The organism is Arthrobacter sp. 01T419, assembly GCF_056398865.1.
On the sequence record NZ_JBFTQF010000005.1, the window covers coordinates 400,186 to 457,856 of the forward strand.

51 protein-coding genes and 2 pseudogenes (2 of these 53 only partly in view) are annotated in these 57,671 nt (G+C 63.3%); 27 read left to right on the forward strand and 26 right to left on the reverse strand.

The features are described 5' to 3' along the window. A protein-coding gene (locus tag AC1DLO_RS10905; protein WP_476889756.1) for a replication-associated recombination protein A crosses the window boundary here: on the reverse strand, positions 1-155 show its 5' portion. 1,300 nt of this gene lie to the left of the window's left edge; the window shows 155 of its 1,455 coding nt (coding positions 1-155); its start codon is at positions 153-155; its stop codon lies off the left edge, out of view. 41 nt (positions 156-196) lie between these two features. Between AC1DLO_RS10905 and AC1DLO_RS10910 the strand changes: the two genes are divergently transcribed. Beyond that, positions 197-874 (forward strand): acVLRF1 family peptidyl-tRNA hydrolase, encoded by a 678-nt coding sequence (locus tag AC1DLO_RS10910; protein WP_476889757.1) that lies wholly within the window; start codon positions 197-199, stop codon positions 872-874. Here the strand turns inward: AC1DLO_RS10910 and AC1DLO_RS10915 are convergent. Further along, positions 858-2,030, reverse strand: a complete 1,173-nt coding sequence (locus AC1DLO_RS10915; protein WP_476889758.1) for a PucR family transcriptional regulator — start codon at positions 2,028-2,030, stop codon at positions 858-860. The genes AC1DLO_RS10910 and AC1DLO_RS10915 overlap by 17 nt on opposite strands. A gap of 180 nt (positions 2,031-2,210) precedes the next feature. On the opposite strand from AC1DLO_RS10915, the gene AC1DLO_RS10920 reads away from it, so the two are divergent. Genes AC1DLO_RS10920 through AC1DLO_RS10935 form a run of 4 tightly spaced genes read left to right on the forward strand, consistent with a single transcriptional unit; the run spans position 2,211 to position 7,517 of the window. Continuing rightward, positions 2,211-3,704 carry an amino acid permease gene (locus AC1DLO_RS10920; protein ID WP_476889759.1) on the forward strand — a complete coding sequence of 498 codons (1,494 nt, stop codon included), beginning with the start codon at positions 2,211-2,213 and terminating at the stop codon, positions 3,702-3,704. Next, positions 3,701-4,975, forward strand: a complete 1,275-nt coding sequence (locus AC1DLO_RS10925) for a M20 family metallo-hydrolase (protein WP_476889760.1) — start codon at positions 3,701-3,703, stop codon at positions 4,973-4,975. Before AC1DLO_RS10920 ends, AC1DLO_RS10925 begins: the two co-directional genes overlap by 4 nt. Further along, a complete protein-coding gene (locus AC1DLO_RS10930; protein WP_476889761.1) occupies positions 4,972-5,796 on the forward strand; it encodes a nitrilase-related carbon-nitrogen hydrolase in 825 nt (274 codons plus the stop codon). The genes AC1DLO_RS10925 and AC1DLO_RS10930 overlap by 4 nt, the downstream gene beginning before the upstream one ends. A gap of 8 nt (positions 5,797-5,804) precedes the next feature. Beyond that, entirely contained in the window at positions 5,805-7,517 is a 1,713-nt protein-coding gene (locus tag AC1DLO_RS10935; RefSeq protein ID WP_476889762.1) for a flavin monoamine oxidase family protein, read from the forward strand. Between the two features lie 75 nt (positions 7,518-7,592). Here AC1DLO_RS10935 and AC1DLO_RS10940 read toward each other — a convergent pair whose 3' ends face one another. The 3 genes from AC1DLO_RS10940 to hisS form a co-directional block, all read right to left on the reverse strand. Beyond that, positions 7,593-8,369 carry a GNAT family N-acetyltransferase gene (locus AC1DLO_RS10940; RefSeq protein ID WP_476889763.1) on the reverse strand — a complete coding sequence of 259 codons (777 nt, stop codon included), beginning with the start codon at positions 8,367-8,369 and terminating at the stop codon, positions 7,593-7,595. An 84-nt stretch (positions 8,370-8,453) separates the two neighbouring features. Continuing rightward, positions 8,454-10,250: an aspartate--tRNA ligase gene (aspS, locus tag AC1DLO_RS10945; protein ID WP_184735013.1), complete on the reverse strand. Its 1,797-nt coding sequence runs from the start codon at positions 10,248-10,250 to the stop codon at positions 8,454-8,456. Positions 10,251-10,409: 159 nt separating this feature from the next. Beyond that, positions 10,410-11,768: a histidine--tRNA ligase gene (gene hisS / locus AC1DLO_RS10950; RefSeq protein WP_476889764.1), complete on the reverse strand. Its 1,359-nt coding sequence runs from the start codon at positions 11,766-11,768 to the stop codon at positions 10,410-10,412. 208 nt (positions 11,769-11,976) lie between these two features. Between hisS and AC1DLO_RS10955 the strand changes: the two genes are divergently transcribed. The 3 genes from AC1DLO_RS10955 to AC1DLO_RS10965 all read left to right on the forward strand — a co-directional run bounded on the left by AC1DLO_RS10955 (position 11,977) and on the right by AC1DLO_RS10965 (position 15,077). After that, entirely contained in the window at positions 11,977-12,786 is an 810-nt protein-coding gene (locus tag AC1DLO_RS10955) for a peptidylprolyl isomerase (RefSeq protein ID WP_476889765.1), read from the forward strand. A gap of 65 nt (positions 12,787-12,851) precedes the next feature. After that, entirely contained in the window at positions 12,852-14,360 is a 1,509-nt protein-coding gene (locus AC1DLO_RS10960) for a DUF349 domain-containing protein (RefSeq protein ID WP_476889766.1), read from the forward strand. Positions 14,361-14,450: 90 nt separating this feature from the next. Next, the gene (locus tag AC1DLO_RS10965; RefSeq protein ID WP_476889767.1) at positions 14,451-15,077 is read left to right on the forward strand and encodes a type IV toxin-antitoxin system AbiEi family antitoxin; all 627 of its coding nucleotides are present in this window, start codon (positions 14,451-14,453) and stop codon (positions 15,075-15,077) included. Between the two features lie 11 nt (positions 15,078-15,088). Here the strand turns inward: AC1DLO_RS10965 and AC1DLO_RS10970 are convergent, their stop codons facing one another. The 9 genes from AC1DLO_RS10970 to pdxT form a co-directional block, all read right to left on the reverse strand. Beyond that, positions 15,089-17,482, reverse strand: coding sequence for a RelA/SpoT family protein (locus tag AC1DLO_RS10970; RefSeq protein WP_476889768.1), 2,394 nt, complete (start codon positions 17,480-17,482; stop codon positions 15,089-15,091). 147 nt (positions 17,483-17,629) lie between these two features. After that, complete coding sequence (gene secF / locus AC1DLO_RS10975; RefSeq protein WP_184735003.1) at positions 17,630-18,643, reverse strand: protein translocase subunit SecF; 1,014 nt, start codon at positions 18,641-18,643, stop codon at positions 17,630-17,632. Continuing rightward, positions 18,643-20,397: a protein translocase subunit SecD gene (gene secD, locus AC1DLO_RS10980; RefSeq protein ID WP_184735001.1), complete on the reverse strand. Its 1,755-nt coding sequence runs from the start codon at positions 20,395-20,397 to the stop codon at positions 18,643-18,645. Before secD ends, secF begins: the two co-directional genes overlap by 1 nt. Positions 20,398-20,506: 109 nt before the next feature. Then, a complete protein-coding gene (yajC, locus tag AC1DLO_RS10985; RefSeq protein WP_184735626.1) occupies positions 20,507-20,890 on the reverse strand; it encodes a preprotein translocase subunit YajC in 384 nt (127 codons plus the stop codon). A gap of 189 nt (positions 20,891-21,079) precedes the next feature. Continuing rightward, a complete protein-coding gene (gene ruvB / locus AC1DLO_RS10990; RefSeq protein WP_476889769.1) occupies positions 21,080-22,156 on the reverse strand; it encodes a Holliday junction branch migration DNA helicase RuvB in 1,077 nt (358 codons plus the stop codon). Beyond that, positions 22,149-22,793 (reverse strand): Holliday junction branch migration protein RuvA, encoded by a 645-nt coding sequence (gene ruvA / locus AC1DLO_RS10995; protein WP_184734996.1) that lies wholly within the window; start codon positions 22,791-22,793, stop codon positions 22,149-22,151. The genes ruvB and ruvA overlap by 8 nt, the downstream gene beginning before the upstream one ends. An 89-nt stretch (positions 22,794-22,882) precedes the next feature. Then, positions 22,883-23,461: a crossover junction endodeoxyribonuclease RuvC gene (gene ruvC, locus AC1DLO_RS11000; protein WP_476889770.1), complete on the reverse strand. Its 579-nt coding sequence runs from the start codon at positions 23,459-23,461 to the stop codon at positions 22,883-22,885. Positions 23,462-23,506: 45 nt separating this feature from the next. Next, complete coding sequence (locus AC1DLO_RS11005; RefSeq protein ID WP_028267166.1) at positions 23,507-24,262, reverse strand: YebC/PmpR family DNA-binding transcriptional regulator; 756 nt, start codon at positions 24,260-24,262, stop codon at positions 23,507-23,509. Positions 24,263-24,265: 3 nt separating this feature from the next. Then, positions 24,266-24,967 carry a pyridoxal 5'-phosphate synthase glutaminase subunit PdxT gene (pdxT, locus tag AC1DLO_RS11010; protein ID WP_184734990.1) on the reverse strand — a complete coding sequence of 234 codons (702 nt, stop codon included), beginning with the start codon at positions 24,965-24,967 and terminating at the stop codon, positions 24,266-24,268. Between the two features lie 100 nt (positions 24,968-25,067). On the opposite strand from pdxT, the gene AC1DLO_RS11015 reads away from it, so the two are divergent. Both AC1DLO_RS11015 and AC1DLO_RS11020 read left to right on the forward strand, forming a co-directional pair. Beyond that, positions 25,068-26,363, forward strand: coding sequence for a MurT ligase domain-containing protein (locus AC1DLO_RS11015; RefSeq protein ID WP_476889771.1), 1,296 nt, complete (start codon positions 25,068-25,070; stop codon positions 26,361-26,363). Beyond that, positions 26,360-27,112: a type 1 glutamine amidotransferase gene (locus tag AC1DLO_RS11020; protein WP_476889772.1), complete on the forward strand. Its 753-nt coding sequence runs from the start codon at positions 26,360-26,362 to the stop codon at positions 27,110-27,112. The genes AC1DLO_RS11015 and AC1DLO_RS11020 overlap by 4 nt, the downstream gene beginning before the upstream one ends. 33 nt (positions 27,113-27,145) lie before the next feature. Here the strand turns inward: AC1DLO_RS11020 and AC1DLO_RS11025 are convergent, their stop codons facing one another. Beyond that, on the reverse strand, positions 27,146-28,393 hold the full coding sequence (locus AC1DLO_RS11025; protein WP_476889773.1) for a CapA family protein: 1,248 nt from the start codon (positions 28,391-28,393) through the stop codon (positions 27,146-27,148). Positions 28,394-28,466: 73 nt separating this feature from the next. Here AC1DLO_RS11025 and AC1DLO_RS11030 point away from each other — a divergent pair, with 73 nt between their 5' ends. Beyond that, positions 28,467-30,479, forward strand: a complete 2,013-nt coding sequence (locus AC1DLO_RS11030) for a M3 family metallopeptidase (protein WP_476889774.1) — start codon at positions 28,467-28,469, stop codon at positions 30,477-30,479. A gap of 211 nt (positions 30,480-30,690) precedes the next feature. Here the strand turns inward: AC1DLO_RS11030 and pdxS are convergent, their stop codons facing one another. The 6 genes from pdxS to AC1DLO_RS11060 form a co-directional block, all read right to left on the reverse strand. Then, positions 30,691-31,617 (reverse strand): pyridoxal 5'-phosphate synthase lyase subunit PdxS, encoded by a 927-nt coding sequence (gene pdxS, locus AC1DLO_RS11035; RefSeq protein WP_441438258.1) that lies wholly within the window; start codon positions 31,615-31,617, stop codon positions 30,691-30,693. Between the two features lie 206 nt (positions 31,618-31,823). Then, positions 31,824-32,453, reverse strand: coding sequence for a phosphatidylinositol phosphate synthase (gene pgsA / locus AC1DLO_RS11040; RefSeq protein ID WP_476889775.1), 630 nt, complete (start codon positions 32,451-32,453; stop codon positions 31,824-31,826). Beyond that, positions 32,446-33,054, reverse strand: coding sequence for an HIT family protein (locus tag AC1DLO_RS11045; protein ID WP_476889776.1), 609 nt, complete (start codon positions 33,052-33,054; stop codon positions 32,446-32,448). Before AC1DLO_RS11045 ends, pgsA begins: the two co-directional genes overlap by 8 nt. A 28-nt stretch (positions 33,055-33,082) precedes the next feature. Continuing rightward, on the reverse strand, positions 33,083-35,092 hold the full coding sequence (gene thrS / locus AC1DLO_RS11050; RefSeq protein ID WP_476889777.1) for a threonine--tRNA ligase: 2,010 nt from the start codon (positions 35,090-35,092) through the stop codon (positions 33,083-33,085). Between the two features lie 277 nt (positions 35,093-35,369). Further along, entirely contained in the window at positions 35,370-35,651 is a 282-nt protein-coding gene (locus tag AC1DLO_RS11055) for a YegP family protein (protein WP_184734972.1), read from the reverse strand. A gap of 117 nt (positions 35,652-35,768) precedes the next feature. Further along, positions 35,769-37,367, reverse strand: coding sequence for a S53 family peptidase (locus AC1DLO_RS11060; RefSeq protein WP_476889778.1), 1,599 nt, complete (start codon positions 37,365-37,367; stop codon positions 35,769-35,771). A gap of 173 nt (positions 37,368-37,540) precedes the next feature. On the opposite strand from AC1DLO_RS11060, the gene gad reads away from it, so the two are divergent. The 4 genes from gad to AC1DLO_RS11080 all read left to right on the forward strand — a co-directional run bounded on the left by gad (position 37,541) and on the right by AC1DLO_RS11080 (position 41,042). Then, the gene (gad, locus tag AC1DLO_RS11065) at positions 37,541-38,941 is read left to right on the forward strand and encodes a glutamate decarboxylase (protein WP_476889822.1); all 1,401 of its coding nucleotides are present in this window, start codon (positions 37,541-37,543) and stop codon (positions 38,939-38,941) included. 26 nt (positions 38,942-38,967) lie between these two features. After that, a complete protein-coding gene (locus AC1DLO_RS11070) occupies positions 38,968-39,834 on the forward strand; it encodes a class II glutamine amidotransferase (RefSeq protein WP_476889779.1) in 867 nt (288 codons plus the stop codon). A gap of 88 nt (positions 39,835-39,922) precedes the next feature. Then, on the forward strand, positions 39,923-40,075 hold the full coding sequence (locus AC1DLO_RS11075) for a hypothetical protein (RefSeq protein ID WP_172465612.1): 153 nt from the start codon (positions 39,923-39,925) through the stop codon (positions 40,073-40,075). Positions 40,076-40,151: 76 nt separating this feature from the next. Continuing rightward, a complete protein-coding gene (locus tag AC1DLO_RS11080; protein ID WP_476889780.1) occupies positions 40,152-41,042 on the forward strand; it encodes a helix-turn-helix transcriptional regulator in 891 nt (296 codons plus the stop codon). Between the two features lie 49 nt (positions 41,043-41,091). Here AC1DLO_RS11080 and AC1DLO_RS11085 read toward each other — a convergent pair whose 3' ends face one another. From AC1DLO_RS11085 to AC1DLO_RS11095, 3 genes and pseudogenes are all read right to left on the reverse strand, one after another. Next, entirely contained in the window at positions 41,092-41,478 is a 387-nt protein-coding gene (locus AC1DLO_RS11085; RefSeq protein ID WP_476889781.1) for a hypothetical protein, read from the reverse strand. A gap of 228 nt (positions 41,479-41,706) precedes the next feature. After that, positions 41,707-42,687 (reverse strand): cation diffusion facilitator family transporter, encoded by a 981-nt coding sequence (locus AC1DLO_RS11090; RefSeq protein ID WP_476889823.1) that lies wholly within the window; start codon positions 42,685-42,687, stop codon positions 41,707-41,709. A gap of 80 nt (positions 42,688-42,767) precedes the next feature. Then, positions 42,768-43,447: pseudogene (locus AC1DLO_RS11095) on the reverse strand (DUF72 domain-containing protein). A 188-nt stretch (positions 43,448-43,635) separates the two neighbouring features. Between AC1DLO_RS11095 and AC1DLO_RS11100 the strand changes: the two are divergent. The 8 genes and pseudogenes from AC1DLO_RS11100 (at position 43,636) to AC1DLO_RS11135 (ending at position 49,969) form a co-directional block, all read left to right on the forward strand. Continuing rightward, a complete protein-coding gene (locus AC1DLO_RS11100; RefSeq protein ID WP_476889782.1) occupies positions 43,636-43,878 on the forward strand; it encodes a hypothetical protein in 243 nt (80 codons plus the stop codon). After that, positions 43,875-44,423 (forward strand): DUF6328 family protein, encoded by a 549-nt coding sequence (locus AC1DLO_RS11105; protein WP_476889783.1) that lies wholly within the window; start codon positions 43,875-43,877, stop codon positions 44,421-44,423. Before AC1DLO_RS11100 ends, AC1DLO_RS11105 begins: the two co-directional genes overlap by 4 nt. A 159-nt stretch (positions 44,424-44,582) precedes the next feature. Next, a pseudogene (locus AC1DLO_RS11110) lies at positions 44,583-45,029 on the forward strand (SDR family NAD(P)-dependent oxidoreductase); the annotation flags it as partial. A gap of 247 nt (positions 45,030-45,276) precedes the next feature. Beyond that, positions 45,277-45,993, forward strand: coding sequence for an SRPBCC family protein (locus AC1DLO_RS11115; RefSeq protein ID WP_476889784.1), 717 nt, complete (start codon positions 45,277-45,279; stop codon positions 45,991-45,993). Positions 45,994-46,427: 434 nt separating this feature from the next. Continuing rightward, positions 46,428-46,694, forward strand: coding sequence for a GlsB/YeaQ/YmgE family stress response membrane protein (locus tag AC1DLO_RS11120; RefSeq protein ID WP_476889824.1), 267 nt, complete (start codon positions 46,428-46,430; stop codon positions 46,692-46,694). A 178-nt stretch (positions 46,695-46,872) separates the two neighbouring features. Beyond that, a complete protein-coding gene (locus AC1DLO_RS11125; protein WP_476889785.1) occupies positions 46,873-48,765 on the forward strand; it encodes a transketolase in 1,893 nt (630 codons plus the stop codon). 403 nt (positions 48,766-49,168) lie between these two features. After that, positions 49,169-49,417, forward strand: coding sequence for a hypothetical protein (locus AC1DLO_RS11130; protein WP_476889786.1), 249 nt, complete (start codon positions 49,169-49,171; stop codon positions 49,415-49,417). Positions 49,418-49,621: 204 nt separating this feature from the next. Next, complete coding sequence (locus AC1DLO_RS11135; RefSeq protein ID WP_476889787.1) at positions 49,622-49,969, forward strand: YegP family protein; 348 nt, start codon at positions 49,622-49,624, stop codon at positions 49,967-49,969. 168 nt (positions 49,970-50,137) lie between these two features. Here the strand turns inward: AC1DLO_RS11135 and ligD are convergent, their stop codons facing one another. After that, on the reverse strand, positions 50,138-51,160 hold the full coding sequence (gene ligD, locus AC1DLO_RS11140) for a non-homologous end-joining DNA ligase (RefSeq protein WP_476889788.1): 1,023 nt from the start codon (positions 51,158-51,160) through the stop codon (positions 50,138-50,140). A gap of 77 nt (positions 51,161-51,237) precedes the next feature. Further along, a complete protein-coding gene (gene ggt / locus AC1DLO_RS11145; RefSeq protein WP_476889789.1) occupies positions 51,238-53,064 on the reverse strand; it encodes a gamma-glutamyltransferase in 1,827 nt (608 codons plus the stop codon). A 180-nt stretch (positions 53,065-53,244) separates the two neighbouring features. On the opposite strand from ggt, the gene AC1DLO_RS11150 reads away from it, so the two are divergent. The 4 genes in view from AC1DLO_RS11150 to AC1DLO_RS11165 are tightly spaced (at most 3 nt apart) and all read left to right on the forward strand, a layout consistent with a single transcriptional unit that may run on beyond the window. Beyond that, positions 53,245-54,234, forward strand: a complete 990-nt coding sequence (locus AC1DLO_RS11150) for a LacI family DNA-binding transcriptional regulator (RefSeq protein WP_476889790.1) — start codon at positions 53,245-53,247, stop codon at positions 54,232-54,234. 2 nt (positions 54,235-54,236) lie between these two features. Beyond that, positions 54,237-55,217, forward strand: a complete 981-nt coding sequence (locus AC1DLO_RS11155) for a 2-hydroxyacid dehydrogenase (RefSeq protein ID WP_476889791.1) — start codon at positions 54,237-54,239, stop codon at positions 55,215-55,217. Continuing rightward, positions 55,214-56,431, forward strand: a complete 1,218-nt coding sequence (gene manD / locus AC1DLO_RS11160) for a D-mannonate dehydratase ManD (protein ID WP_476889792.1) — start codon at positions 55,214-55,216, stop codon at positions 56,429-56,431. Before AC1DLO_RS11155 ends, manD begins: the two co-directional genes overlap by 4 nt. Before the next feature lie 3 nt (positions 56,432-56,434). After that, positions 56,435-57,671, forward strand: the 5' portion of a protein-coding gene (locus AC1DLO_RS11165; RefSeq protein ID WP_476889793.1) for a mannitol dehydrogenase family protein. 284 nt of this gene lie beyond the right edge of the window; only the first 1,237 of its 1,521 coding nucleotides appear in the window; it begins with the start codon at positions 56,435-56,437; its stop codon lies off the right edge, out of view.

The following is a 57,671-nucleotide window of genomic DNA, read 5'->3' on the forward strand; positions in this document are numbered from 1 at the left end:
TGGCCCACGACGTCGTCCAGTGTCCGGGGCCGCATGCGAACGGCCAGAGGACTCCGCGGCGACGCCGGTCGCCCTGTATCGGAACGGTCCGAATCGGACGCCTGGCTGCCGGCGTCGTCGTCGCTGTCCGCGCCGGCACCAAAGAGATCTTCCACATGGATAGGCTACTCATGATTCCAGCGAAGGAGACATCGACGTGGAGACCCGGCCGTCCGGCCCCAACGAAAAGCAGCCGCCACCGGCAGGGCGCACCGCCTTCATCCCTGGCCCCCGCTTGCCTGGTTGGGTGGAGCGTTTCGCCGCGAGTCATGGCGGGCTTCAGGAGGAGCCCGACGACGGCGGCACGCTTCTGCGAGCCGCGGACGGCGCCGTGGCGCTCCTGAAAGCCCCATGGCCCGTTGATGGAAGGCCCGGCAAGGGCACGAACGCGGTTGAGCGTTTGGCGTCCCTTGCTTCTCAGGAAAGGCAGCTCGGAATCATCCTGGTCCGGCGGGGCGGGTACGCAGTGGGGGTCGTGAGCGGCGGCAAAGTGACTGCGTCCAAATCGGGTTCCCGCTACGTCCAGTCGCGGTCCGCGGCAGGAGGATCCTCGCAGCAGCGGTTTGCCCGGCGTCGCGAGAATCAAGCCAACGCGCTGACGGAAGCTGTGGCCGGACATGCCGCCCACGTCTTCGCCGGGCAAGGAATTGAATACCTCGTCGTGGGCGGGGACGCCGCACTGTCCGCCGCGGTCCTGGAGGAAACGGCGTTGAAGGAGTACGCGTCGCGGAAGCGGTTGCAGCCTCTGGCAGTCGCCGACCCCAACGCAACCGTGCTTCGCAGGGCTGCGGCGGATGCGTGCGCCGTGCGGATCGAGGTCACGGATCCGCTGTAGCGTCCCGCAGCGCCAACACCGCCAGCGAAAGATCGGTGGGGTTCTGGAGGTCCAGCCCGGTGTACCGTTCGAACGCCGCCAGCCGGTTCACCACCGTGTTCCGATGACAAAAGAGCTTCCGTGCCGTCTCCACCAGGCTTCCTGTCCCGAGGAACGTCGTGGCCGCTTCAAGGATGCGTGCCCGTTCCTGCGGTGCGCAGCCCTGCAGCTTGGGAAACACGAGCTGTCCCGGATCGCAACCGAGCTGGGACAATCTGTGCCTGGTGATGGACAACCACCTGTCCTTGAGGGTGAAGACGCCCACGCTCCCCATCGGCAAATCGCGCATGATTTCCCGGGCGGCGGCAGCCGAGGTCCTCACGCTGCCGAGCCCTTCGGCAAGTGGCGCCACGGCTACTGCCATGCCATCGAAGAGCGTTGACTCTTCACGGGCGAGTGTGTCGCCGAGCTGCGCGTGGCTTTGGCCCCGCCTGTGGATCACGAGGGTGTGGTGGCCTTGATCGAAGGTAAAGAGCGCTTCCATCTTCTTGGCCCGGTGGCGCAGGCGGCGCTGTACGGTCAGGCTGTCTTCCCTGCTGACCGCGACAACAACGAACCGTGCGCCAACATCGACGCGCAAGGCTCCGGCGATCCGGGCAAGATCCGACTCCGATGGTTCACCTGGCGCCATCAGCTGCGAGAGGTACTGGTGTTCCAGATCAGCGTTGGCCCGCTCGATGTCCTCCAGCTCGGCAATGTAGCGCTCCTGGACCCGTGAGGCAAAGGTGTCCACCGTGCGCCACACGAGTTCGGTCCTGCTGACAAGCAGTGCCGGATCAACGGCCAAACTGGATGCCGACAAGGCATCCCAGAGTACCGAAAAGTCCAACCGGATCGCCCGCACGAGGCTGTCCAAAGGGAGCCCTTGCCTCGCGCGGCGCTTGCCCAGCTCCGCCGCGATGGATTCGAGGGCTTCCATGTCCGTTCCACCGTCCTGGAGCACTGCGAGCATGGCCACCAAGGAGTCGTGGCTGCTCCGGCGGATGTCCTCGATGGTCAGCCCTGATTCGCTGTACACCGGGTCCTGGAGGATTCTCGCGATGAATGTATCCACCATGCCAGAGAGCAGCCCGGACAGAGCCGCAACCGCGCTCCGCCACTTCTCATCGTCCGTCATGACACCTCCACCGCGTTCTTTCATCATGCCTCCCGTTGCGGAATTTCTACTTGTACTTTCGTACATTAATTGGCTCCGATTCGAGGTGATGTTGTCATTGGCCGCGATGCCGTTGCTTGGGACGATCAATGTCAGCCGTTTTCATGGCGGCTCCCCAAATTTATAGGCCAGGAGTTTTCGATGACTACCAACATCCCTGTCGAGGAGCGGCCAACGGCTGTCCGCTCCGATGAACAGTCCGGATACAAGAAGGGCCTGTCCAACAGGCAGGTGCAGATGATCGGGATGGGCGGCGCAATCGGCACCGGCCTCTTCCTTGGCGCTGGAGGGCGGCTTGCCTCGGCTGGTCCCGTCCTTCCTGTCGTCTACGCGATCTGTGGCGTCTTTGCCTTCTTCGTCCTGCGGGCCCTCGGCGAGCTCGTCCTGCACCGGCCGTCGTCGGGCTCATTCGTTTCCTATGCAAGGGAGTTCTTTGGCGAAAAGGCCGCCTACGTTTCGGGTTGGGTGTACGCGATCTCCTGGGCGCTGACGGCGATCGTGGACATCACGGCCATCGCTGTCTACTTCCATTACTGGACTGCGTTCAGCAGTGTCCCCCAGTGGGTCCTGGCCTTGGCTGCGCTGGCAGTTGTCACTGGCGTCAACCTGATTTCCGTCAAGCTTTTCGGTGAACTTGAATTCTGGTTCGCCATCATCAAGGTGGGCGCCCTCGTGGCGTTCCTCATCGTCGGCGGAATCTTCTTCGCCGGGAACTTCCCCGTGGCCGGCCACAGTCCCGTTTTCTCCCTGATCGTCGAAAACGGCGGGCTGTTGCCCAACGGGCTCCTGCCGGCCGTCATCATCGTCCAGGGCATCGTGTTCGCCTATGCGGGTATCGACCTGATCGGCGTCGCAGCCGGTGAGACCAAGAACCCCGCGAAGGTCATGCCCAAAGCCGTCAACGCAGTGATCTTCCGGATCGCCATCTTCTACGTCGGGTCTTCGGCGCTGCTGGCCCTGCTGCTTCCCTTCAACGCCTACAAGGCCGGCGAATCGCCGTTCGTGACCTTCTTCGCCGCCATCGGAGTCCCGGGCGCCGGGGACGTGATGAACTTCGTGGTCCTGACCGCGGCATTGTCAAGCCTCAACGCGGGCCTGTATTCCACCGGACGCATCTACCGTTCCATGGCCCAGACCGGCACGGCACCCAAGTTCATGGAACGGATGAGCCGCGGCGGAGTGCCGTACGGCGGGATTCTGTTCACCGCAGCCATCACACTATTTGGCGTCGCGCTCAATGCCGTGGTTCCGGCCATGGCCTTCGAGATCGCCCTCAACGCGACGGCCCTGGCCATCCTGTGTACCTGGGGAACCATCGTGCTGTGCCAGCTCAAGCTCTACAAACTGTCCCAAAAGGGGCTCATGCTCCGTCCCGCGTTCCGAATGCTCGGCGCTCCCTGGACGTCTTACCTGACCTTGGCCTTCCTTGCCGCCGTCATCGTCCTCATGGTCTTCGATTTCCCGGTGGGGACGTACACGGTCGCATCGCTCGCCATCATTGTCCCGGCGCTCATCGCCGGGTGGTTCGCCGTCCGCAAACGCGTGCACGAACTGGCGATCATCAATCCCGGAAGCCACGTCCTTCCGGTCATCACCTCCACACCCAAGAACGAAACGGAAGGCTCCTCATCATGAGCACCCCTATTGTCGGAATGAACACCGGACTCACCGCAGCCGAGGCCTTCCTCCGGGACTTCCGCAGCCTCTCCGCCATCGGCGAGACCCCTGGCCATGGCGTGGACCGGCAAGCAGCAACCACCGCTGACGCACAGGCCCGGACTTGGTTCACGTCCCTCGCCGCCCAGTACGGCTTCCGTACCGAAACGGACCGGGTCGGCAACCTCTACGCCCTTCTGGAATGGACGCCGGGCGCACCCTACGTGCTGGTCGGATCCCATCTGGACAGCCAGCCGACCGCCGGCAAGTACGACGGCGCCTACGGCGTGGCTGCCGCCCTGCACGCCGGCCGAAGGCTAGCGGAGTCCACCGTGCCCGGGGAGAAGCCCAAGTACAACCTGGCCGTCGTGGACTGGTTCAACGAAGAGGGCTGCCGCTTCGCGCCTTCCATGATGGGAAGTTCCGTCTACACCGGAAAGCTCCCGGCCGAAACCGCCCTCGTCATCACCGACGTCGATGGCGTCACCGTACGCCAGGCGCTGTCCGCCATCGGCCAGCTGGGCACCGGCAACGGACCCCAGGCGGCGGCCTACGCCGAGATCCACATCGAACAGGGCAGGTCATTGGAGGACTCCGCAACCACGATCGGTCTGGTCCACTCCTGCTGGGCCGCAGCCAAGTACAGCGTCACCGTCCACGGCGAGCAAGCCCATACCGGTTCAGCCGTCATCGCCGACCGCAAGGATGCCCTTCTGGGTGCATCCCGGCTTGTGGTCCTGCTGCGCGAGATTGCGGACCATTTCCCGGGAGCGGTGCTGCACACATCAGTGGGACAGCTGACCGTCTACCCGAACTCCCCGGTGGTTGTTCCGTCCAAGGTGGAGCTCGTCATGGACATGCGCACGGCAGACGAGGACGTACTGGCGGCTGCCAAAACGCTGCTCCGTGCCGGCATCTCCCGCATCGAGGTCGAAACCAACGTCGCCATCGACGTCGTGGAATCCCACGCCTGGGGAATCAACCCGTACCAGCCCGCCGGCGTCGAACTGGCCCGCGAATGCGCTGAGAAGCTCGAACTGAGCAACACGCCCGTGTTCACCCTTGCCGGCCACGACTCCATCAACATGAAGGACATCGTCCCCACCGTCATGCTGTTCGTCCCCAGCGTGGACGGCATCTCCCATAATGAGCGCGAGTTCACGCACGACGACGACGCCTGCGCGGGAGTGGACATGCTCACCGAAGTGGTCGCCCGGCTTTGCCGCGGGGACCTGGACGGGGCGATATGACAATTGCGCACGAGCCGGAACTGCGTGTGGCGGTCCTGCAGGCCACCGGCCTAGTTAGCTCGATAACGGAAAACCTCCGGCGCATCGCTTCCCGGGCGCAGGAGGCCCGGCGACGCGACGCGCAGCTCCTGGTCACCCCGGAGCTGTTCGCCAGCGGCTACGCACCGACCCTGGTCCACGGCACCGACGGTGCGGCGCATCGGGAGCAGCTTGCGGCCATCGCCGTCGAACACGGCATCGCACTCGTGGCCTCCACTGTGGAACATGAGGAAGACAGGCACTACATCACCGCCTCCCTGTTCGGCCCCGACGGCACGGAACTGACCCGCTACCGAAAGCAGAACCTCTTCGGCGGCGACGAAAACTCCGTGTTCTCGCCCGGAACCGAGCCGCCCGCCGTCGTCGACTTCAACGGCGTCAAGCTCGCCCTGGGGATCTGTTTCGACGTCGAGTTCCCAGAATTCGTGCGGTCCACCGCCCTGGCGGGCGCTGAACTGTTGTGCGTGCCGACGGCGGTACCGCTGCGAGCCCCAGACGTCTCCAGGGAGCAACCTTTCGACACGCGGCTGATCCCCTCCATGGTGGTCCCCACGAGGGCGCTCGAAAGCCAGCTCTTCATCGCCTATGCCAACCACGCCGGCCCGAACTTCGCAGGGCTGAGCACCATCGCCGACCCATACGGCAGGCGCCTGGCAACCGCGCCCGGCGAAGACGAACTGATCTTCGCTGACGTGAACCTCGCGGTCCTTGCCCAAGCGCGCCGGGACACCGACTACCTGGCCCGATTCATGACCAACGAACCCTCCGCAATAGACCACTAAGGACACCAGTGACCATCGCAGCCACAAGCACTCCGACTGCACCCGCGGCCCCAACCGCAGCCGCCCCCATCACCATGCTCAACCCGGATTTCCCGTTCCCGTACGATGGCTTCCTCGCGCACCCGGCAGGGATCGGCAGCGTCCCCGAGGCCGTGCGCGGCACCGAAGTGGCCGTCATCGGCGCCGGTCTTTCCGGTCTGGTGGCTGCCTACGAATTGATGAAAATGGGCCTCAAGCCAGTCATCTACGAGTCCTCCCGGATCGGAGGCCGGCTCCGGGGCGGCACCCAGCCGGGACAGTCCGGTCCCGTGGCGGATCTTGGCGGTATGCGCTTCCCTCGTTCGGGACGGTCCTTCTTCCACTACGCCGACAAGGTGGGGATCGAAACGCAGCCTTTCCCCAACCCGCTTACCCAGGCTGCCGGCAGTACTGTGATCGAACTCGGAGGCCAGGCGCACTATGCCGAAACCGCCGCGGATCTCCCACAGTTCTTCGGCGACGTCGCCGCGGCCTGGGACGACTGCCTTGAGGAACGTGCCCACTTCACCGCGATGCAGGAAGCTATCCGCAACCGCGACCTCGCGACCATCAAGAGGCTCTGGAACGAGTTGGTCCCGAAATTCGACGACGTCTCCTTCTCCGGCTACCTCGCCACCTCCAAGGCCTTTTCTACCGTGCCCTTCGAATATCGCGAGGCCTTCGGTCAGGTCGGCTTCGGCACGGGCGGCTGGGACACCAACTTCCCCGATTCCTTCCTGGAGATCCTGCGTGTGGTCTACGTGGACGCCGACGCCGAGCAGCACCGAATCATCGGTGGCGCCCAACTTCTGCCGGAGCGGCTCTGGAACCACATTCCCGAAAACCTCGCGCACTGGCCGGTCGGCACCAGCCTGGCATCGCTGCATGGCGGTCATCCCCGCGGCGCCGTTGTCGCCGTCGCGCGCGTGAAGAACGACGGCGGCGGCCCCGGCGACATCGCCGTCACGGACCGCTGGGGACGAACTACCGAATACCCTGCCGTCATCGCCACATGCCAAAGCTGGTTGCTCTCGGCGCGCATAGACGTCGACGAATCGCTCTTCAGCCATAAACTTTGGACCGCGATTGAACGCAGCCACTACATGCAGTCGTCCAAGACCTTCGTTGTTGTCGACCGGCCCTTCTGGAAGGACATCGATCCGGAAACCGGGCGCCAGGTCATGAGCACCACCCTCACGGACAGGCTCACCCGTGGAACGTACCTCCTGGACAACGGACCCGGCCAGCCCGCGTTAATCTGCCTGTCCTACACCTGGAACGACGACGCGCTCAAGTGGCTCCCCTTGGATGCCGACGAACGGGTGCGGCTCATGCTTCACTCCCTCAAGCAGATCTACCCCGCGGTGGACATCGCCTCGCACATCGTCGGCGATCCCATCACGGTCTCCTGGGAGGATGATCCCAACTTCATGGGCGCCTTCAGCGACAATCTCCCCGGCCACTACCGCTACCAGGAACGGCTCTACACCCACTTCATGCAGGAAGGCCACCTTCCGGAACACCGTGGCATCTTCCTCGCAGGAGACGACATCTCCTGGACGGGAGGCTGGGCCGACGGAGCCGTGACCACAGGCCTCAACGCGGTGTGGGGCGTGATGAACCAGCTGGGCGGCTCATCCCCGGCGGAGAACCCCGGCCCCGGTGACCGCTTTGAGGAACTCAAGCCCATCCGCCTCCCGTAGTCTGCCCCGGCGGGGACTGGACGGCCGAAACGATTGTGATTTTGGGGGCCGCCCAACCCTCTCCGGCCACGCCCCCTAACAGCCGGACAACGCCCGCTGGGGCCGTGCCTGCCGGTAGAGGTACCGGCCGTGCTCCGCGAATCCGGCGCCCTCGTAAAGGGCCTGGGCGCCGGTATTCGAGGCCATCACCAGCAGCCAGAACTCCACGACACCCCGGCGGTTGCCCGCCGTAAGAAGCGCGTCGAGCACTTGCCGCCCGTAACCACGGCGGCGGTGTGCGGCCGTGGTGGCCATGCAGTAGATACCTGCCCTGCCGTCCACCAAGGCGAGGCGCCCGACGGCGGCCGGGTCGCCGTCGTCGTCCCTCACGAGGGCATAGATCGACGGACAAGACGTCAAGATGTTCCGCGCAATCTCCAACTCGGCGTCTCCGCCGCGCCCGTCGACGGACCACCACAACCGGAGCCACTCTTCGGAAGGCTTTTCGGAGATCTCGACTCCCCCAGCGAGGGGTTCGAGCGACGCCACAGGGCTGCCCGGGCGGATCATGATCAGCGTTTCAGATTGCCGGGTGAATCGTTGCGCATCAAGTACCGCGTTCAGGCCGGTGCTGCGTTCATCGTCGAAAATCTGGAAGATCAGCGGGAGGCGCCTTGAGCGATACCACTGGGTCGCGGCCCGGACTGCCGATTCGTGGTCGCTGGCCTGCTCCCTGGGCCAGACCGAGTTTGCCCGCTGCGTGACGCCTCCAGAGGCGCGCATGACCCAACCTCCGGAGTCCTCACGATCCTGGGCCGGCCAGGCCCGGTCCATCAGCTCTTCAATCAATCCAAGGCTCATTTCTTGGGCCATGTGTTCTCCTCAAGGCCAATCGCCGTCATCATACGCCGAAGGCCCCCGCAGCGGCGGAGGCCTTCGGCTTACTGCTACAGTTCGTTACTCGGACTTGCCCTGGGACTTGGCTGCCGGGGGCTTGGCCTCAGGCTTGAAATCGACTCCGGCTTCCTTGCGCTGCTGCGCCGTGATGGGCGCCGGAGCAGCGGTCAGGGGGTCGTAGCCGCCGCCGGACTTCGGGAAGGCGATGACGTCGCGAATGGAGTCGACACCGGCCAACAAGGCCACAACGCGGTCCCAACCGAAGGCCATGCCACCGTGGGGAGGGGCGCCGAACTTGAAGCCCTCCAGCAGGAAGCCGAACTTGGTCTGCGCGTCTTCCTTGTCCAAACCCATGAGCTCGAAAACGCGCTCCTGGACATCACTCTCGTGGATACGGATAGATCCGCCGCCGATCTCGTTGCCGTTGCAAACGATGTCGTAGGCGTAGGACAGCGCCGATTCAGGGTCCTTGTCAAACGAGTCCAGGAACTCTGGCTTCGGAGAAGTGAACGCGTGGTGCAGGGCCGTCCACTGGCCGCCACCCACCGCGACGTCCCCGGAAGCGACGGCCGCAGCTGCGGGCTCGAACATCGGGGCGTCCACGATCCAGACGAAGGCCCAATCCTTGGGATCGATCAGGCCGGTACGGTGGCCGATCTCGACGCGGGCAGCGCCCAGCAGCGCGCGGGACGGGGACTTCTCGCCGGCCGCGAAGAAGATGCAGTCGCCCGGCTTGGCTCCCACAGCGTCGGCCAGTCCGGCACGTTCGGTGTCAGTGAGGTTCTTGGCAACGGGGCCCGTGAGCTCGCCGTCTTCCTTGAACAGCACATAAGCGAGACCCTTGGCGCCACGTTGCTTCGCCCACTCCTGCCAGGCGTCCAGCGCACGGCGGGCCTGCGAGGCTCCACCGGGCATGACAACCGCGCCAACGTAGGGTGCCTTGAAGACGCCGAAGTTCGTGTCCTTGAAGAACTCCGTCAATTCGGTCAGTTCCAGGCCGAAGCGCAGGTCCGGCTTATCGGAGCCATACTTGGCCATGGCCTCGTGGTAGGTCATGCGGCGGATCGGCGTCGGGATCTCGACGTCGATCAGCTGCCACAGTGCCTTGACGATGCTTTCGCCGAGCTCAATGATGTCGTCCTGATCAACGAAGCTGGCTTCGATGTCCAGCTGCGTGAATTCCGGCTGGCGGTCCGCACGGAAGTCCTCGTCGCGGTAGCAGCGGGCGATCTGGTAGTACTTTTCGAAACCGCCCACCTGGAGCAGCTGCTTGAAAAGCTGCGGCGACTGCGGAAGCGCGTACCAGGAACCCGGCGCCAAACGCGCCGGAACCACGAAGTCGCGGGCGCCTTCCGGCGTCGAACGGGTTAGAGTGGGGGTTTCGATTTCCACGTAGCCCTGCTGGTGGAGCAATTCGCGGGCAACACGATTCGCCTCGGAACGCAGGCGCAGGTTATGGGCGGGGCCCGGCCGGCGCAGGTCAAGGTAGCGGTGCTTGAGGCGTGCTTCCTCACCGACCTCCACGTGCTCATCGATCTGGAACGGCAAGGGGTCCGAGGTGTTGAGGATCACCACTTTCTCAGCGATGACCTCGATCTCACCGGTGGCAAGAGCGGGATTCTCGTTGCCTTCGGGACGCTTGCTGACGGTGCCCACGATCTGCAACACGTATTCGTTGCGCAGGCCGTGGAAGACCTCTTCCTCGCGGACAACCACCTGGGCGACACCGGACGCGTCACGCAGATCGACGAAGGCCACGCCACCGTGATCGCGGCGGCGGCCTACCCAGCCTGCCAGGGTGACGGTCTGTCCAATGTGCTCGGAACGCAAGGATCCGAGGTCATGTGTGCGCAGCACAGCATTCCTTTCAACATGATTTTCAGCGGATCATGACAAAACGATCCCGTTCGAGTTTACCCGTATGGATGAAGCGTCGCCCCACCAGGCGCGGCGCCGACCGGTTGATGCCGGCAGGCTGGCGCCTGCGGGCATCAACTCCCGGGTATCGGCTCGCGCCTAGGGCGTGGTGATGCGGACGTGCAGGTCCTCGGCGGACGGCTCCCAGCTGGCAGGATCCGCATCCACCTGTTCTCCGGTGCGGATGTCCTTCACTTGGTGCTTGCCGTCGTCGTCCGTGAACCAGACAAAGGGGATGCCACGGCGATCGGCGAACTTGATCTGCTTGCCGAACTTTTCGGCCTTGGCCGCAACTTCGGTTGCAATCCCCCGCCCGCGCAGCTGGGCCGCGACGTCCTGGGCGGCCGACCAGCTTTCGTCGTTGTTCAGCGCGACAAGCACGGCCGTGGGAACCGAGCGGGACGCGGTCGCGAGTTCCTGGCTCAGGATCCGGGATACGAGGCGGGTCACGCCGATCGACAGCCCGACGCCGGGGAACTTGCGGTTGCCCTTGCTGGCGAGGGCGTCGTAGCGGCCACCGGAGCAAATCGAACCGAGCTGCTCGTGTCCCACCAGGATGGTTTCGACGACGGTACCGGTGTAGTAATCCAAGCCCCGGGCGATGCTGAGGTCGGCAACAACCTTGCCGGGGGCACGCTGCACGGCAGCCTCAATGACTTGTTCCAGCTCGCTGAGGCCTTCCTCGAGCAGTTCGTCCGTCACACCGAGGGCACGGACCTGCGCCACAAACGAAGTGTCCTCAGTGCGGATGCTTGCAAGCTTCAAGGCAAGTGCCGCCTGCTCATCCGTGGCGCCAAGCTCGCTCCTGAGCAATTCGGCAACCTTCGCTTCGCCGATCTTCTCAAGCTTGTCGATGCTTCGAAGCACGCCCGCAGTGTCCGTGAGGCCGATGCCACGGTAGAAGCCCTCGGCCAACTTGCGGTTGTTGATGCGCAGGCGGAAGTCCGGGATGGGAAGGGCACTGAGGGCTTCTGCAATGACGAGCGCGATCTCGACGTCATAGCGGAACGGCAGTTCGCCGTCCCCCACGACGTCGATGTCCGCCTGCGTGAACTCGCGGGCGCGGCCTTCCTGCGGACGTTCTCCGCGCCACACCTTCTGGATCTGGTAGCGGCGGAACGGGAAGGCGAGGTAGCCGGCGTTTTCCACGACGTAACGGGCGAACGGCACCGTGAGGTCGAAGTGGAGGGCCAGGGCGTGGGGATCAGTCTTGTCCGACTTCCCGCCCTCCGCGGCGGAGTCGTCCTCATCTTCCTGCAGGCGGCTCAGTCCGTAGACCTCTTTGTCGATCTCGCCCTTGCGCAGGAGCTGGCCGACCGTCTCGACGGCGCGGGTTTCTATGGAGGAAAAACCATGAAGCTCGAAGGTCTTGCGCAAGGTGTCCAGCACATGCAGTTCCACCAACCGCTCCTGGGGAAGCCACTCGGGGAATCCGGACAGGGAGGCGGTACGAGCCATGGTGGAATTTTCTCCTCAATGATTGCGCGGGCCGGACCCGCCCCAAAGAACCACGGGCCGATTCGGCTCAGGATAGGCGGGCGTCCAGCCAGTCATGCATAAACTATGTGCGGCAGCCAGTTTATGCTTTCGGCGCGTGCACATCTAATGCAGGCCGTTTGCTTGGGTTGCCCGTGATGGAAGCTTGTCCAGACAACCAGGAGGACTCTTGGCTACAAGGCCGCGGGACAACCGTGAAGCCAAACGGCGCATCAGGCAAATGCAAGCCAAGCGCGAGCTTCGGCGTGCGCAGGGCAAGCGGCGCCGCCGGGACAATGTGATCGCCGTCGGTGTGGGTGCCGCCGCACTGATTGCCGCCGTCGTACTTCAACTCACCGTGTTCAACTCGAACCCGAGCGAGTCGGAATTCGCAGCGGCGCAGGCCGGTCTCAGCTCACCGTCGGCGTCGCCATCCGCCACCGCGGCTCCCTCGTCGAATAGCGCGGACATTCCCAAAGCGGACACCGCGGCAGGCAAGACTTTCACCGGCCAACTCAGCCTCAACGGCGGGGCCGTCGGAGTCGAACTCGACGGCACCACGGCTCCCCAGGCGGCCGCCGTGTACAAATCCCTCACCGATGCGGGCTACTACAGCGGGCTCAAGTGTCCTCGCCTGACCACCGGCGACAATTTCGCGGTGCTGCAATGCGGTACCAAGGGCGCAGACACCACTGATGACCCCAACTTCCACTGGGGACCGCTGGAGAACACGCCCCCCGACAACAAATACCCCGCTGGAACCATCGCCGTCGCGCGAACCGGGAACAACGCCTACGGCAACGGTCACCAGTTCTTCATCGTGTACAAGGACACCGTCATCCCTCCGGATTCCGCCGGCGGATACACGATCGTAGGCAAGGTCACCAGCGGAATGGATGTTGTGACGAAGATTGCTCAGGCGGGCATCAATCCAGGCACCAGCGCCACGGACGGCGCCCCTGTGGCACCTGTCACGATAGACTCGTTTTCTCTGAAGTAAACAGTCCGGACAGCGGTCCAGGGCGCCTTACCTTAGTAATCCCTCCAAGCGAAAGACTTTTAGCGGTGACAGACAGTCAGAAATCCGACGAAACTGCAGTAATGGCCAACGAAGAAGAAATTCAGGCGCCGACACCCGGCGAAACCGGCGTTGAACCAGCTGCCCCGGCAGACGACGGGGCCGAGTCCGCACCGAAGCCAGCGTCTCCGGCGCCACGCCCGGCCTCCTCGCACGCACCGTCTCCTGCAGCGTTTGCTGCCCGTCCAAAGGCCCCTGCGAGCGTCATTCCGGCCGCACCGGCGGCCCAGCCCACCGCCGTGTCGCTCGCGGAGGCCGCCAAATGGGGGCGCGCCGAGGGCGATGGTCACGTCTTCCTGACCATCGACGGCGAAGAGCAGCCGGTGGGACAATATCCCGGCGTGAGCACTGACGAGGCGTTGGCCTACTTCGCCCGGAAGTACGAAGACGTGGTTGCGCAGATCGTCCTCATGGAACACCGCGTGGAGTCCAAGGCCCCGGCCACGGATATGCAGAAGACGGTCGACCACCTGCGCGAGCAGCTGGCTGAGCGCAACATGGTGGGCGACATCCGCACCGCGGAAACCCGCCTGGACGCGTTGGCCGGACAGATTTCCGAATTGGAGAAGTCCGAGAAGGCCGCGCACGAAGCCGCACGCTCCGCGGAACTCGCGGCACGCGAGGCGATCGTTGCCGAAGCCGAATCGATTGCGTCCCAGGATCCGTCCCAGGTCCAGTGGAAGACGTCGAGCGCCCGGATGAACGAACTCTTCGAGAGCTGGAAGACAGCCCAAAAGAACGGCATCCGGCTTGGACGAAGCAACGAGGACGCGCTGTGGAAGCGGTTCCGCTCGGCACGCACCGTCTTCGACCGCCACCGCCGCGCCTACTTCTCCCAGTTGGACAGCACGAACTCGGCAGCGAAGGTTGCCAAGGAACAGCTGATCGTTGAGGCCGAAGCCCTCTCCAGCTCCACGGACTGGGGTTTCGCAGCCGGTGAGTACCGCCGCCTCATGGACCAGTGGAAGGCCACGCCTCGCGCCAGCCGCAAGGACGACGACGCCCTCTGGCTACGCTTCCGCGCCGCCCAGGACGTCTTCTTCAGCAACCGCCAAGCCGCCAACGATGAGATTGACCAGCAGTACACGGCCAACCTTGCCGTCAAGGAAGAGCTCATCAAAGAGGCCCAGGCCTTGCTGCCGATCACCGATCTGAACGCCGCCAAAAAGGCCCTTCAATCCATCCGCGATCGCTGGGAAGAAGCCGGCAAGGTGCCCCGCGCCGACATGGGGAGGATTGAAGCCGGACTGCGCAAGGTAGAGGATGCCGTCCGGGAAGCCGAAGATGACAAGTGGCGCCGGAGCAACCCGGAGACCAAGGCCCGCACCAACAGCGCCCTGTCACAGCTGGAAGCTGCCATCGCCGGGCTGAAAGAAGACCTCGAAAAGGCGGAAAAAGCCGGGGACCAACGCCGCATCAAGGTTGCCCGCGAAGCCCTTGAAGCACGTGAGGCCTGGCTCGACCAGATCCAGCGCTCGGCCAACGACCTCGCCTAGGGCCATCTAAACTGACAGGCTCTGTCCCGGTTATCCACATAACCGGGACAGAGCCTGTTTTCATTGCGGCAGCCACGCGATGATTGCTGAATGGCCCTTGGATTCCCGCCCCCGCAACAGGACTTCCTTACCCAGGAAGTGTATGCGCCCAGCCCGCTGTTCACGTGGGCCGAGCTTCAATCAATGGCCGCAGACGGCGTGCTCACGCCACTCTACGAGAAGAGCTTCACCCCTCCTGGATTGGCTGTCACGCCACGGCTCCGCGCCCGAGCGGCCGCCTTGGTGGTACCGGATCGCATCCGCAGGAAAGTCATTGCCGGCCGGATGACTGCGGCCTGGATCTACGGCTGTGCCGATGCCCCCGAGAGGCTCTCGCTCCTGGTGGACGCGAAACACCGCATATCGAGCGTGCGCTCGGCCCGTGGCTGCATTCTGCACGAAGTCCGATTAGGCCAACTGGATGTGGTCAGCATCGGCGGTCTGATGGTGACCAGTCCTCTCCGGACGGCGGTGGATGTGGCCCTGAACGTCGAAGCCGACAGGGCCCTGCCCGCCCTGAGAATGATCTTGTCCAAGGATGAACTGGGCGTCCGCCTGAGGCTACTCAAGCTCGCTGTGGAGGCATCCCCAAGGGTCCCCCACAAGAAGTCCGCGTTGCGCAAGCTCGCCGCATTATCGACCCAGCCTCAGTCGCTCCCACCTGAGGCGGCCGCCTGACTTCCTACGGTTCAGCTTCTCCGGCGGTTTCCCGTCGTCCTGTAAACATCGAAGACGCCATCGATCCTGCGCACGGCACTAAGTACGTGGTGCAAGTACTTCGGGTCTCCCATTTCGAAGGCGAAGCGCGAGATGGCCACACGGTCGCTGGAGGTATGCACGGAAGCGGCCAGAATGTTGACGTGGTTCTCAGACAGCACGCGGGTGACATCCGACAGCAACGACTTCCGGTCAAGTGCTTCCACCTGGATCTCGACCAGGAAGACGCTGGACTGCGTGGGAGCCCATTCAACTTCGACGATGCGGTCCGGCTGGTCACGCAGATCCGAGACATTCGTACAGTCCGTGCGGTGTACCGACACGCCCGAGCCCCGGGTCACGAAGCCCAGGATCGGGTCAGGTGGGACAGGCGTACAACAGCGGGCCAGCTTAACCCAGACATCCCCGACTCCCCGGACAATGACGCCGGAGTCCGAGTACTTGGTCTTCTGAAGTTGCGAGGGGATGCTGACTTCGTCCAGGTCCTCGTCGGGTGTTTCATGGCCGCCAAGGTGCTCCATGAGCTTTTCCATGACGGACTGCGCCGAAGTGTGCCCATCACCTACACCGGCGTAGAGACCCGAAATATCTACGTAGTGGAACTCCTCTGCCACCGTCGACAGGGCGTCATGCGTCATCAGGCGTTGCAGCGGCAAGTTCTGCTTGCGCATGGCGCGGGTGAGCTGGTCCTTGCCGCGCTCGATAGCCTCTTCGCGCCGTTCCTTGCTGAACCATTGGCGGATCTTGTTCCGGGCCCGGGCGCTCTTGACGAAATGCTGCCAGTCCTGGCTCGGACCTGCCCCCTCGGCTTTGGAGGTGAATATCTCCACCCAGTCGCCGTGATTGAGCTCGCTGTTAAGCGGCACCAGTTTGCCGTTGACACGTGCACCGATGGTCCGGTGACCCACCTCGGTATGGACCGCGTATGCGAAGTCCACTGGCGTGGAGCCTGCGGGAAGGGCCATGACCTCGCCCTTGGGGGTGAAGACGAACACTTCACGGGCATTGATCTCAAAACGGAGGGAGTCCAGGAACTCACCCGGATCCGAGGTTTCCTGCTGCCAGTCGACCAGCGAACGCAACCAGCCCATGTCGCCGTCCTTGGGACTTCCCGGGCCCACAGCCGTCCGGTTGGGCTGGTCCTTGTATTTCCAGTGGGCCGCCACGCCATACTCGGCACGGCGGTGCATCTCGTGCGTACGGATCTGGATCTCGACAGGCTTGCCGCCAGGCCCGATGACCGTGGTGTGCAAGGACTGGTACATGTTGAACTTCGGCATGGCGATGTAGTCCTTGAACCGCCCGGGCAGGGGGTTCCAGCGCGAATGCAAGGTGCCAAGAGCGGCGTAACAATCACGGACGGAGTCCACCAGAACACGCACGCCCATCAGGTCGTTGATGTCGTCGAAGTCCTTGTCCCGGACGATCATCTTTTGGTAGATCGAGTAGTAGTGCTTGGGCCGTCCCGTGATGGTGGCCTTGATCCGGGCAACCCGCAGGTCTTCGGCAATCTGGTTGCGGATGACGCTCAAGCTCTTCTCGCGCTCCGGGGTGCGGTCCCCCACCATCCGGACGATCTCCTCGTACACCTTCGGGTACAAGGCGGCGAAAGAAAGGTCTTCGAGTTCCCACTTGATGGTGTTCATGCCCAGGCGATGGGCCAGAGGCGCAAAGATCTCGAGTGTTTCACGCGCTTTGCGGGCAGACGATTCAGCGGAAACGAACCTCCACGTGCGTGCATTGTGCAGGCGGTCCGCAAGCTTGATCATCAGCACGCGGATGTCCTTGGCCATGGCCACAACCATCTTGCGGACGGTCTCGGATTGCGCGGCTTCACCGAATTGAACCTTGTCCAGCTTGGTGACGCCGTCCACGAGCATCGCGACCTCGGGGCCGAAGTCACGGGTCAAGTCAGCGAGGGTGTAAGGCGTGTCCTCCACTGTGTCGTGCAAGAGTGCAGCAGCCAGGGTGGTGCCAGTGAGCCCGAGCTCGGCCAGGATCGTGGCCACCGCCACGGGGTGCGTGATGTATGGATCGCCGCTCTTGCGCTTCTGCCCTTGATGGCTGCGCTCGGCTACCGTGAAGGCCCGCTGGATGAGGTCGAGGTCTTCCTTGGGGTTGTTCGCCCTGACTGTCCGCAGAAGAGGTTCAAGGATAGGCGAATACGTGCTCGCCCCGCGCCCTGTTAGTTTCGCCAGCCTGGAGCGCGTCCGTTCGCGCCGTCCGGGAAACGTCGGGCGCACGCCTGGGCTGTCCACGGGAACACCACCCGAGGTGCTGCCCGTAGCTGCAGAAGCGGTGCCGGGCACGCGGCTCAGGCCGTCTTCCCCGCCCGCCGGTGGCGCCGACGTCGTACGTTCCTCCACAAAAGCACCTCTCACGACTGACTTAATTCTCCCAGTCTATTCCCGCTGGTGACCTGTCCAAGAACCGGTACCCACATGACGGGGCAGGGAACGGAAAGGGCCGGCACCGCAATTCAGCGGTGACCGGCCCTTTCGAGGGACCCCAGGTTAGACGGGGGCAGTTTCCGAACTCGAGCTGGCGGCGGCCGCGCGACGATTCGCCACCTTCTTGGCCTGCTTCTGGAGCTCCGGTTCGCTCTGGCGCAGCCACGCGTAAAGCGGTGCTGCGATGAAGATCGTGGCAGCGGTACCGATCAGGATGCCAACGAACAATGCCAGGGAGAGGTCTCGCAACGTTCCCGCTCCCAACAGGCCGGCACCGATGAAGAGAATCGCGGCGACAGGAAGCACCGCCACCATCATGGTGTTGATGGAGCGCACCAAAGTTTGGTTGACGGCAAGGTTGACCTCTTCGGCAAAAGTGCGCCGGCTGGAGGTGCCGATGTCCGAGGTGTTTTCGCGGATCTTGTCGAAAACCACCACGGTGTCGTAGAGGGAATAGCTCAGAACCGTCAAGAAGCCGATAATAGCCGACGGTGTCACCTCAAAATCGCTCAAGGAGTAGACGCCTGCGGTGCTGAACATCGTGACCAACATGCCGGCAAGGGCGGAAACCGACATCTTCCAGGTGCGGAAGTACAAAGCCATCAAAAGAGCGGCCAAACCGACGAAAACCGCAAGGCCAATCAGGGCCTGCTTGGTGACATCCTGGCCCCAGGTGGGGCCAATGAAGGTTGAGGTGACCTCGTTGTCCGTGACGCCGTAGGCCTTCGCGAGGCCAGCCTTGATCTTGATGGTTTCGTCGTCACTGAGCTTGTCCGTCTGGATCCGCATGGTGTTGCCGGCCACGTTTGCGACGCGCGGGATCGCGCTCGAAACAACACTGTGAACAGTCTTTTCACCGACTCCGGGATCCGTCGTCTTGACGTTGGAGACCGTGAACTCAGAGCCGCCCCGGAAATCGATCCCGAGGTTGTAGCCGCCCTTGACCACCGGCAGGAGGATGGAAATCGCCACTGCGACTGCGGCGATGATGAACCAGATCTTCTTGGCACCGACGAAGTTGTAGGAGCGCTTGCCCGTGTAGAGCTCGTTACCGAATTTAGCGAAGCTCGTGGTCATTACTTCTCCTCCTTGGTGCCGTTGGAAGAACCAGCCAGCTGCGCTTGCTTTTCCGCAAGCCGGCGTTCGGCGATGGTCATGCGGCGCTCTGCTTCCGCTGCGGCACCTGTGTTGCGGGCGCGCACGACGGCGGGCTTTTCCGTCGGCGTGCGGAGCCTGCCAGCACCGCGGTACAGCGGCACGGCGCCGAGGCGCTCAGGGTCCAGACCGGAGAAACGGTGGCCTTCCCCGAAGAACTTGGTCCGCGCCAACACCTGAAGGGTCGGGTGCGTGAACATGAACACAACCAGCAGGTCTGCCAAGGCGGTGAGGCCGAGGGTGAAGGCAAAGCCGCGAACGTTTCCAACGGCAACGAAGTAGAGAACCAAAGCCGCGAGCAGGTTGACCGCCTTGGAAGCCAGCACGGTTCGCTTGGCGCGCTTCCAACCATTCTCAACGGCCGATACGAGGCCCTTGCCTTCGCGCAGTTCGTCACGGATGCGTTCGAAGTACACAATGAACGAGTCGGCCGTCTGGCCGATGGCCACGATCAGGCCCGCCACGCCGGCAAGCGAAAGGCGATAGTTCTCCGTCCAGCCAAGAATCGCGATGGCGAGGTAGGTAAGCCCGCCCGCCACCACGAGGGAGGCGATGGTAACGAAGCCCAGTGCCCGGTACTGGAAGAGCGAGTAAACCACGACGAGCAGAAGGCCAATCACACCGGCCATGAGTCCCAGGCGCAGTTGATCGCCACCGAGGGTAGCCGAGATCTGCTCCTCGGACTGGATGTCGAAGCTGATGGGAAGGGCACCGTACCGCAACTGGTCTGCCAGGGCCTTTGCGGATGCTTCCGTGAAGTTACCGGTGATCTGCGGCTTCCCATCAGTGATAACGGCAAGGGCACGCGGCGCAGAGATGACCTGATCGTCCAAGACGATGGCGAACTGGGCCTTGGGGTCGTTGCCACCCTGTGCCTGCGATGCCACGTAGAACTGGTTAAGCCTTTGCGTAACGTCCTTGAAGGTCTTGGTGGCGTTAGCGTCGAACGTGATGGTCACGCCCCAGGCATTGGTGACGGAGCCCTGGGCGCCCTGAACGGGATCGAAGGAGGACGACACGATGTCCTGGCCCTTCACTTCAACCGGGCCAAGGATGTACTTGACGGCAGGGGTGGTCGCCGTTGCGGGCTCACACGTCACCAAGGGCTTGGCGGGATCGGACCGCGGCTGCTTGTCCTGGGCCGGATTGGCGCAGTCCAGGGCTTCGAATGCCTTGTAGACATCCGCAGTTACCCAGTTGGTGTCACTGGCGTTCGTCGGCGCAGCCGTGGGCTTGGGCAGGCTTGCGTCCGGAGTCCGCGATGCCGCCGGTACCGCCGCAGGGTCTCCCGCCGTGATGACGGGACGGAAGTTCATGTCCGCCGAGGCCTGAATCAAGGCACGGGTTTCCGAACTGGGCGTGCCAGGGAGGCTGACAACCACGTTCCGGCCGGACTGCGTGGTGATTTCCGCTTCGGCTACGCCTGAGCTGTCAACGCGCTGGCGAATAATCGCCACAGCTTGGTTCAGCTGTTCCTCGTTGATGCCCGAGGAACCCTCGACCTTCGGTGCGAGGATCATCTGCGTACCGCCCTCAAGGTCAAGCGCGAGCTTTGGTGCCCAGCTTGCATGACCAGTGATGACGCCGCCACCGAGGACTGCTGTCAGTACAGCGAATATTGCGACAAGCCAGATCAGCACCCTGCGGGCTGCATTTTTGTGGCCGGTTCGTGCCATGTTCGATCTTCCTGTTGATGACGGAACAGCCGCCGACGTGCACTGGTGAGCGCAGGCCGGCGGCGATTCATTGCCGTAGAACTATTCCCGCTGGTGATGCGGGTACGGACTAGCTGTCCTTCTTGCCCTCATCGTTGAGGTGCTTGAGGGTTTCCTCCGGGGTCTCAGCAGGGGCTGGCGCGTCGGTGTCAGCGGCCGTCAGGGACGACGCATCATCAGGAACGTCAACAGCCGCTTCCTCGGCGGGCTCAACAATCTTTGTAACGGCCTGACGGTGCACAGTAGCCAGGTTGCCGGGAGACAGTTCAAGGACAACTTTGTTCTCGGCGTCGTCCATCGAGACGATTCGACCGAACAGACCGAAGCTGGTCATGACGTCAACGCCAGGAGCGAACTGGGACTGCAGCTTGGCCTGCTGTTGCTGCGTCTTCTTGTTGCGGCGGAACATCATGAAGATGAAGACGCCAAGCATGGCAAACAGCAGGATTGTCATTGGATCCACAGGGAAGTTCCGTTCTTTACTTACGTTTTTGGTTTCACGGCCATGTCTGCCCGGTGGATCCGACGGCCGTGGAGCTTTCCCCACTTGGCCGCACAATGCTCCGACGGGCGGGCATAGAACCAAGGACTCGAACGTGCCGAGTGTCATACCAGTCTAGAGGCTAAAGCTGAATAGATCGTGCTAACGCCCGGTATCGATGATTTCGGACTCGTTTTCGCTGGCCTCGAACAACGCCAGCGGATCCTGCCCGAACACTCCGGCCGGCACGGCATATCCAAGGTGGGTCCATGCGGACGCCATGGCAATCCTGCCCCGCGGTGTCCGCCCCAGAAGCCCTTCACGAACAAGGTATGGCTCAGCCACGGTCTCAACCGTCTCGGTCTCTTCCCCGACAGCAATCGCGAGGGTGGACAGCCCCACCGGGCCCCCGTTGAACTTGGTGATGAGAGCTTCCAGGACGGCGCGGTCCAAACGGTCCAGTCCGCGCTGGTCCACTTCGTACATGTCCAAAGCGGCAGAGGCAGCACGGGCGTCGATCTGTTCGATTCCGTGGACCAAGGCCCAGTCTCGCACGCGGCGCAGCAGACGGTTGGCGATACGCGGTGTTCCACGGGAACGGCCGGCGATCTCGCTGAACCCGGCGGAATTGACCTTCAAGTCAAGAAGTCCTGCTGAGCGGCGCAGAACCAACTCAAGCTCTGCCACCGAGTAGAACTCCAGATGCCCGGTAAATCCGAAACGGTCACGCAATGGTCCGGGTAGGAGTCCGGCCCGGGTAGTCGCCCCCACGAGGGTGAAAGGTGGCAGCTCCAGCGGAATAGCGGTTGCCCCTGCCCCCTTGCCCACCACGATGTCCACCCGGAAATCTTCCATGGCCATGTACAGCATTTCCTCGGCGGGCCGGGACATCCGGTGGATTTCATCGAGGAAGAGCACTTCGCCTTCTGAAAGCGAGGAGAGAATAGCAGCCAGATCCCCGGCATGCTGGATGGCCGGTCCGCTGCTGATACGCAAGGGAGCGTTCATCTCGGCAGCGATGATCATGGAGAGCGTGGTCTTGCCCAGTCCCGGGGGGCCCGAAAGCAGCACGTGGTCTGCGCTGCGCCCACGCATTCTCGAGGCCTCCAGGACGAGTGAAAGTTGCTTGCGAACACGGTGCTGACCGACGAAGTCGTGGAGGTTCTTCGGGCGCAGCGCGGCCTCGATGATCCGCTCCTCGGGCTCCTCTCCCCCCGCAACGAGGGACTGCTCAGCCACGGCTGCCTACCCGGTTTCCTGCGCGGGCGCCATCCTGGCCGAGCCAACGCAGGGTAGCGCGCAGGATGTGGGCGACATTACCGGCGTCCGCAAGCTCCGGGGAATCCGCCATTGCCTTGTCGATGCTGCCGGCGGCATCCTTCTCAGACCAGCCGAGACTCGTCATGGCCGCGACCACTTGCGGCTTCCAGACCGTTTCGGCGGCGACGGCGGGGGCAGCCCCCGGCGCGGTGCCGTGCGGTACAAGCTTGCCCGCAAGCTCCAGGACGATCCTGCCGGCCACCTTGGGCCCGATGCCGGGAACTTTGGTGAAAGACTTGGCGTCACCGGAATGGGCAGCAACCCGAATTGCTTCGGGTTCATGAACGGCCAGTACGGCGAGGGCCAACCGCGGCCCCACCCCGCTCACACTGAGCAGGACATCGAAAACCTCCCGCTCGTCGTCGTTCGAGAAACCAAAGAGCGTCAGGGAGTCCTCCCGGACGATCAACGAGGTGAACAGCTTCGCTTCCTGGCCGACATGCAGGTGGCTGAGGGTCTGGGGCGTGGCATAGACGCTCATTCCGGCACCGTTGAGATCGATAACAGCCGTGGACAGGCTGACGTGTGCCACGGTTCCGCGGAGAAAACTGATCAAGACCCGGCTCCTGAAGTACTGCCCCGTGCATGCTGCGCCGCGGGCTATCCGAACATATCTACGAATACCTTAGCAAGGGCCATGGACAATTACCGGGCGCGGCGCGCTTTCGTCTCGGCTTCAGCCCAGGCCCTCTGGGCGGGCGTCAGCGCGCTACTCCCTGGTCCGGTGGTCGCAACGGCGGCGCCGCTGCCTGCCCGCCACGCGTGCGTGACGGCAAGGGCCAGCGCGTCTGCGGCGTCCGCGGGACGGGGCGGGGCGTCGAGGCGCAGGATCTTGGTAATGAGTTTCGTCACGGCCTCCTTGTTGGAGGTACCGCTACCCGTGACAGCGGCTTTGACCTCCGACGGCGTATGGAGTGCCACCGGGATACCGCGTCGCGCGGCGGCGGCGATGACCACGCCGGACGCCTGGGCCACACCCATGACCGTGCTCACGTTCAACTGGGAGAAGACCCGTTCCACCGCAAGTACGTCGGGTTTGTAGAGGTCGAGCCATTCATCGATCGCCTCAGCGATGACCAGCAACCGCTGGTCCAATGACTGCTCCGGCGAGGTTCCCACGACGCAGACGGCCACCATGGTGGCGCGCCGGTTCCGTTCGACGTCGACCACTCCGATGCCGCAACGGGTGAGGCCCGGATCGACTCCCAATACGCGAAGAGTCAAGTCCGGGCCTCCCTGTTTGTTATGAAGCTGTGTCGCAAGAAGGCGCTACTCGGCTTCGAGGGCAGCCTGGACTTCCTCGCTCATGTCCGCGTTGGTGTAAACGTTCTGGACGTCGTCGAGATCCTCAAGGGCATCGACGAGCTTCATGAACTTCTTGGCGCCGTCGAGGTCCAGCGGCACCTGCATGGAGGGCACAAACTCGGCTTCGTCCGACTCGTATTCGATGCCGGCTTCCTTGAGGGCGTCGCGGATTGCCTGGAGATCGGTGGGCTCCGAGTGGATTTCCCAGTTCTCTCCGCTGTCCTTGACTTCCTCGGCGCCGGCGTCGAGCACGGCCATCAGGATGTCGTCTTCGCTGAGCCCGTTTTTGGGCAGGTTGACGACGCCCTTGCGGGTGAAGAGGTAGCTGACGGAACCGGGATCGGCAATGGTGCCGCCGTTGCGGGAGATAGCCAGCCGGACCTCGGAGGCGGCACGGTTCTTGTTGTCCGTAAGGCACTCGATCAGGAGGGCGGAACCCTGCGGGCCGCGGGCTTCGTACATGATCTCCGTGTAGTCGACCACTTCGCCTGTCAGACCGGCTCCGCGCTTGATGGCGCGGTCGATGTTATCAGCGGGGACCGATGTCTTCTTGGCTTTGGTGACAGCCAGTTCCAGGCTGGGGTTGCCGGCAAGGTCCGGTCCGCCCATGCGGGCCGCAACTTCGATGTTCTTGATCAGTTTGGCGAACGACTTTGCCCGGCGGCTATCGAGGATGGCCTTCTTGTGCTTGGTCGTCGCCCATTTGGAGTGGCCTGACATGCTTTAAACTTCCCCTCTGATCATTCGAATAAACAATTCATGCACGCGCTTCTCCCCAGTCACTTCCGGGTGGAAGGAGGTGGCCAGCAACCGACCTGAGCGCACTGCAACAATTCTAGCCAACCCGTGCAAAGTGTCGGTGTGGGTGGCTTTTCCCGGTTCCACCTGGGCAAGGATTTCGACGCCGGGACCCACGCGCTCCACCCACGGTCCGCGGATGAAGACGGCGTGGACGGGGTCGACGCCGGACTCGCCTGCGCTGAACTCGAGGCCTTTGAAATCAAGGTCGGTTTCGAAAGACTCGCGCTGCCGGCCGAAGGCGTTGCGACGGACCGTGATGTCCAATCCACCGAAAGTCTGCTGGGGGTTCCCGCCGAGGTCCGTGGCGGGATCGGCGATGTCGTCCGCCAGCAGGATCATGCCGGCGCAGGATCCATAGACCGGCAGCCCGGACGCGATCTGTTTGCGGATGGGATCGGCGAGTTCAAAGATGCGCGCCAGCTTATCGATGGTGGTGGACTCACCGCCGGGAATAATGAGGCCGTCAATGTCGTCGAGTTCTGCCGGACGCCGGATGCCGACGCCGGTGGCACCGGCCGCTTCGACGGCGTGGAGGTGCTCACGGAAATCGCCTTGTAGGGCGAGGACGCCGATGCGCAGGCCGGAACCCACGCTTGATGACGCCTCGGAAGGGGGATTGGTCATTCGACCATCATAATGCGCCGCTGATGCCAGGCTCGCCCCGGGGCCCAACCACGGGCTCACGGCACGTGGTCCATGCCCCAACTGGGATATATTACAGAGCATGTTTTCGTTCACCGTTCCACTCGGCAAGCTGGTCCGTGCTGTGTCCCGGCTTCGCGGCGGAGGTTCGGCTCTGCCTGGCCTCGTGGTCGAGAAGATCGACCCCGGCTTCATGCAACGGACGCTGTCCTCGCTCCCCCATGGCGTGGCAGTGGTGAGTGGGACCAATGGCAAGACGACCACCACCAAGATGGTGGTGGAACTGCTTGAAAGCCAAGGCTTGAAGGTCTTCACCAACCGCACGGGCAGCAACTTCACCCGCGGCGTGGCAGCGGCCCTCCTGGGTGAGGTGGACTGGCGCGGCAGGCTGGACGCCGACGTCGCGGTGTTGGAACTTGACGAGGCACATGCCGTGCACTTCGTGAACAAGGTCCCGCCGCGCTTTTGCCTCCTCCTCAATGTTCTTCGCGATCAGCTGGATCGTTTCGGCGAAATCGACACGACTGCGCTGCTTCTTCAGCGCATCGCCGAAAGAACCACGGGAACCGTGGTCTTGAACCGCGAGGATCCGCGGGTCGCCCGGATCGCAGGAGCGATAAAGGGTCCCGAGGTGCTCTACTTCGGTTTGGACGAATCGCTGCGCAGCACCTTCCCGAACGACGACGACATGCGCGCGGCGGCTCCCGGAACTAGCGCTCAAGGTGAGCTTCCCGCCGTCGAAGCGGCCGACGTCGTGCTCCGCCGGGTCGGTGCCGACGACGCCGACTTCGAGTTCGACGGAACCCTAGTGACGACGCACATGAAACTCCGCGGCGTCTACAACATCTTCAACGCGGCCGCCGCGTTGGTGCTGGCCAGGAGCATCACAGGAGCTAGCGGACGGCCCGGCGACGCAGCCAAGCTGGTCAAGGCACTCTCCGAGGTGGCTCCGGCCTTTGGCCGCGGGGAGAGCCTGACGGTGGATGGCCAGCCCCTTGAGTTGGTGCTGGTGAAGAACCCGAGCGGTTTCCGCCTGGGCCTGAAGTCCTTCCCGGCGAAGGGCTACGCCTCCATGATCGCCATCAACGACAACTACGCCGACGGCCGCGACATGTCCTGGCTCTGGGACGTTGAATTCGAGTCACTCCGCGAGGACGGTGTCGAGGTCCTCACCGGTGTCCGCGCGTACGACATGGCCCTGCGGCTCCAGTACGACGACGTCCGTTTCGGTTCCGTAGATACGGATATCCCCGCGGCCTTGACCGAATTCATCCGGGGTTCGGCGGGCAAACCCAAGCGGGTTTTCTGCACTTACACGGCAATGTTGGCCATCCGCCGTGAACTCTCCAAAATCACCACAGTGGAGGTGGTCTCATGACGTCGGCCGAAGACACTGCACAACACGGAAGCAAGGGCACCATCCGGGTGCTGCAGCTGTATCCCCGCGACATGAACATCTACGGGGACTGGGGCAACTCCCTGGTCCTGCGGCAGCGCCTGCTCTGGCACGGCTACACACCTGACCTTCTTGAGTACAACGTGGGCGACGACTTCCCCGAACATGTTGACATCATTGTGGGCGGCGGTGGCCAGGACAGCGGCCAGCTCGTCATTCAGGACGACCTCCAGGCACGCGGCGATCAACTCCGCGGGATGGCGGAGGACGGAACGCCCATGCTGGTCATTTGCGGGCTGTACCAGCTCTTCGGCAAGTTCTTTAAGACGAAGGCGGGCCCCGTCATCCCGGGAATCGGCGTCCTGGACGTCGAAACGGTGGGCACCGACGAGCGGCTCATCGGCAACGTCGCGCTCACCTCACCGGAGTTCGGCGAAATCCTGGGCTACGAAAACCACAGCGGGCAGACCTCGCTTGGCCCCGGCGTCGAGCCCCTCGGCACAGTATCCAAGGGTGCCGGCAACAACAGCAAAGACGGCCATGAAGGCGCGCGACACCGCAACGTCGTTGCCAGTTACCTTCACGGATCCTTGCTGCCCAAGAATCCGGCCATCGCCGACTTCCTCATCCGGACCGCCGTCGAACGCAAGTACGGCACCTTTGTTCCCGGGGCGCCCGACGACGGCTTTGCTCGCCTGGCGCGCGAACACGCGGCGCGGCGCCCGCGCTAGCCGCGCACCGTGCGAACGGGCTGGGCAGCGTAGCTATTTCTCCTTGGTGATGAGGAGTTCATGCGCTCCGGCCGCTGCCGCGCCCATGGACTCAACCACTGTCCTTGTACGGGCCCGTGTTTCCGCATCGGCGGCAGGCGTGGCACAAACGCCCTGTGGAGCGTCGCTGGCAACCGAACACCATCGGTACGGATTTCGCACGATGACCGAAGGCGCCCACGCGAGGTCCGAGGCAGTCCACTTGCCACGCTGATCCTGGCTGAACTGCGCCCTCACCAGCAAGCCCTCATTGTTGACGACATACCAAGGCGACAGTTCCGTCACGCCATTGCCGAGGCCATACACGATCCAGGTTCCCTTGTACTTTTCGATCGGCAGCACCGAATGCGTGTGGTGGCCATAGATCATCGTGAATTGCCCGCTGTCCACCAGGGCGTGCGCCACGTCCTGCTGCTGGGCGTTGGCTTGGCTCGCATACTCATCACCGGCATGCATGACGCCCAGCACGATGTCGGCGCCCATCGAACGCGCCTTCTTGGCTTTCTCGATCATGACGGCAGGGTCGAGCATGTCCACTTGCCAGTCATATGCTGGAACCTGGCCGTTGAGCCCGTAGGCCCCGGCAATCACTGCGACAGTGGCAGAGTCAGTCTTCAAGAGCAGGATGCCTTCGGATTCCGCCTGCGTGCGATACGAACCCGTGTGCTTCAGTCCGGCCGCGTCCAGTGCGTCGAGGGTCCGGACGACTCCGGCTGTTCCCTGGTCGATCGTGTGGTTGCTGGCCGAGGTGCACGCCTGGTATCCCACCGCTTTGGAAGCGGTGGTGATCTGGGGCGGGACGTTGAAAGACGGGTAGGCCGAGAACGGGCCCTGCGGGACAGCAACGGGAGTCTCGAGGTGGCAGATGGCCAAATCGCTCTGCTTGATGTATTTCCGTTGCCCCTCAAGGAGCGGCCCAAAATCGTAGCCGGTCCCGCCCGCGGCGATGGCATCCTGCTTCGCTTGCTGCCAAAGCTGCGCGTGGACCAGCATGTCTCCCGTGACCAGAACGGAAGCACAGCGCAGGGCGACGCACTCAGGACCCTTGCCGGGTGTCGGCGTCGGGGTGGGTGTCGGGGTGGAAGTGGGAGTCGCTGGGCCCACAGTGGCCTGAGCTGCACTGGACTTCTTGGAGTCGAGCTCGGCAACCACTCCGCATCCCACAGCCGCGGTGAGCAAAGCGGCAGAGGCCGCAGCCAGTACTGACAAACGCTTGCGGGTGGGTGCGGCCATGGCCCTCATCCTACGACGGCGGGTACGCCGAATCGCGCAGGACATCGTTGTGAACCGGGGCCCTGCGTGAAAGGGTTGCTTGATGACGAACCCTCTTTTGGAGCCGAGCAAGCTTCCTTTCGGATTGCCACCCTTTGCAGAGATCCAGGACCGCCACTACGCAGGGGCAGTGGATGCGGGCATCGCTGAGCACCTGGCCGAAATCCAGTCCATCGTGGACAATCCGGAGCCCGCATCCTTCGAGAACGCGGCGGTTGCGATGGAACGCTCCGGTCGCCTGCTGGAGCGGGCAGCGGCATCATTCTTCACCTTGGTTTCCGCCCATGCTTCCGAGGCTATCCAGAAGCTCGAAACGGAACTGTCTCCGCGTTTCGCGGCCCACCAGGACGCCGTTTACCTCAACCGCGAGCTGTACGAGCGATTCGCAGCCGTAGACACTTCAGGGCTCGATGAGGAGTCCACCCGGCTGGTGCAGGAATACTTGAGGGAATTCCGCCAGTCCGGGATTCAGCTTGATCCCGACGACCAAGAAAAGCTCAAGAGCCTCAATGCCGAGCTGTCCCGTTTAGGCACCGAGTATGGCCAACGCGTCAAGGAAGCCATGAAGGATGCGGGCCTTGTGCTGGACGACGCCGCAGAACTTGCCGGTATGCCGGCGGACGAGATCGCCAGCGCTGCCGAGGCAGCACGCACTGCAGGATATGAGGGGAAATACCTCCTGACTCTTATCCAGCCGAGCAACCAGCCCGCTCTGGCTTCTTTGGAGAACCGCGAGCTCCGCCGCCGCTTGTTTGAGGCATCCGTCGCTCGGGGCAGCGACGGCGGCAGACTGGACGTCCTGGAGCTCGCGAAGTCGATGGCGCGCTTGAGGGCTGAAAAGGCAGCCCTTCTGGGGTTCGGAAACTACGCGGAACTATTCATGGACCGGCAGACTGCACCAGATTTCGCGGCCGTGCAGGCGATGCTCAACCGGCTCGCTCCTGCAGCTATCCGGAACGCCGACGCCGAAGCGGCTGCCTTGGCGGAGAGCGCAGGGCACCCGCTGGAAGCCTGGGACTGGGCGTACTACTCCGCGAAGGTCCGACGGGAGCGATATGCGGTGGACGAGCAGCTCTTGCGACCCTATTTCGAATTGGACCGGGTGCTGGTGGATGGAGTGTTCTTCGCAGCCACGAGCCTCTTCGGTATTACCTTCCATGAGCGGAACGACCTTGAGGGGTACCACCCCGACGTCCGCCTCTGGGAGGTCCGCAATGAGGACGGCTCTGAGCTTGGACTGTTTCTGGGCGACTACTACTCCCGCGATACAAAGCGCGGTGGCGCCTGGATGAACTCGCTCGTCGAACAATCAGCACTCCTGGGCACCAAGCCAGTGGTAGTCAACAACCTGAACATCTCCAAACCGCCAGCCGGAGAACCGACCCTTCTCACCCTGGACGAAGTCCGGACCACTTTCCACGAGTTCGGCCATGCCCTGCACGGGCTCTTCTCCAACGTCACGTATCCGCGGTTTTCCGGAACCTCGGTTCCCCGGGATTTCGTGGAGTACCCGTCCCAGGTCAACGAGATGTGGATCATGTGGCCAGAGATTATCGGCAACTATGCCCGGCACTACGCCACCGGCGAGCTGCTCCCCCGGGAGATCGTTGATCGTCTCAACGAGTCCAAGCTCTGGGGCGAGGGATTCGCTACCACGGAATACCTTGGCGCGGCACTATTGGACTTGGCTTGGCACGTGCTGGAAGCGGAAGGCGTTCCCCAGGATGCCCAGGATTTCGAGGCTAAAGCGCTGACTGCAGCCGGAGTGGCGCATTCCCTCATTCCGCCCCGGTACCGCACGGGCTACTTTCAACACATCTTCGCCGGCGATTTCTACGCAGCCGGGTACTACTCCTACATCTGGAGTGAGGTGCTGGACGCGGAAACGGTGGACTGGTTCACGGAAAACGGCGGGCTTCTGCGCCAGAACGGTGAACGATTCCGCTCGGAACTGCTCTCCCGTGGTAACAGCCGGGATCCGCTGGAATCCTTCCGCGCGCTCCGGGGACACGATGCTTCCCTGGAGCCGCTCCTCAAGCGCCGCGGACTCAAGTAGCCTGGCCGGCCGACCCAACTGACTCGCAGTTGTTGTCGTTATGGCGCCTCATAACGACAACAACTGCGAGTCAGTTGGGTGTTAACGCACGACGCCGGTCGGTCACCGTAGAAGGTGACCGGCCGGCGTCGTAATTCAGAAGCTCAACGCGATGGATGGCGTGATCCGGCAGCGCCAACGGGGCACCGGAAGTAGCGCCGTCAGGCGGTACTTACCAGCCGCGCTCGGCGAGGCGGTGGGGTTCGGGGATTTCCTCGACGTTGATGCCCACCATGGCTTCGCCGAGGCCGCGGGAGACCTTGGCGATGACGTCGGGGTCGTCGAAGAAGGTGGTGGCCTTCACGACGGCGGCGGCACGCTGGGCCGGGTTGCCGGACTTGAAGATGCCCGAGCCGACGAACACGCCGTCCGCGCCGAGCTGCATCATCATGGCCGCGTCGGCCGGGGTGGCGATGCCGCCGGCGGTGAACAGCACGACGGGAAGCTTGCCGGTCGCGGCGACTTCCTTGACGAGTTCGTACGGTGCCTGCAGTTCCTTGGCCGCGACGTAGAGTTCGTCCTCGGGCAGGGTGGAGAGGCGGAGGATCTCGGCGCGGATCTGGCGCATGTGGGTGGTGGCGTTGGAGACGTCGCCGGTGCCGGCCTCGCCCTTGGAACGGATCATGGCCGCGCCCTCGTTGATGCGGCGCAGCGCCTCACCGAGGTTGGTGGCACCGCAGACGAAGGGAACCGTGAAGTTCCACTTGTCGATGTGGTGGGTGTAGTCGGCCGGGGTCAGGACCTCGGACTCGTCGATGTAGTCCACGCCCAGGGACTGCAGGACCTGGGCCTCGACGAAGTGCCCGATCCGGGCCTTGGCCATGACGGGGATGGACACGGCGGCAATAATCTGGTCGATCATGTCCGGGTCCGACATGCGGGACACGCCGCCCTGGGCGCGGATGTCCGCAGGAACGCGCTCGAGCGCCATCACGGCCACGGCACCGGCATCTTCGGCGATGCGGGCCTGCTCGACGTTGACGACGTCCATGATGACGCCGCCCTTGAGCATCTCGGCCATACCGCGCTTCACGCGGCTGCTGCCCGTAACGCTGGCTGCGGACGAACCGGCTTCGTTGCTTACATCAGGTGTAGACACAAAAACCCCTATGGGTAGATAGAAGACCTTGGCCGGGGCGCAGGCGGACAGGGGGCCACGCACAGCGCACACCGGATTTCCAGGTCACATTGACCAAGTAACTTCAATACTAGTCCCCTGTGCTGGGCCCGTCGTACTTGATTACCAGCTTCCGGCCACGCAGTTCCGCAAGTGGCTGGAGGCGCTCGGCGGGTGCCGCACACCGCCTAGGCCGGAGTCCCGCCGTCGACGTCTGCCAAGGCCTGCGCGCGGACAGCTGCCATCCTCTGGATGACCGTGACGCCCGTAGCCGCGGCGAGCACCACGAGGGTCACCAGCAACACGACCGGAGGTAGCCCCAGGCCGGTCAGGCCGGTGACGAGCAGCACCGAGATGAGCCGCTCGGCACGCTCGGCGATTCCCACATTGGCGTAGAAGCCCAGAGATTCAGCCTTGGCGCGGGCGTACGAAACCACCATCCCGAGCACCAGGCAGGCCAGGGACGCGATAGCAATCGCGCTGTTACCGCCGCCCGTGAAGAACCAAATGGCGACGCCGGCAAAAATGGCGCCGTCGGCCAGCCGGTCTAGCGTGGAGTCGAGGAAGTTTCCCCAAGGGCCGCTGCGGCCCTGCTCCCTCGCCATGATGCCGTCCACGACGTCGGACAAAGCGAAGACCGCGATCAGCAGCGAACCCCACCAGAGCTGACCCATCGGGTAGAGAATCAGGGCACCGAGCACTACCCCAACGGTCCCGACGACGGTAATCGTGTCGGGCGAGACCCCCACTTTGAGCAGGAACCGGGCAAGGGGCGAGAACAGCCCGGTGAAAAACCCGCGGGCGTGCCGATTAAGCATCCGTCTCCCCGGACAGATCCGACTCTTCCGGCCAGGCGTCGGCTACCTGCTGGCGAACCTCGTCAAGGGTCTGCGTGATGGCCTTCGTCTGGGCGATGATGGGGAAGAAGTTTCCGTCCCCACCCCAGCGCGGAACCACATGCTGGTGTAGATGAGCGGCGATTCCAGCCCCGCCGGCCACACCCTGGTTCATGCCCAGGTTGAAGCCGGCCGGGTTGGCCACCTTGCGCAGCACACGCATTGCGGTCTGCGTGAGCTCCGCCATTTCAGCCGTTTCCTCCACAGTGATGTCCGTGTAGTCCGGTACATGCCGGTATGGGCACACGAGAAGATGGCCGGGGTTGTACGGAAACAGGTTGAGCACCACGTAACACGTCTTGCCGCGGTGCACGATCAGGGAATCCTCGTCTGTGCGGCTTGGAGCCACGCAGAACGGGCAATCGTCCTGATTCTTGAACTGGTTCGGCCCGCCCTTGATGTAGGCCATCCGGTGCGGAGTCCACAGGCGCTGGAAGGCGTCAGGAACACCTGCCAGGCCGAAGTCGTCGGTCACTTCGGCATCGCCCGGATAGTCAGCTGTCACGCCCGTGTTCTCCTGCACTATTCCCGCCCCCGGGTTGCCCGGCTCGTCAGCTCTCGCGGTTCTTGACGGCGTCCACAATCCTACGGACGGCCTCGGCAACGGGCACCCCGTTGTCCTGGCTGCCATCACGGAAGCGGAACGACACCGCACCGGCCTCCGCGTCCTCTCCACCGGCAATCAGGACAAAGGGAATCTTGTCCTTGCTCGCGGTGCGGATCTTCTTCGGGAAGCGGTCCGAGGAAATGTCTACCTCGGCACGGATGCCCGCGGCCTTGAGCTGGTCCACGACGTCGAACATGTAGTCGTTGAATGCCTCCGCCACCGGAATGCCGACAACCTGTACCGGCGCGAGCCAGGCCGGGAAGGCCCCTGCGTAGTGTTCGGTGAGGACACCCATGAAGCGCTCCACCGAGCCGAATAGGGCACGGTGGATCATCACCGGACGCTGGCGGGTGCCGTCGGCCGCCTGGAACTCGAGTTCGAAACGCTCAGGCAGGTTGAAGTCCAGCTGGATGGTGGACATCTGCCAGGTACGGCCCAGCGCGTCCTTGGCTTGCACGGAGATCTTCGGGCCGTAGAACGCGGCTCCACCCGGATCCGGAACCAGCTCGAGCCCTGAAGCCTCTGCGACTTCAGCCAGGGTGCGGGTTGCTTCCTCCCAGGCAGTGTCTTCACCAACGAACTTGTCTTCGTTCTTGGTGGACAGTTCAAGGTAGAAATCGTCCAGCCCGTAGTCCTTGAGCAGGCCGAGGACAAAGTTCAGGGTTGTGGTGAGTTCGTCCTTCATCTGCTCGCGGGTGCAGTAGATGTGGGCGTCGTCTTGTGTCATGCCCCGGACGCGGGTCAGTCCGTGCACAACGCCGGACTTCTCGTAGCGATACACAGAGCCGAATTCGAAGAGCCGCAGGGGCAGTTCCCGGTAGGAGCGGCCGCGCGAGCGGAAGATGAGGTTGTGCATGGGGCAGTTCATCGGCTTCAGGTAGTAGTCCTGGCCGGGCTTGCGCACGGTGCCGTCCTCGTTCAGCTCCGCGTCGATGTGCATCGCCGGGAACATGCCTTCCTTGTACCAGTCCAGGTGTCCGGAGACCTCGTAAAGGTGCCCCTTGGTGATGTGCGGGGTGTAGACGAACTCGTATCCCGCATCCACGTGGCGCTGGCGGGAGTAGTCCTCCATGGCCTTGCGGATGATGCCGCCCTTGGGGTGGAACACCGGCAGGCCCGATCCCAGCTCGTCCGGGAAGGAGAACAGGTCCAGCTCGGCCCCGAGCTTTCGGTGGTCGCGGCGCTCGGCCTCGGCAATGCGCTCCTGGTAGGCCTTCAGGGCGTCCTTGGTGGGCCAGGCGGTGCCATAGATTCGCTGCAACTGCTGGTTGTTCTGGTTGCCCAGCCAATAGGCCGCCGAGGAGCGGGTCAGGGCGAAGGCATTGGAGATCAGTTTGGTGTTGGGCAAATGCGGTCCGCGGCACAGATCGCACCAGACGCTGTCCCCGCTCTTGCGGTCCACGTTGTCGTAGATGGTGATGTCTCCAGCGCCCACCTCAACGTTGACGCCCTCGCCGGCGTCGGCGGCGTGGTTCTTCTTGCCCAGCAGTTCCAGTTTGTAGGGCTCGCCCTTCATGGCCTCGCGGGCTTCGTCTTCGGTGACGACGCGGCGCACGAACTTCTGGTTCTGGTTGATGATCTTCTGCATCATCTTTTCGAGCTGGCGCAGGTCTTCAGGAGTGAAGGGCTCGGTAACGTCGAAGTCGAAGTAGAAACCGTCAGTGATGTAGGGGCCGATTCCGAGTTTGGCGTCCGGACGCAACTGCTGCACGGCCTGGGCCATGACGTGTGCGGTGGAGTGGCGCAGGACGTTCAGGCCGTCCGGCGAGTCGATGGTGATCCCTTCAACCTGGGCGCCTTCAGGCAGCACCTGGTCAAGGTCCTTGAGTTCGCCGTCGACACGGGCCACGACGACGTCGCGGCGCTCAAAGAAGAGTTCCGCGCCGGTGGTCCCCTCCGTCACCTTGGTCTCTTCGCCATCGACGATGAGGGTGATCTGCTGGGCATCTGACACGGGTGTCTCCTATTCATTGATAAGGCTTCATAGCTTGTGGCGTACGGGGACCACAGCCAGCCATCGTCCATCGTATCCGCTCCGGCGGGGGCCACCAAAGCAAGCGGGGGCGTGCCGTTTCGGGGCATGGAAGGCTCGACGTCGAGCGGATATTTGCCGATGGGTCGCCACAGGGACCGCATTGGGCGCAACTTGGAGTCCGGCGTCACCCATGTCGTCGTTGTGGGCGACGGAAGATGCCCGTGCAGCCCTGACTCACGTGGGCCTTTTTAGACTGTCAGCGGCTAGTGGCTTTCCTCAACTCGTGCGTCCGCCATGCGGGCTGATGGAGGAGATGCAGCCGGTGAACCTGCCGCTCAAGTGAAGGGGTCCACTTTCCGTGGCTCCGGTCCTTAATGAGGGCCGTTCCGGCGATCTCCCTGAGTGTGGATATCCCGCGGACAGCCAACTGCTTGGTGGCGAACGTCGTGGACATCGCGAGAATGTCGCCGTCGCCGTCGCGCAATGCAATCCTGTACCCGTCATCGGGTGCGTCGACCAGCTCAAAGTACCCAGCCATTGTGCAGCCTCCTTTGAATCCTGCGGTAAACCTAGGACACCCCCCAGTCTACCGAGCCACGCCCGCTTGGGCAGTGGCTTTTTGGCGCTACACGCACGGGCATTGGCGCGTCCCCCCTCAGGGCTTGGCCTCCAGCAATGCAAGGAGAGCCTTCCCGTCCGGGCTGCCCAAACCAGTGCACGGATCCCAGCCGGTCCCCGCATGGTAGCTTCCGTTGGTGCCGGTAGTGATGTCGTGGAAGCCCGACGCCGGATGGGTCCCGTTTTGGTAGAGAAGCGGCTGAATCAACCCGAAACGCCTGTTGGTGGCCTGGGCGAGCCGGGCGACCAGCGCGGCCCAGAGTGGTGCCACCGCGCTGGTTCCGCCGATCACCATGTCCTTCCCGTCGACGCGAACCTGGTAGCCGGTCTGCGGGTCGGCGACGCCACTGACATCGGGCACGCCTCGTCCCGGCTTCTTGGGAGCGGGCTTGTGCTTAGCGTGTCCGGTCACGCCCGACTGCCAGGACGGAACGGGAAAAACTTCGCTGTACCCTCCGCCGGTAGCTGAGTTGGGGCCGTCATTCCAAACAGTCTCCGCGCTGATGACACCCGTCGCGGCATTTGCTTGAAGACGAGTTCCGCCGCAGGCCAGCACATGCGGGCTCGACGCCGGGAAATCGGCGTGGTCCTTACTGTCCGTTGCGCCGTCGGCACTGCCGTTGTCCCCCGCTGCCGCTGTCACCGTCACCCCGAGCACCGCGGCGTCCGCCAGGGCCTGGTCGAACGCCGTCCGGGCCTGTGCTGTCCACGCGTCCTCGTTCTGCCCCCAGCTGATGCTGATCGCGGCGGGCGCCGGGCTGGCGTGGGAGGCTGCGACGATCGCGTCCAGGAATCCAGCGTCAGTGTTGGGTGCGAAGTAGACCACAATATTGGCTTTCGGGGCCAAGGCACCCACAACTTCGATGTCGAGTAGGACTTCCCCATCGGCACCGGTCGGATCCTGCCCCGGCTGGTTCGCTCCGCCGTCGATTCCCACTGCGGTAATGGTCGGTGTGGGAATACCGAGTCCCTGGAAATAGGTGTCAAGGTCTTGTTGCCCGAACCCGCCGCCAAGTTCGAGGATGGCCACGGTTTGGCCTGTCCCGTCCGTTCCGTCAGGGAAGTTGTAGATCTTTCCCAGCTGGGGCGGGGTGTAGCTGGTGCCCGTTGCAGCCAGGGGAATGACGCGAAACTGAGCCCGGGCTTGGGGCCGGTCGTCAAGGCCAAGGACTGCGACAACGACGCCGTTGAGGGCGGCGGGGACCTGCAGGCCTCCGGTCCGGTGCCGGTGAGTGACCGCAGTGCCGTCCGGGCTGCGGCTCGTCAGCTCATCCAAGGACGTTCCGAAAACACTGCTCAGCTGCTCCACCGTGCCAGCCAGCCGAATCCTGCGGCTGCCTGCGTCCGACTCGACAACGTCGAGACCCAAGTCGGCAAAAGTGCGGACGGCGAGATCGAGGTCCGCCGCCGATGCGCCATACCGCGAGGCCAGTTCGTCCCGCGAAAGAGGAGCGGACGGAACTTCGGTCAATTCCCCTTGGCGCCGAAGGATGACCGTCGCCTCAATCCGGCGCGATGGGTCTACAGGACCGAGAATGTCCCTGACGCCCGGGGCGGGGGCCCTTTCTGATCCAGGCAGTGGGACGCTTCGCGTTCCCACCGGCTGGCCGCCTTCCGGGGTGTCCTGCATCGACATTGTTGCCTCCTACGATCGCGGTGACAGAGCTACGTCCCCTGCGATTATGCCCCTACAGCCTCTTTGGCACCATGCCTTGGGGCTTGGGGGCGGCGACCACCCGCGGTAGCGTGGCCTTGGCAGGCCGTGGCACCGCCCACGGCGAGCGCCGTGGCGAGTCAAAGGAGCGAACCATCAACAGGTCACACCGAACATCAGCCCATGAACCCGAGACTGCAGTTGAGCTGAATCCGGTGTTCAGCCGGCCGGGAGAATCGAGCATCTTCCCGCGCTTCACGATTCCGGACGGCGAGTCCTTGCCTTCGACTGCTTACCAAGTTGTCCACGACGAAGCCATGTTGGACGGGAACAGCCGGCTCAACCTCGCGACGTTTGTCGGGACGTGGATGGAACCGGAAGCGTCCAAGCTCTACGCCGAGACATTCGACAATAACATGATCGACAAGGACGAATACCCCCAGACGGCGTTGATCGAGACCCGTTGCTGGCGCATGCTCGCAGATCTGTGGAACGCGCCCGATCCCGCCAAGTCCGTTGGGACTTCAACGATCGGTTCATCGGAGGCGTGCATGCTAGGCGGCCTGGCTTTGAAGCGTCGCTGGCAACACACACGGCGGGCGGCTGGCCTTTCGACGGACAAACCCAACCTGGTCCTCAGCTCTGCCGTGCAGGTGTGCTGGGAAAAGTTCTGCAACTACTGGGACGTGGAAGCCCGGTACGTTCCAGTGTCGAAGGAACACCCGGTGCTTGACGGCTACGAACTGGACAAGTATGTGGACGAGAACACCATTGGCGTTGTGGCCATCATGGGCGTCACCTACACAGGGGCTTATGAACCTGTCGAAAAGATCTCCGAGGCGCTGGACGACATACAGGTACGGCGCGGCCTGGATATTCCGATCCACGTGGACGGCGCATCTGGTGCCATGATTGCCCCTTTCTTACATCCGGAGACTATGTGGGACTTCCGTTTGCCAAGGGTTGCCTCGATCAACACCTCGGGCCACAAGTACGGCTTGGTCTATCCAGGCCTTGGATGGGTCATCTGGCGGGATGAGCAGGCGCTCCCCGAGGATCTGATCTTCCACGTCAGTTACTTGGGTGGGAACATGCCCAGTTTCGCCCTGAACTTCTCGCGCCCCGGCGCTCAGGTGCTCTTGCAGTACTACTTGTTCCTCCGCCTCGGATACGAGGGATACAAATCCGTTCAGTCAACCTCCCAGGACGTGGCGCTGTATCTCTCCAGTGAAATAGGGGCCATGGAGTCATTCACTTTGTGGAGCAACGGATCGGACATCCCGGTCTTTGCCTGGCAACTCGCTGACGGCTACACGGAGAACTGGAACCTTCACCACTTGTCCGAGCGGCTCCGGATGAATGGGTGGCTCGTCCGCGCGTACCCGATGCCCGAGGGACTGAGCGAGATTACTGTCCAGAGGATCGTTGTCCGCAATGGCTTCACGCGCGACCTCGCATCCAGTTTTCTGTCCGATCTCAAAAAGGAGGTTGCCTATTTGGATGGCCTCACCGCGCCAATGCCCGCCGGTGGGCAAACACAGGCGTTCCACCACTAGCCAGCAGCTTTATGCAAGGAGTGCCCATGTGCCGATTGTTCGGTTTGCATGCCGGTTCGCAGCCAGTCCGGGCCACCTTCTGGCTCTTGGACGCACCGGACAGTCTCGCTGACCAGAGCCGGCGCGAGCCCGACGGCGCCGGCATCGGTACCTTTGACGCGGACGGTAACGCCCACGTGGCAAAGCAGCCGCTCGCCGCATGGGAGGACCACGCCTTCGCGCGTGAGGCACGGGTCCTGAAGAGCACGACGTTCCTGGCCCATGTGCGGTATGCCAGCACCGGCGCGCACACCATGGTCAACACCCACCCCTTCGAGCAGGACGGGCGGCTGTTCGCCCACAACGGCACCTTCGCCGATCTTGAACGGCTGGATCATCGGTTGGCTGAATTCGGAGTTGCGGATCTGGTGCAGGGTCAGACCGACAGCGAGCGCCTCTTCGCGCTAATCACGGCCGAGAGCCGACGTGCAGACGGCAACGTCGGGAAAGGCATCACCCAGGCGATCAGCTGGATCGCCACCGAGCTTCCATTGTTCAGCCTGAACTTCATCCTGACGACGGCGACCGAACTGTGGGCGGTCAGGTACCCGGACACGCACGAGCTGCACATTCTGGAACGATTGCCGGCCCGCCCCGACGAGGCAGTTCCCCTCGACGCGCGGAGCTCCCGCATCCGCGCGCACAGCAAGGATCTCTCCCCTTCGGGGCACGTCCTCATCGCCACCGAACCGATGGATGACAACCAGGGGTGGAGTCCGCTGGATGCCGGCGCACTGGTCCACGTCAGTCCGGACCTGGGGGTGACTACCAGCTACCCCTTCCCCGAGGCGCCGAATCATCCGCTTTCGCTGTCCGACCTCTCCCCCTCCGCGGCTGCATCCCAGAAGCCGTGAGCCCGAACATAAGGCACCCCTCGGCGTCTTACCCTGAAGGCCGCGTGTTCAGCGCGTCCGCGCGCCCCGCCGCACATAAGATCGAACCATGACCGCTGAAGTCGAATCCGAAACCGCCTTCGTCCCGGCCGTGCAACTGGACGGGCAGATGAGCATCAACGACGTCCTGCTTGAATTGGGGCGGGAGCCCGTGGTGTACCCGTCCGCGAACGCCGACGCCGGCGACTTCCACATTTTCTAGACGTCGGAAGCCTTTGCCGATAGAGGTACGGGCAGGGACTCCCTCAACGCGCACGATCGTAACTATCGTTGATCGCATGGACAATCGGAATGACGTTCGCGATTTTCTCGCCTCCCGGCGCGCGAAGCTCACGCCCGATCAGGCGGGGGTACCGGCGTCGGGCGGCAATCGGCGAGTACCCGGACTTCGCCGCGGCGAAGTCGCGACCATGGCCGGAGTAAGCGTTGAGTATTACACGCGGCTCGAACGCGGAAACCTTGCCGGAGTGTCCGAAAGCGTCCTGGAAGCACTGGCCCGGGCTCTGCAACTTGACGAGGCCGAGCGTGCGCACTTGTTCGATCTGGCCCGCACCGCCGGAACAAGCAAGCGACAGCGGCGAACGGCACCGCAACACGTCCGGCCGAGCGTCCAGTTTGCCCTCGACGCCATCACCGACGCGCCGGCACTTGTTCGCAACGCGCGCATGGACATCCTCGCCGCCAACAGGCTCGGCCATGCCTTGCACTCAGAGATGTACGTCAATCCAGCCCGGCCGGCGAACTACGCTCGCTTCATCTTCCTTGATGAAGAGCGAGCGCGGCGGTTCTTCCCGGACTGGGAACTTGCAGCCAACAACATGGTGGCCATCCTTCGGACCGAGGCAGGCCGGGACCCATTCGACCGCGGTCTGAGCGACCTCGTTGGAGAGCTCTCCACCCGCAGCGACGAATTCCGGATCCGATGGGCCGCACACAACGTGCGCCGCCACTACAGCGGATTCAAGCATTTCCACCACCCCGTGGTGGGCGAACTCCGTCTGCTGTTCGAAGCGATGGAGCTCTCAGCGGACACCGGCCTCTCGCTGTTCATCTATCCGGCAGAACCTGGCTCGCCCTCTGCAGACGCACTGCGCCTCCTCGCGAGTTGGGCCGCCACCCAGGAACTGGCAGAACAACCTCAAACCACACCTACGGCCGGGGGCGCGTGACCGCTGCCTAAAGCGTCGATCAGACCGCGGCCTATCGGCTGTTCAGGCCTTATTCGTCGCTTTCGTCGTCGTGCCTGTCGGAGGACGTATCACGCCTATCCGATGGATTGCCGCCATCAGGGTCGAGGGCTTCCGCGCGCCGGAGCCTGTCTTGCGAGACTTCGTTGGCTCGCTCGGAAGCCTTTTGCTTCTCCATGGCCTCCTTGTGCAGCCGTTCCGCCTCGTTCTCCGCCCGGGCAGCGTCGGCCTCTGCGCGGGCAGCCTCGGCGCTGCGCTCGTGTGCTCCGAGGGCGTCGGTGCGGGCTCGTTCGCGGAGTTCCGCGGCACGCTTGCGGTCAACCGCGTTCTTTGCACGGCGACCAAAAACCACGACGGCGACCACCAGTGCGATAACCACGATCGCCACAACGATCCAGATCCATTGTTGCCCGTCCATTTCCAGCCTTCCTCGACGTTGACTGCGTTGTCCTCGGCCCGGCACCGATTCCCGTTCCCCCTGACGTCCATGGCGCGCGGCTGGCCGCCAAGGATCCGTCCTCGGTCAGGCCGCGGATGTTGGTTTCTTGAGTCAACATCCTTGTGTACAGCGTGGCGCGAGTGGCGTGTACCTGTTTTTCAACGCAGGAAGGGGTCACCCCGGAAGCGGCTATTGCCGGAGGTGCTGTTACCTGGTGGTTTTCGGGCGAACACCAGTCTCAAACGTCAACGCTGGTTCGTCTGCAGTAGCGAGGGTCAACACTGCCTCCTCCACTGTCTCGTGGTCCTCGAGTTCACGCTCCACACGGCGCAGGGCCACGGCTACCTCATGCTCGCGGAGATCTCCCTTGATATCCACGGCTGCCACCAAGTAGAGCTTGCGTGGCCCGACAAATTCCAAATGCAAGTACGTCAGACGCTCGATCTCCGTGTGTTCCAATAACCGGAGCGCCATGGACTTTTCAAGCTCCGGGGTGACGCCTTGACCCACGAGGAACCTACGATTGCGATCAATCAGCACCACCGCGATAGCACCGAGAAGAATGCCGACGAAAATGGATCCGAGAGCGTCCGGCAACGGTGATCCGGTGAGTTGGTGCAAGAAGACACCTATGAACGCGATGACCAGGCCTATCAACGCGGCACCGTCTTCCGCGAAGACGGCGCGCATCGTGGGATCCGAACTCTTCAGCACCTGCTCCAAAGTATGGCGTTCGAGCCGTTTTGCCGACTCGCGGGCCTGCCGGAATGCCTGAATAAACGAGGCTCCTTCCAGCACGAAAGCGATGGCGAGGACAACATAAGCGACCGGGAAGTCACCCGCCGGTTCCGGCGCGAAAACCTGTTGGATGCCGTGCATCAGGGATACCACGGCACCCGCGGTGAACAAGCCAAAGGCGGCGAACATCGACCACACGTACGCTTCCCTGCCATAGCCCATCGGATGGGCTACGTCCCGCTGTTTCGAAGATCTCCTCTCAGCAATTAGCAAGAAGACTTGGTTTCCGGTGTCAGCCCAGGAGTGGGCAGACTCGGCGATCATGGATGCGGACCCGGTAATCACGGCAGCAAATGTCTTTGCCGTGGCGACAAGAAGATTTGCCGCAAAGGCCAAGATCACCGTCATCAGTGATGAAGATGACATCTCGACCTTCTTGGTTTGGCCCATGAAATCCACCGTACCCAACAACTGCCCGAAACGGTCCATGGTTCATCCCTCCAAGTGGCATGAGACCACCGAACCCGGAGCTAACTGTTGCCGAGGAATGCGCAGAGAGTCTGGGCATTACGGACCGCGTTCCCGCCGCCATCGTTGTTGAAGTAGACGAAGACATCCTTGCCCGCTGCCTCCCATTCAACAATCCGTTCCGCCCACCAGCGCAGGTCCTGCTCGGAGTACGAACCGCCGTAAAGGTTGTGGCGGTCCGGTCCGTGCATCCTGACATAGACGAACGGCGCTGTGGCACGTAGTACGCAAGGGAGTTGAGCCCCGCTCATGACGCAGTACGCCATGTGGCGGTGCTCGAGCATGGCGTAAACCGCGCCGTCGTGCCAACTATCATGGCGGAATTCGACGGCGACCTCTATCCACTCGGGGATCAGGTCAAGGAAATAGGCCAAGCGTGCGTCGTCGCGTTCCATGTCGGGAGGAAGTTGGACCAGCAGCACACCACGCCTCGCCCCAAGTTCGTGCCACGCCGACTTGATCCATTCGACCCAGGCTTCCGGGGCGTGGAGACGCTTTCCGTGGGTCAGGCCACGGGGAGCCTTGACCGAGAGCAGGAACCCTCCAGGTAGCCGTTGCCGCCAGCTGGCAAAAGATGCTTCGCGTGCCAGCGATAGAAACTGGCGTTGAGTTCAACGGTGTCGAACTGCTCGACATAGTATCCGAGCCTGTTGCGCGAGGGAGTTCCCGCTGCGTAGAGCACGTCCTCCCAGTGGACTTAACTCCACCCCGACGTCCCTATGTGAGTTTCCACCCCGCCTCCATCCACCGGGTGCCGCTTCCGATCCTAGACAGTGGACACTGACCGGACGCACAACGAGGACGACGGCGACAGTCGCCGATGGCGGTCGACCCGGAGCCTATTGTCAATGCCACTTTATAAGTAAGCTGATGATATCCGGGATTGATGAGAGGTTGGTCGAAGGGCAGATGCGATTGGGGTCGATTATCGGGCTGATCGTGGTGATCTGGCTCGTCATAGGAGCGGTAGCCGCCGGCCAGCGTGGCTACTTCAATGCGGTTCCCGCGCAGTGTTCCCAGTTCGCGACGATTACTTTGAACATCGTTGCCGGTCCACTGAATTACATGGGATTGAACCCTGCGGCAGGTTGCGAGCTGCCGAAGCCATCATGACCCAGTCGGAGGATCCGTTGCCGCCCGTGCCGCAGGGCGACACTCGACATGAGTCGAAGGACCAGCGGATGGACCGCAACTGGAACGAACTGCTCCAAGAACTGCGTGTGCTGCAGACCGGCGTCCAGATTATCGGAGGCTTTCTGCTGACTCTTCCATTCCAGCAGCGATTTGGCACCTTGACCGAGCTGGAAAAGTGGTTGTACCTGGTGTTGGTGGTCCTCGCAACAATGACTACCGGACTGATGCTGGTGCCGGTCAGCCTGCATCGCAGGCTCTTCCAGCACCACGTCAAATCGCGCCTGGTGGCCGCAGGGGACAAAATCGTCAAGTCCGTCCTTGCCTGCGTCGCCCTGCTGATCGCGGGATGCGCGGGGCTAATCTTCAGCGTTGTCCTCGGTCCGGAAGCGGGCACTGCTGCTGGCGCCGGCATCCTCCTGGCCCTCGCGGCGCTGGTGCTGCTATACCCCCTGCTGTCCTGGTCTCCCAAGTACAGCCGACTGGAACCAAAATCAGGCGCGGGCCCCGATAACCGGAATCCCTGATTCGGGAGCTGGAAATCGGGCCGATCCAAGCCTGCGTCGATCGACATAGTAAGTTTACTGATCAATTTTCCCGAATCCATGGACAGAGTCCGCCCGGGCTACTAGTTTCGATGTCGTAGCAGCTGACGCGAAGGATGAAAGCCGACGAAGAAGGTGATCATGAACCAGCCAGAATCGCAGCAAGCTGGAGTGGAACAGGCCGATATCGCCCAGTTTTCCCCGCCGAAGGATCCACGTTCTGGCTACCACTCGGGACCCTTCCCCCAGCAGGAACAGAAGCAGCCGGGGCTGACCGGCCTGATGGATCCGGCTCCGGACCACGGCGAGCATTCCTACGCGGGCCACGGCCGCTTGACGCACAAGGCAGCCCTCATCACAGGGGGTGACTCCGGGATCGGAGCAGCCGTGGGGATCGCCTTCGCCAGGGAAGGCGCGGACGTTGCGTTCTCCCACTTACCGGAAGAAGCCGAGGACGCCCGGAACACGACGGATTGGATCCGGAAGGCGGGAACCAGGGCCTTGCCCCTCCCGGGCGACGCCCGGTCCGAAGAATTCTGCCAATCCATCGTGGAACGCGCCGTTGACGAATTCGGTCGGCTGGACATCGGAAAGGACGACATGGACATGGACCAAGAGCACTCAGCCGAGGAAGAGGTAGCAGGAGGCTATGGAACTCCTACGCCGGAACAAGAAACAGCAGGACCCGGCGACCAGAAGGCGAAACCCCAGGACAGCGAAAGCGGATCGACATCGGAAGCGGTCAGCGACGGTTTGGCCTCTGCACCGTCAGCCGATGCCGAATTGGACGAGTCGAATACCGGATCAACCGAGGACAACCCAAAGGAGCATGAACATGGCTACCGTTAACCAAGCAATTGATGTGGAAGTGCCCGTATCAGTGGCATACAACCAGTGGACCCAGTTCGAGACTTTCCCGGAATTCATGAAGGGCGTTGAGTCGGTCCAACAGATCGACGATACCGCGTTGCATTTCTCCACCAACGTCGGCGGCGTCAAGCGCGACTATAACGCCCAAATCCTGGAGCAGGTTCCGGATTCGCTAGTCAGCTGGGCAAGTATTGACGGTCCCCGGAACGCAGGCTCTGTACGCTTCGAACCTCTGGGCCCGGATCGCACCCGAGTCAATGTTGAGATCGAATGGGAGCCGGAGAATTTCGCCGAGAAGACCGGCGCGCTCGTCGGCATCGACGACTTGAGGGTTTCTGCCGATCTGGACAAGTTCAAGAAGTTCATCGAGGCACGGGGCCAGGAAACGGGCGCCTGGCGAGGCACGGTGGCCAGTGGCGACGTCGATGACAGCGGGGAGGCGTCCGGCGTCGAGACCACCTCCGAACTACCACCCATCGACCCTGATCTGACGGCGCCCGCCGCCGCAAACGAGGACCCGCGCGTCGGCCAGTACACCGAGGGCGACTACGGTGCGGAAAGGGTCCCGGATGTCCCCATTGAAGGGATCCAGGGCGACTACACCACAGAGGAGCCGCCCACTGTTCCCGCCGACGATCGGGATGTTGAGCGGCGCGATATCGAGACCAAGCCGGGTACATAGGCCGAAATACCGTCAGGGCCGGCTAGCGAACGGGCCGGCTCTGACGCTAGCCCGGCTTTGATCCATTCACGATTCGAGGAGCAAACAATGAGCGAATTCCCTCCCGATCCAACGCGAGACCCGGATCCCACCAGGGAACCCGGCCCAACCCCAACACCGGAGCCGGTGCCGCTGCCTGAGCCGGGGCCAACTCCCGTCCCGACCCCGGGCCCCGAACCCCAACCAGGGCCTCACCCGGGAAGCCCCGAGCCGGTTCCCCTGCCTGAGCCAGGCCCTTCCCCGGTCCCCGATCCGGACCCGGGCTTGCCCTTCCCGCCTACCCACCCTCTGGGAGAACCGCCCCGCACGATCGAGTAGGCCATTCGGGAATCACTCTGGTCCGGGTAATTTCGACAACCAATTGGTGAATTTCTCTTCAAGGAAGCGAGAAAGTGATGGGATTTTTAGGATTTCTTTTGCTGGGACTCATCGCGGGTGCAATTGCCAAATTGCTGATTCCCGGCAGGCAAGGCGGCGGCTTGTTGATCACCATGCTTTTGGGGGTCGTGGGCGCCATCCTCGGCGGGTGGATAGGCGGCCTGATTTTCGGTGGCGGCCTCCAGGAATTCTTCTCGGTACGGACTTGGCTGCTCGCCATCGGTGGCTCGGTAGTAGTACTGCTGATTTATGGCGCAATCAGCGGCAGGAAGAGCCGGACGTAGCCCTGTGTCCAGAGGAGTTCCTTGATAAGAATGGGGACACCGAAGAGTCGTACTGAAGGGCCCTGCGGTTAGAGGAAGCACAGGGAGTCTCAGCACTTGGGCTCTCCCGCGGGGCGAATAAGTCGCGGCGAATAGTCAGGACAAAACGGCCGCCCTGAGTGTATGGAAGGCAACTGACGTGACAAAAGATCCAAGAATATCCCCTGCGCCTCTGGAGACCGGAGAAGCCGATTTCGTCAGGTCCCTGGCCACGCAACTTCGGGTGGACTCCATCAGGTGCAGCACTCGTGCCGGCTCAGGCCACCCCACCTCGTCTTTGTCGGCCGCGGATCTCATGGCCGTCCTCCTCACGCGGCACTTACGTTACGACTGGAATCGCCCGTCTTTGCCGAACAATGACCACCTGATCTTCTCGAAGGGGCACGCTTCCCCGCTCCTCTACTCGATGTACCGGGCCGTTGGTGTTGTCGATGAAGATGAGCTGCTCAACACATATCGCCGGTTTGGTGCCCGGCTTCAGGGCCACCCGACTCCGGTTCTGCCTTGGGTCGAGGTGGCTACCGGCTCGCTGGGACAAGGACTGCCGGTCGCAGTCGGGGTAAGCCTCGCAGGGCGTTACCTGGACAAGCTGCCCTTCCATACCTGGGTGTTGTGCGGAGACAGCGAACTGGCTGAAGGGTCCATCTGGGAGGCCCTCGACAAGGCGGCCTACTACAAGCTCGGCAACCTCACCGCCGTCGTAGACGTCAACCGGCTTGGCCAGGACGGCCCTACCGAACTTCAGTGGGATATGGAGGCCTACGCCAGGCGGGTTGAGGCTTTCGGGGCACGGGCAATCATCATCGACGGTCATGACCTTGGCCAGATCGACGACGCCCTGAGCCGGGCCCGGAGCGAGCCTGACAAACCGACGGTCATTCTGGCCAAGACGATCAAGGGCAAAGGGGTACCTGAGATCGAAGACCAGAACGGCTGGCACGGCAAGGCGCTCCCGGCGGACATGGCCGAGAAAGCCATAGCGGGCCTTGGAGGGCCAAGCAGCGTCCACGTGACCACCCGTCTTCCGGAGTCCGGCACACCGGCAATCACGGCGGACGCCCAGGCTACAGTCACGCTTCCACACTGGAACGTTGGCGAAAAAGTCGCCACCAGGGCCGCCTTCGGCGCCGCCGTGTCAGCGCTCACGGTCCGCCCCGAAGTGGTGGTCCTCGACGGGGAGGTGGGAAACTCAACACATGCCGGCGACTTCAAGGAGGCAGCCCCGGAACGGTACTTCGAAATCTTCATCGCCGAGCAGCAGCTCGTTGCCGCAGCCATCGGCCTTTCGGTGCGCGGATATGTGGCTTTCGCTTCAAGTTTCGCTGCGTTCCTGGTTTCGCGTCCGTTCGACTTCATCCGGATGGCGGGGGTCTCTGAGGTGAGCATCCGTCTCGTCGGCACGCACGCCGGTGTAGAAATCGGGCAGGACGGTCCTTCGCAAATGGCCCTGGAGGACATTGCCGCCATGCGGGCGGTGCACGGTTCCACGGTGCTGTACCCGGCCGACGCCCCGTCCACAGCGCAACTCGTGAGCGCCATGGCAGACAACCCCGGAATCTCCTACCTGCGTGCCACTCGTGGAGCCTATCCAGTGATTTACGGTCCGGACGAACAATTTCCCCTTGGCGGAAGCAAGGTCCACGGAGCCGGCCCGGACGACCAGGTGGCGCTCATCGGCGCCGGCGTCACACTCCACGAATGCCTCGCAGCGGCCGAGCAACTGGCCCAGTCGGGAATCAAAGCCCGCGTGATCGACCTTTACTCCGTCAAGCCGATCGACGTCGACACCCTGCGCCGGACGTGCCTCGAAACCGATGGTCGGATTGTTGTCGCAGAGGACCACTACGCCCAAGGCGGCATTGGTTCGGCCGTCGTCGAAGCCCTCGCGAGTGCCAACACTCCCAAGCTCCATCTGGCACTGCTTGCCGTAAGGGAACTTCCGGGTTCCGGCGAACCCAAGGACTTGCTCAACGCCGCAGGTATTTCCGCACGCCACATCGCTGCTGCTGCGCGCGACCTGGTCATGGACTGACAAGCAACGGTGCGACCGCCAGCGTGGCGCACCCGCACGCCCGCCGTCGTCGTTCCCTGCTCGGATCTAGACTCTCAGGGCGCGCGCCACAGTCGACGACAGCCGCGCCGCCATCCGGCCCAACCCGGGGGACACTCTTGCCCTGGACCATGATTGGTACGAAAGAGCAAATCAAATGCCGCGCGCTATCTCGCCTTCACCGGGCGGGATAGCTGGCGCCCCAAGGAAAGGCCCAGCCATCCGCCATGGGTTTCGCGTCACAAACCGTCGTTTCGAAGCCATATTCATCCTTCTGATCCGCAAGCGATGAACAATCCGGGCGCCCTCATTACCATCTAGAGTGGATGAGGGTGAATTCCGGACTCAGCCGGAACTCGCCGGAATGAAATATCAGGAGCTGGCAGTGTCGGAACCTTTGGAGTCTCAAGACCCGCTTGTCGAACCGGAACCGGTTCTGGTTCCCGGGGACGACAGTGACAGCTTGGCGGGCCTGCGTGAGCAAGCGCAGGACATCATCAGCGAAGTCCTCAGCGGAACCGAGCCGAGCGGCGAACACCTCAGGGCAAAACTCAGGTCCAGCATTGCCCGACACCCCGGGTTCCCGGAACTAGCCCTGCTTGAGCACCTGATGAACCGGGCCAACGGCAATTGACCCGCCCGGGGTTGCACACTTTTTACACAGGGTTTACTCACGCGGTCTTGTTAGCCTCAACGCAGCCAGCACAGACTGAATATCACGTGAAAGACGGTTCACGGTGGTTGTTCAATCAGAGCAGCGGACGCGGAATGCAGTGATGCTCCGTCCCGCTCGTAGTGGAGTCGCTACTGAGCAGGATCCGCAGACCGGGAGGTAGCAGTGGCCGGCATATTTGAAGTGTTTATTGATGGGGAGTCCTTTTTCAGGTTCCGCATCAAATCACCTGACGGAGCGGTCATCGCTGTTTCGGCGCCGTTCGAGGACAAGCCCGCGGTTGTCGCCGGCATCGCCGCTGCGCGGGAGTGTGCAGGTATGGGACTGGTCACCGACCTTTGCCCGGCGGCCGTCGTACGCGAACCCGCCGCGACCGTTCGTCCGAGCGCGGTTCCCCACGGTGCTGGTCCCCAGGCACATCACGAACCGCGGAAGGCCGCAGACGGATTCCGCACCCGCGCCAAGGAACTCCGGCGAGCGTCAGCCGCGCCGAGATGGACCGGCGCGGCGTAAGAGGCCGACAACGTCAGGACCGACGGCGCACTGGGGGACTCACCTGGGTCTCAGCAGGCAAGATGCGCCGCCGGCCGTTTTGGTCCAGCCCTCATTCTTCCACCTTTGTCCCATCGTGACTATCCTCACAATGACGCGTGGCGCCGCACCTTGGGACGGCGTAGTTGGTCAGTCATGCTTGCGCGCTCGACTTGGCTGTACACGCGGTGGTTCACCCGGCATCTTCGGGTAGTCGGGCGGGAACGGCAGCTCCCCGAGCCCGGCCCCGAGATCGCGTTCCCACCATTGAAGCAAGAGGTCAATTTTCCCTGCTTTGGAGTTCATGTCACCCCAAGGGTCCCCCACGGATTTCAGCCTTCCGGGCACGGTGAGGATGGTGAAGGTCTTCGGGTTGGCAGTTTCCAGTTCCTCCCAAGTGATTGGACATGAGACCGGCGCATGAGCGAGCGCGCGCGGGCTGTAGGCGCCTGCTATGGTGCGGTCGCGGTTGGCCTGGTTGAAGTCCACGAACACCCGTTCGCCTCGTTCTTCCTTCCACCAAGCCGTGCTGACCTTGCCCGGCATCCGCCGCTCGAGCTCCCGGGCGGCGGCAATCACGGCATGCCGAACGTCCAGGAACTCATGCGAGGGTTCAATCGGAGCATAGACATGAAGTCCCCGGTTTCCTGAGGTCTTGATAAAGGTGGTCAGCCCGGCCTCCGCAAGCACGTTCTTCAGCTCAAGCGCGGCAGGAATCGCGTCGTCGAAATCTGTTCCGGGCTGCGGGTCCAGGTCGATCCGCAACTGGTCGGGGTTATCGGTGTTTTCGGCGCGTGACGGCCACGGATGGAAGACCACCGTGTTCATTTGGACGGCCCACACGGCCGCGGCTGGCTCGTCGAGGACCAATTGGGGATGCGATCGCGCACTCGGATAGATCACCTTTACCGACCGGACAAAGTCTGGGGTTCCTTTCGGCGGATTCTTGGAGAAGAACTGTTCTCCGTCTATGTTGTCCGAAAAGCGCTGCAGGGAGACCGGCCGGTCCCCGTTCGCCGCTATGAATGCTTCCCCGACATCAGCAATGTAATGGGCGAGGTCCAGCTTGGTCAGGCCCACCTCCGGCCAGAGAACCCGGTTGGGACTGGAGATCCGCATTTCCCGGGAACCGTTCGGCCCGTCAACGTTGAGGGTAGTTGCTTCGGTAGCCATGGGGACAAGTTACCCCAGGGCCGCCCTTGGCGTCAGCACCACAGCGGACCGAATGGACGAGGTCCGGTGGTTCCGGCTCATCGAGACGGGTTCAGCACCATCGCCGAGCCTCCTCCCCGTCTGACCGGCTCGGCGGCGGCGATCATGCGCCCGTTAGGCCTGAACTCGATCGCTGTTGCCGCACCGATTTCCGCAGCTGAGGTGAAAGCGTCACCGGATGGCGTGAATTGATGGCCATACGGTGTCAGTAGGCTCCCATATGCCTTGATGAAGTCCGGCTCGGCAGTGACCTTGGCAGTGTTCCGTTGTGAAGCACGCGGGGCGGCGATCGCGTCAGAAATGCTCATGCCAAGGTCCACCCTGTTCAGGATGGTCTGCAACACGGTGGTGATGATTGTCGATCCGCCGGGTGACCCGAGGGCGAGGAACGGTTTGCCGTCCTTGAGGATGATGGTCGGCGACATCGAGGAGCGCGGGCGCTTTCCCGGCTCGATCCGGTTGGGATCGCTAGCGCTGTAGACGGCCGAGAAATCGGTCAGCTCGTTGTTGAGCAGGAACCCCCGCCCTGGAACGACGATGCCCGATCCACCAGTCTGCTCGATGGTGAGTGTGTACTCAACCACGTTTCCCCACTTGTCCGCGACCGTCATGTTGGTCGTCGAGATGTTTTCCGTGTCCTTCTCATCGGCGAGCGCGGCAGCAGAAGCCGGGCACACGCCGTCGTACCCGGACACATCCCCCGGTGCGACGGGCTTCGTGGCCGCGTGCAGCGGGTCGATCTGGCAGGCGCGTTCCTTGCCGAACAGCGGGTCAGTGAGCGCGGCGGTGGGAACGTCAACGAACGCTGGGTCGCCCACGTACTTTCCACGGTCGGCGAAAGCGAGCGCGCTCGCCTCAAGGTAGTAGTGCAGGGCAGCGGGCTTGGACATTTCCGAAAGGTTGACGGTGTCCAGGATGTTCAGGGCCTCGCCTACCGTGGTGCCCCCGCTGCTCGACGGGGCCATGCCGTACACGTCAAGTCCGCGATAGTCGACGTGCGTGGGCGCCTGGTCCAGGGGTTTGTACGCCGCGAGGTCTTCGGTGGTCATGTGCCCCACGGGGATCGGCAGCGTGGTGGTGGCCGTCTTTGGCGGCGCCTGGACTGTTGCTGCGATCTCAGCAGCGAGTGGGCCGCTGTAGAAGGCGCTGGTGCCCTGCTTCGCGAGGAGCCGGTACGTTGCGGCGAGGTCGTGGTTCTGGAAGACGCTTCCGACGGCGGGTGCGTCGCCTCCCGGGAGGAACAGCTTGCTCGTGGAGCTGAACGCCGCGAAGCGGAGCTTGTTGTCGAGTGTCTGTTGGCGGAAGGTGGGATCGACCACGAAACCTCGCGTCGCGACCTTGATGGCGGGTTGGAGGGCGTCGCCCAGGCTCAAAGTACCCCAGCGGTCCAGTGCGCGTTCCCAAGTGGCCGCGGTTCCGGGGACACCCACGGAGACGCCGCTCGTGACGAGTTCGGGGGTGAAGTTATACGGCTTGCCTGTGGCGGAATCGATGAATGCGTCGTGCGTCATGGCCGCGGGGGCGGTTTCGCGGCCGTCGATCGTGCCGATCTTGCCGGTCTTCGCGTTGTAGAACACGAAGTAGCCGCCACCTCCGATCCCGGCACTGTACGGCTCGGTGACGCCCAGGGTCGCGGCCGCTGCGACGGCGGCGTCGGCTGCGTTGCCGCCCTTGCGAAGCACCTCGATCGCGGCGGCGGATGCCTCAGGGTCAACGGTGCTCACCGCACCGCCATATCCGGCGGCGGTAGCGGTCTTTTCAGTCTGGCGCGGATCGGCAAACGCAGGACTGGCGACGGCGCCGCTCGTCACGCTCAGCGCAAGTATTGCCGTCATGGTGGCCAGTCGAAGTCTCAGATGTGGCATGGTCGTTCCTCATCAAATAGTGCGAGTTGGCGGTGGGGCCACCCTACTCCGCGACTACGCGACGCTCAACGGGTCCAGACAACCCGGGAGCCCCAACAACCTCATGCAAACTCTTGACAAACTTGTACAAGCATTTTCATACTTGCAGGACAAGGTTTCAACGAAGCAACTGGAGGACAGATGTCGGCAAAACTCACGGATGTCGCAAAGCTGGCAGGGGTATCCTTGGCAACGGCGTCGCGCGCATTCGGAGACCCCGGCCGCCTGGCAGCCGAAACGCGGCAGAAGGTCATGGCCGCGGCCGAGCAGCTGGGCTACGACGCGCCCGGAGTCACGGGCAGCCGAACGTTCGGCGTCATCGTCCCGGACATCTCCAACGCAGTCTTCGCGGCCCTGATCAAGGCCATCCAGGACCAGGCATGGCACGGCCGCCACCGAATGGTCCTCGCCGACACCTCGGAATCCTCTTCCCGGGAACGGGCCCACCTTGAGTCCTTCGCGACGGGCGTGGACGGCATCATCCTCTGCTCGCCCCGGCTGCCTTCCGCACAGATACACGAGCTCGCCGGGAGTGCTCCGCTGGTTGTCATCAATGGCGAGGCCGAGCACGCGGCACGGGTGCTCATGGAGGCCGGCGAAGGAATCCGCCAGGCCGTCGAGCACCTTTACGCCCTCGGCCACCGCAAACTCGCCTACATCCCCGGACCTGCGTCGTCATGGGCCAACGGCCAACGACTTGCCGCGATCACCCGCTTCTGCGCCGACTGGGGCATCGAACTCGTCACCGTGGGGAACCAGAATGCAACCGTCGACGGCGGACTAGCCGCGGCGGCGTCGGTGGTCGCCAGCGGCGCCACCGCAGTTATTGCATACAACGATCTGGTCGCCATCGGCATGCTCGCCGGCGCCCGGACCCTCGGCTACCACTGCCCCGAGGACATCAGCGTTGTCGGCATCGACGACCTCGACATCGCCGCCGCGGCAGAACCCGGGCTCACCTCTGTCCGCGTACCCATTGACCGAAGCGGCGCCCTCAGCCTCGAGCTCCTCCTCGAGCAGATGGCCGGAAAGCCCACCGCGACGGAAGCCGTCCACCTCAGCTCACAACTCATTGTGCGTGGCTCCACCTTTGCTGCGCGCACCGCAGAGCAAGCCCTCCAGGGAAAGTAACCATGAGAATCGTCATCGCAGACCCCAACCTAATGCCCCACCGCTCCACTTTCGAGGCCGCGCTCCCCGAGGGTGCCCTTACCTCCTGGCACGACAGCTGGAGCGAGCATGCGGTACTCACCGACCTCAAAGATGCCGACGTCTACGTCGGGCCACGCTTCACCGAGGCAATGGGCGCGGCCGCCAGCAATCTGCGGCTCGTGCACGTGGGTGGTGCCGGCTACGACGGCATCGACGCCTCCGCTTTGCCCGTCGGGGCCGTCTGCGCGAACACCTTCCACCACGAAAGTTCCATTGCCGAACACATCGCCACCGTTTTGGTGGCCCTTCGCCGCAACCTGATCGGCCAGGACGCGGCACTTCGGAGCGGCGTCTGGTCATCCTCGGTCTACTCCTCCGAGATCCGGCAGCCCGAAACACTCCGCGGTGCCGTGGTGACGTTCCTCGGGTTCGGACACATCGGGGGGGCGGCATGGTCGCTCCTCAAGGCCTTCGGCGCCGAAGGCATCTCCATCACCCGCAGCGGCAGCGTCGACGCGGAAGCGAACTCCCTGCGCTGGGCCGGCACTACCGAACGGCTTGGCGAGGCACTCAGTGAATCGGACATCCTCGTGGTCAGCATTCCGCTCTCGGAGCAAACCACCGGCATCATCAGTGCAGCTGAACTCGACGACCTTGGCCCGGACGGGTTGCTCGTCAACATTGCACGCGGACCCGTCGTCAACGAACCCGCGCTCTACGAAGCGCTGAAAGACCGGCGGATCGCGGGGGCCGCGATAGACGTCTGGTACCAATACCCGGGCGCTGACGGCCGCGGTGAACCGTCCACACTTCCTTTCGGCCGGCTGGACAACATCATCATGACCCCGCACTCCTCCGGCGTCACCGCAGAGACCTTCCGCAGCCGCGCACTCGAGATCGCCGAAAACATCACCCGCCTTTCCAAAAACGAAACCCTGAAGAATGTAGTGATTTCCCGATGACCCGAAAAATCGTCGACGTCGACGTCCTGGTGACCAGCCCGAGCCGCAACTTCGTCACCCTCAAGATCACTACCGACGACGGCATCGTCGGGTGGGGTGACGCCACCCTCAACGGCCGCGAACTCTCCGTCGCGAGCTACCTCCGCGATCACCTTGCCCCGGCCCTGCTGGGCAGGGACGCAGACCGCATCGAAGACACCTGGCAATACTTTTACAAAGGCGCGTACTGGCGCCGTGGCCCGGTGACCATGGCCGCGATCGGCGCCGTCGACCTCGCGCTCTGGGACATCAAGGGCAAGGCCCTCGGTGTTCCGGTCTACCAGCTCCTGGGCGGCGCAGCCCGCGACAAGATCCTCACCTACACGCATGCCACCGGCTGGGACCTGCCGGAACTGCTGGACTCGGTAGACCAGCGCCGCGAACAAGGCTTCCGCGCCGTCCGTGCCCAGTCCGGTGTCCCCGGGCTCGACAAGGTCTACGGCGTCACCAAAGGCGCCGCGAGCTACGAACCCGCGGGCCGCGGCGCCGGACCTGTCGAAGAAGACTGGGACACCTCCGCCTACCTGCGCCACGCACCAAAGATCCTCTCCGCAGTGCGTGAGCACGTCGGACCCGAGCTCAAGTTGCTTCACGACGTCCACCACCGCCTCAACCCCACCGAGGCAGCCCGGCTTGCCCGCTCCCTGGAAGACGTGGACCTGTTCTGGCTGGAGGACGTCACCCCCGCCGAGAACCAGCGGCTGCTGCGCACGCTGCGACAGCAGACCACCATTCCGCTCGCTATCGGGGAAGTCTTCAACACCGTCTGGGATGCCGAGTTGCTCATCACTGAACGGCTCATCGACTACATCCGCACCGCCGTGGTGCATGCCGGAGGCATCTCCCACGTCCGCAAGATCCTGGCTCTCGCCGAGGTTTACCAGATCAAGGGCGCACCCCACGGCCCCTCCGACGTCTCCCCCATCAACCTGTCCGCATCACTGCACCTCGGCCTCGCCACCAGCAACTTCGCCATCCAGGAATACATGGGCTACGACCCCCTGGTGTCCGAGGTCTTCCAATCAAGCTTCCGCTTCGAAGACGGCTACCTGCACCCCGGTGACGAGCCTGGCCTGGGTGTCCACGTGGATGAAGACGCCGCAGCCCGGTTCCCCTACACGCAGGCCTACCTACCCATTGCCCGGGAACTCGACGGCTCCATGAAGGACTGGTGAATCGTGGTCACGTCAAGCCTCCCGCAGCTGAACGCGGAAACCTCCGGAATCCTTCGCCGGACCGTCGCCCCTGCTCCCGGCATCGTGCACCTCGGCTTCGGAAACTTCCATCGAGCGCACCAGGCAATCTATACGGATGCCGCAATCGCGGCGCAGGGCGGCGACTGGGGAATCATCGGGATTTCCAGCCGTTCCTCAGCCATCACCGATGCCATGCACGCCCAGGACATGCTCTACACGGTCGTCGAAATCTCGCCCGAGGGATCCAGGTTCTCAACCCCGCGCGTGCATACGGACGTTTTCGTAGCAGCAAAGGACCCTCAACGCGTCGTGGCCGCCATTGGCGCCGAGACCACGCGCATCGTGTCTCTGACGGTCACCGAAAACGGCTACACCTACAGCCCGGCAACAGGCTCGCTGAACGTTGCCGATCCTGACGTCCAGCACGACCTCGCGAACAGCTCAGTCCCCCGCACGCCGATCGGGCAGATCGTCCGGGGCCTCCAGCAGCGGGCCCGGACCCACGGCAAACCAGTGACGGTCCTCAGTTGCGACAACCTCGCAGACAACGGGCACCACACCCAACGCCTGGTCCGCGAATTCGCATCACTGTTGCCGACGGCTGAAGCCGCCGAAACGTTGCATTGGATCGGTGCCAACGTCACCTTCCCGTCGTCCATGGTGGACCGGATCGTACCCGCCACGACAGACCACTACCGTAGCCTTGTCGCCGAGCAACTCGGCTACGCCGACCAGATCCCCGTACCTGCCGAGCCCTTCACAATGTGGATCCTAGAGGACAACTTCATCGCGGGCCGCCCGGCCTGGGAGGCTGCGGGGGCCATCTTTACGGACGACGTCGCGGCGTACGAGCAGCTCAAGGTCCGGCTCCTCAACGGCACCCATTCGCTGATCGCCTACCTCGGAGCGCTGTCCGGCGCAGCGACCATTCCGGATGCCACGGGCACGGACTATATCGAGGCAGCCGCCCGCCGCGTACTCCGCGATGAGTACCTTCCGAGCGTGACTGTACCCGCCGCCGTCGACGTCGACGCCTACGTGGAGCAGCTCTTCTCGCGTTGGCGCAACTCGGCATTGGGGCACCGGACCAGCCAGGTGGGCAGCGACGGTTCCGTCAAACTCCGCCAGCGGATCCCGGTTCCAGCCTTGGAAATGCTCGACGCCGGCGCGGTGCCCCACTACCTCGCCCTCACCACGGCCGCATATCTGTCATGCATCG

Excerpts from the sequence above, each read along its gene's own strand:
- AC1DLO_RS10915 (WP_476889758.1), bottom strand. The coding sequence starts at position 2,030 with ATGACGGACGATGAGAAGTGGCGGAGCGCGGTTGCGGCTCTGTCCGGG.
- AC1DLO_RS10920 (WP_476889759.1), top strand. The coding sequence starts at position 2,211 with ATGACTACCAACATCCCTGTCGAGGAGCGGCCAACGGCTGTCCGCTCC.
- AC1DLO_RS10925 (WP_476889760.1), top strand. The coding sequence starts at position 3,701 with ATGAGCACCCCTATTGTCGGAATGAACACCGGACTCACCGCAGCCGAG.
- AC1DLO_RS10930 (WP_476889761.1), top strand. The coding sequence starts at position 4,972 with ATGACAATTGCGCACGAGCCGGAACTGCGTGTGGCGGTCCTGCAGGCC.
- AC1DLO_RS10940 (WP_476889763.1), bottom strand. The coding sequence starts at position 8,369 with ATGGCCCAAGAAATGAGCCTTGGATTGATTGAAGAGCTGATGGACCGG.
- hisS (WP_476889764.1), bottom strand. The coding sequence starts at position 11,768 with ATGGCTCGTACCGCCTCCCTGTCCGGATTCCCCGAGTGGCTTCCCCAG.
- AC1DLO_RS10965 (WP_476889767.1), top strand. The coding sequence starts at position 14,451 with ATGGCCCTTGGATTCCCGCCCCCGCAACAGGACTTCCTTACCCAGGAA.
- secF (WP_184735003.1), bottom strand. The coding sequence starts at position 18,643 with ATGACCACGAGCTTCGCTAAATTCGGTAACGAGCTCTACACGGGCAAG.
- secD (WP_184735001.1), bottom strand. The coding sequence starts at position 20,397 with ATGGCACGAACCGGCCACAAAAATGCAGCCCGCAGGGTGCTGATCTGG.
- yajC (WP_184735626.1), bottom strand. The coding sequence starts at position 20,890 with ATGACAATCCTGCTGTTTGCCATGCTTGGCGTCTTCATCTTCATGATG.
- AC1DLO_RS11005 (WP_028267166.1), bottom strand. The coding sequence starts at position 24,262 with ATGTCAGGCCACTCCAAATGGGCGACGACCAAGCACAAGAAGGCCATC.
- pdxT (WP_184734990.1), bottom strand. The coding sequence starts at position 24,967 with ATGACCAATCCCCCTTCCGAGGCGTCATCAAGCGTGGGTTCCGGCCTG.
- AC1DLO_RS11015 (WP_476889771.1), top strand. The coding sequence starts at position 25,068 with ATGTTTTCGTTCACCGTTCCACTCGGCAAGCTGGTCCGTGCTGTGTCC.
- AC1DLO_RS11020 (WP_476889772.1), top strand. The coding sequence starts at position 26,360 with ATGACGTCGGCCGAAGACACTGCACAACACGGAAGCAAGGGCACCATC.
- AC1DLO_RS11025 (WP_476889773.1), bottom strand. The coding sequence starts at position 28,393 with ATGAGGGCCATGGCCGCACCCACCCGCAAGCGTTTGTCAGTACTGGCT.
- AC1DLO_RS11030 (WP_476889774.1), top strand. The coding sequence starts at position 28,467 with ATGACGAACCCTCTTTTGGAGCCGAGCAAGCTTCCTTTCGGATTGCCA.
- pgsA (WP_476889775.1), bottom strand. The coding sequence starts at position 32,453 with ATGCTTAATCGGCACGCCCGCGGGTTTTTCACCGGGCTGTTCTCGCCC.
- AC1DLO_RS11055 (WP_184734972.1), bottom strand. The coding sequence starts at position 35,651 with ATGGCTGGGTACTTTGAGCTGGTCGACGCACCCGATGACGGGTACAGG.
- AC1DLO_RS11060 (WP_476889778.1), bottom strand. The coding sequence starts at position 37,367 with ATGTCGATGCAGGACACCCCGGAAGGCGGCCAGCCGGTGGGAACGCGA.
- AC1DLO_RS11070 (WP_476889779.1), top strand. The coding sequence starts at position 38,968 with ATGTGCCGATTGTTCGGTTTGCATGCCGGTTCGCAGCCAGTCCGGGCC.
- AC1DLO_RS11075 (WP_172465612.1), top strand. The coding sequence starts at position 39,923 with ATGACCGCTGAAGTCGAATCCGAAACCGCCTTCGTCCCGGCCGTGCAA.
- AC1DLO_RS11080 (WP_476889780.1), top strand. The coding sequence starts at position 40,152 with ATGGACAATCGGAATGACGTTCGCGATTTTCTCGCCTCCCGGCGCGCG.
- AC1DLO_RS11085 (WP_476889781.1), bottom strand. The coding sequence starts at position 41,478 with ATGGACGGGCAACAATGGATCTGGATCGTTGTGGCGATCGTGGTTATC.
- AC1DLO_RS11090 (WP_476889823.1), bottom strand. The coding sequence starts at position 42,687 with ATGGGCCAAACCAAGAAGGTCGAGATGTCATCTTCATCACTGATGACG.
- AC1DLO_RS11100 (WP_476889782.1), top strand. The coding sequence starts at position 43,636 with ATGATATCCGGGATTGATGAGAGGTTGGTCGAAGGGCAGATGCGATTG.
- AC1DLO_RS11105 (WP_476889783.1), top strand. The coding sequence starts at position 43,875 with ATGACCCAGTCGGAGGATCCGTTGCCGCCCGTGCCGCAGGGCGACACT.
- AC1DLO_RS11115 (WP_476889784.1), top strand. The coding sequence starts at position 45,277 with ATGGCTACCGTTAACCAAGCAATTGATGTGGAAGTGCCCGTATCAGTG.
- AC1DLO_RS11120 (WP_476889824.1), top strand. The coding sequence starts at position 46,428 with ATGGGATTTTTAGGATTTCTTTTGCTGGGACTCATCGCGGGTGCAATT.
- ligD (WP_476889788.1), bottom strand. The coding sequence starts at position 51,160 with ATGGCTACCGAAGCAACTACCCTCAACGTTGACGGGCCGAACGGTTCC.
- ggt (WP_476889789.1), bottom strand. The coding sequence starts at position 53,064 with ATGCCACATCTGAGACTTCGACTGGCCACCATGACGGCAATACTTGCG.
- AC1DLO_RS11150 (WP_476889790.1), top strand. The coding sequence starts at position 53,245 with ATGTCGGCAAAACTCACGGATGTCGCAAAGCTGGCAGGGGTATCCTTG.
- AC1DLO_RS11155 (WP_476889791.1), top strand. The coding sequence starts at position 54,237 with ATGAGAATCGTCATCGCAGACCCCAACCTAATGCCCCACCGCTCCACT.
- manD (WP_476889792.1), top strand. The coding sequence starts at position 55,214 with ATGACCCGAAAAATCGTCGACGTCGACGTCCTGGTGACCAGCCCGAGC.